Source organism: Rhodococcus sp. 06-235-1A, assembly GCF_002258785.1.
GTDB lineage: Bacteria > Actinomycetota > Actinomycetes > Mycobacteriales > Mycobacteriaceae > Rhodococcoides.
In genome coordinates this window covers 396,932-453,684 of sequence record NZ_NOYI01000009.1, presented here as the reverse complement: position 1 = coordinate 453,684, position 56,753 = coordinate 396,932, and the positions used below count along the sequence as shown (strand labels likewise).

The 56,753-nt window shown below is 64.9% G+C and carries 56 protein-coding genes (2 of these 56 running past the window's edge); 32 read left to right on the top strand and 24 right to left on the bottom strand.

Annotated features, from left to right (window positions below; all coding sequences use genetic code 11):
* Positions 1–783, bottom strand: partial view of an alpha-hydroxy-acid oxidizing protein gene (locus CH275_RS08995; RefSeq protein ID WP_094677135.1) — the 5' portion only. Its footprint begins 396 nt before the window's first position; only the first 783 of its 1,179 coding nucleotides appear in the window; the start codon lies at positions 781–783; the stop codon falls past the left edge of the window.
* Between the two features lie 9 nt (positions 784–792).
* A complete protein-coding gene (locus CH275_RS08990; RefSeq protein WP_094677391.1) occupies positions 793–1,506 on the bottom strand; it encodes a type 1 glutamine amidotransferase in 714 nt (237 codons plus the stop codon).
* A gap of 48 nt (positions 1,507–1,554) precedes the next feature.
* On the opposite strand from CH275_RS08990, the gene CH275_RS08985 reads away from it, so the two are divergent.
* The 3 genes from CH275_RS08985 to CH275_RS08975 all read left to right on the top strand — a co-directional run bounded on the left by CH275_RS08985 (position 1,555) and on the right by CH275_RS08975 (position 4,947).
* On the top strand, positions 1,555–3,525 hold the full coding sequence (locus tag CH275_RS08985; protein ID WP_256990931.1) for a helicase-related protein: 1,971 nt from the start codon (positions 1,555–1,557) through the stop codon (positions 3,523–3,525).
* A gap of 94 nt (positions 3,526–3,619) precedes the next feature.
* The gene (locus tag CH275_RS29420; RefSeq protein WP_094677133.1) at positions 3,620–3,775 is read left to right on the top strand and encodes a DUF6131 family protein; all 156 of its coding nucleotides are present in this window, start codon (positions 3,620–3,622) and stop codon (positions 3,773–3,775) included.
* A 413-nt stretch (positions 3,776–4,188) separates the two neighbouring features.
* A complete protein-coding gene (locus CH275_RS08975) occupies positions 4,189–4,947 on the top strand; it encodes a GTP pyrophosphokinase (protein WP_094677131.1) in 759 nt (252 codons plus the stop codon).
* A gap of 65 nt (positions 4,948–5,012) precedes the next feature.
* On the opposite strand, the gene CH275_RS08970 is transcribed toward CH275_RS08975, so the two are convergent.
* Positions 5,013–6,596, bottom strand: a complete 1,584-nt coding sequence (locus CH275_RS08970) for an MFS transporter (RefSeq protein ID WP_094677129.1) — start codon at positions 6,594–6,596, stop codon at positions 5,013–5,015.
* A 119-nt stretch (positions 6,597–6,715) separates the two neighbouring features.
* Here CH275_RS08970 and CH275_RS08965 point away from each other — a divergent pair, with 119 nt between their 5' ends.
* Positions 6,716–7,282, top strand: a complete 567-nt coding sequence (locus tag CH275_RS08965; RefSeq protein ID WP_179276049.1) for a TetR family transcriptional regulator — start codon at positions 6,716–6,718, stop codon at positions 7,280–7,282.
* A gap of 162 nt (positions 7,283–7,444) precedes the next feature.
* On the opposite strand, the gene CH275_RS08960 is transcribed toward CH275_RS08965, so the two are convergent.
* A complete protein-coding gene (locus CH275_RS08960) occupies positions 7,445–8,467 on the bottom strand; it encodes an NAD-dependent epimerase/dehydratase family protein (RefSeq protein ID WP_094677125.1) in 1,023 nt (340 codons plus the stop codon).
* 112 nt (positions 8,468–8,579) lie between these two features.
* Complete coding sequence (locus CH275_RS08955) at positions 8,580–9,413, bottom strand: DUF72 domain-containing protein (RefSeq protein WP_094677123.1); 834 nt, start codon at positions 9,411–9,413, stop codon at positions 8,580–8,582.
* Between the two features lie 34 nt (positions 9,414–9,447).
* On the opposite strand from CH275_RS08955, the gene CH275_RS08950 reads away from it, so the two are divergent.
* The gene (locus CH275_RS08950; RefSeq protein ID WP_143546715.1) at positions 9,448–9,834 is read left to right on the top strand and encodes a hypothetical protein; all 387 of its coding nucleotides are present in this window, start codon (positions 9,448–9,450) and stop codon (positions 9,832–9,834) included.
* Between the two features lie 12 nt (positions 9,835–9,846).
* Here CH275_RS08950 and CH275_RS08945 read toward each other — a convergent pair whose 3' ends face one another.
* Both CH275_RS08945 and CH275_RS08940 read right to left on the bottom strand, forming a co-directional pair.
* Positions 9,847–10,509: a response regulator transcription factor gene (locus tag CH275_RS08945; RefSeq protein WP_094677119.1), complete on the bottom strand. Its 663-nt coding sequence runs from the start codon at positions 10,507–10,509 to the stop codon at positions 9,847–9,849.
* The gene (locus CH275_RS08940; RefSeq protein WP_256990930.1) at positions 10,506–11,828 is read right to left on the bottom strand and encodes a sensor histidine kinase; all 1,323 of its coding nucleotides are present in this window, start codon (positions 11,826–11,828) and stop codon (positions 10,506–10,508) included. The genes CH275_RS08945 and CH275_RS08940 overlap by 4 nt, the downstream gene beginning before the upstream one ends.
* A 103-nt stretch (positions 11,829–11,931) precedes the next feature.
* Between CH275_RS08940 and CH275_RS08935 the strand changes: the two genes are divergently transcribed.
* Positions 11,932–13,032 (top strand): S1C family serine protease, encoded by a 1,101-nt coding sequence (locus tag CH275_RS08935; RefSeq protein WP_094677115.1) that lies wholly within the window; start codon positions 11,932–11,934, stop codon positions 13,030–13,032.
* Between the two features lie 6 nt (positions 13,033–13,038).
* On the opposite strand, the gene CH275_RS08930 is transcribed toward CH275_RS08935, so the two are convergent.
* Entirely contained in the window at positions 13,039–13,449 is a 411-nt protein-coding gene (locus tag CH275_RS08930) for a VOC family protein (protein ID WP_094677113.1), read from the bottom strand.
* 59 nt (positions 13,450–13,508) lie between these two features.
* Here CH275_RS08930 and CH275_RS08925 point away from each other — a divergent pair, with 59 nt between their 5' ends.
* From CH275_RS08925 to CH275_RS08910, 4 genes are all read left to right on the top strand, one after another.
* On the top strand, positions 13,509–14,486 hold the full coding sequence (locus CH275_RS08925) for an LLM class F420-dependent oxidoreductase (RefSeq protein WP_179276048.1): 978 nt from the start codon (positions 13,509–13,511) through the stop codon (positions 14,484–14,486).
* A 67-nt stretch (positions 14,487–14,553) separates the two neighbouring features.
* Positions 14,554–15,162 (top strand): AIM24 family protein, encoded by a 609-nt coding sequence (locus CH275_RS08920; RefSeq protein ID WP_094677111.1) that lies wholly within the window; start codon positions 14,554–14,556, stop codon positions 15,160–15,162.
* 1 nt (position 15,163) lies between these two features.
* Positions 15,164–15,841 (top strand): AIM24 family protein, encoded by a 678-nt coding sequence (locus CH275_RS08915; RefSeq protein WP_094677109.1) that lies wholly within the window; start codon positions 15,164–15,166, stop codon positions 15,839–15,841.
* 11 nt (positions 15,842–15,852) lie between these two features.
* The gene (locus tag CH275_RS08910; RefSeq protein WP_094611539.1) at positions 15,853–16,605 is read left to right on the top strand and encodes an AIM24 family protein; all 753 of its coding nucleotides are present in this window, start codon (positions 15,853–15,855) and stop codon (positions 16,603–16,605) included.
* Here CH275_RS08910 and CH275_RS08905 read toward each other — a convergent pair.
* On the bottom strand, positions 16,585–17,334 hold the full coding sequence (locus CH275_RS08905) for an alpha/beta fold hydrolase (protein WP_094677107.1): 750 nt from the start codon (positions 17,332–17,334) through the stop codon (positions 16,585–16,587). The genes CH275_RS08910 and CH275_RS08905 overlap by 21 nt on opposite strands.
* Before the next feature lie 29 nt (positions 17,335–17,363).
* Here CH275_RS08905 and CH275_RS08900 point away from each other — a divergent pair, with 29 nt between their 5' ends.
* Both CH275_RS08900 and CH275_RS08895 read left to right on the top strand, forming a co-directional pair.
* Positions 17,364–17,690 (top strand): hypothetical protein, encoded by a 327-nt coding sequence (locus CH275_RS08900; protein WP_032378612.1) that lies wholly within the window; start codon positions 17,364–17,366, stop codon positions 17,688–17,690.
* 71 nt (positions 17,691–17,761) lie between these two features.
* Entirely contained in the window at positions 17,762–18,220 is a 459-nt protein-coding gene (locus CH275_RS08895) for a hypothetical protein (RefSeq protein ID WP_094677105.1), read from the top strand.
* A 1-nt stretch (position 18,221) separates the two neighbouring features.
* Here the strand turns inward: CH275_RS08895 and CH275_RS08890 are convergent, their stop codons facing one another.
* Together CH275_RS08890 and CH275_RS08885 are read right to left on the bottom strand one after the other, a co-directional pair.
* Positions 18,222–19,370 carry a macrolide family glycosyltransferase gene (locus CH275_RS08890; RefSeq protein ID WP_094677385.1) on the bottom strand — a complete coding sequence of 383 codons (1,149 nt, stop codon included), beginning with the start codon at positions 19,368–19,370 and terminating at the stop codon, positions 18,222–18,224.
* 34 nt (positions 19,371–19,404) lie between these two features.
* Positions 19,405–19,719: an ArsR/SmtB family transcription factor gene (locus CH275_RS08885; RefSeq protein ID WP_037172398.1), complete on the bottom strand. Its 315-nt coding sequence runs from the start codon at positions 19,717–19,719 to the stop codon at positions 19,405–19,407.
* An 89-nt stretch (positions 19,720–19,808) separates the two neighbouring features.
* Here CH275_RS08885 and CH275_RS08880 point away from each other — a divergent pair, with 89 nt between their 5' ends.
* The 4 genes from CH275_RS08880 to CH275_RS08865 all read left to right on the top strand — a co-directional run bounded on the left by CH275_RS08880 (position 19,809) and on the right by CH275_RS08865 (position 25,965).
* Positions 19,809–21,092 carry an MFS transporter gene (locus CH275_RS08880; RefSeq protein ID WP_094677103.1) on the top strand — a complete coding sequence of 428 codons (1,284 nt, stop codon included), beginning with the start codon at positions 19,809–19,811 and terminating at the stop codon, positions 21,090–21,092.
* A complete protein-coding gene (locus tag CH275_RS08875; protein WP_094677101.1) occupies positions 21,061–21,648 on the top strand; it encodes a GNAT family N-acetyltransferase in 588 nt (195 codons plus the stop codon). Before CH275_RS08880 ends, CH275_RS08875 begins: the two co-directional genes overlap by 32 nt.
* Before the next feature lie 9 nt (positions 21,649–21,657).
* Positions 21,658–24,027 (top strand): lysylphosphatidylglycerol synthase transmembrane domain-containing protein, encoded by a 2,370-nt coding sequence (locus CH275_RS08870; protein ID WP_094677099.1) that lies wholly within the window; start codon positions 21,658–21,660, stop codon positions 24,025–24,027.
* A 93-nt stretch (positions 24,028–24,120) separates the two neighbouring features.
* Positions 24,121–25,965 carry a bifunctional diguanylate cyclase/phosphodiesterase gene (locus tag CH275_RS08865; protein WP_256990929.1) on the top strand — a complete coding sequence of 615 codons (1,845 nt, stop codon included), beginning with the start codon at positions 24,121–24,123 and terminating at the stop codon, positions 25,963–25,965.
* Between the two features lie 28 nt (positions 25,966–25,993).
* Here CH275_RS08865 and CH275_RS08860 read toward each other — a convergent pair whose 3' ends face one another.
* Positions 25,994–26,290: a putative quinol monooxygenase gene (locus CH275_RS08860; protein ID WP_094677381.1), complete on the bottom strand. Its 297-nt coding sequence runs from the start codon at positions 26,288–26,290 to the stop codon at positions 25,994–25,996.
* Between the two features lie 14 nt (positions 26,291–26,304).
* On the bottom strand, positions 26,305–27,810 hold the full coding sequence (locus CH275_RS08855; RefSeq protein ID WP_256990928.1) for a PucR family transcriptional regulator: 1,506 nt from the start codon (positions 27,808–27,810) through the stop codon (positions 26,305–26,307).
* Between the two features lie 146 nt (positions 27,811–27,956).
* Here CH275_RS08855 and CH275_RS08850 point away from each other — a divergent pair, with 146 nt between their 5' ends.
* From CH275_RS08850 to CH275_RS08820, 7 genes are all read left to right on the top strand, one after another.
* Positions 27,957–28,823, top strand: a complete 867-nt coding sequence (locus CH275_RS08850) for an FAD binding domain-containing protein (protein WP_094677379.1) — start codon at positions 27,957–27,959, stop codon at positions 28,821–28,823.
* A gap of 2 nt (positions 28,824–28,825) precedes the next feature.
* Positions 28,826–29,299 (top strand): (2Fe-2S)-binding protein, encoded by a 474-nt coding sequence (locus CH275_RS08845; protein ID WP_094677097.1) that lies wholly within the window; start codon positions 28,826–28,828, stop codon positions 29,297–29,299.
* Entirely contained in the window at positions 29,296–30,648 is a 1,353-nt protein-coding gene (locus CH275_RS08840) for an 8-oxoguanine deaminase (RefSeq protein WP_094677095.1), read from the top strand. Before CH275_RS08845 ends, CH275_RS08840 begins: the two co-directional genes overlap by 4 nt.
* A complete protein-coding gene (locus CH275_RS08835) occupies positions 30,645–32,969 on the top strand; it encodes a xanthine dehydrogenase family protein molybdopterin-binding subunit (protein WP_256990927.1) in 2,325 nt (774 codons plus the stop codon). The genes CH275_RS08840 and CH275_RS08835 overlap by 4 nt, the downstream gene beginning before the upstream one ends.
* Positions 32,970–33,078: 109 nt before the next feature.
* A complete protein-coding gene (locus CH275_RS08830; RefSeq protein ID WP_094677093.1) occupies positions 33,079–34,521 on the top strand; it encodes an NCS2 family permease in 1,443 nt (480 codons plus the stop codon).
* A 1-nt stretch (position 34,522) separates the two neighbouring features.
* Positions 34,523–35,599, top strand: a complete 1,077-nt coding sequence (locus CH275_RS08825; protein ID WP_218828760.1) for an XdhC family protein — start codon at positions 34,523–34,525, stop codon at positions 35,597–35,599.
* A 202-nt stretch (positions 35,600–35,801) separates the two neighbouring features.
* Positions 35,802–38,108: a DUF222 domain-containing protein gene (locus CH275_RS08820; RefSeq protein ID WP_179276047.1), complete on the top strand. Its 2,307-nt coding sequence runs from the start codon at positions 35,802–35,804 to the stop codon at positions 38,106–38,108.
* Here the strand turns inward: CH275_RS08820 and allB are convergent.
* Genes allB through CH275_RS08785 form a run of 7 tightly spaced genes read right to left on the bottom strand, consistent with a single transcriptional unit; the run spans position 38,105 to position 45,540 of the window.
* Entirely contained in the window at positions 38,105–39,463 is a 1,359-nt protein-coding gene (allB, locus tag CH275_RS08815; RefSeq protein WP_094677089.1) for an allantoinase AllB, read from the bottom strand. The two genes, CH275_RS08820 and allB, sit on opposite strands and share 4 nt — an antisense overlap.
* A complete protein-coding gene (gene alc, locus CH275_RS08810) occupies positions 39,414–40,457 on the bottom strand; it encodes an allantoicase (RefSeq protein WP_094677087.1) in 1,044 nt (347 codons plus the stop codon). Before alc ends, allB begins: the two co-directional genes overlap by 50 nt.
* On the bottom strand, positions 40,454–41,587 hold the full coding sequence (locus CH275_RS08805) for a glycerate kinase (protein WP_094677085.1): 1,134 nt from the start codon (positions 41,585–41,587) through the stop codon (positions 40,454–40,456). The genes alc and CH275_RS08805 overlap by 4 nt, the downstream gene beginning before the upstream one ends.
* 2 nt (positions 41,588–41,589) lie before the next feature.
* A complete protein-coding gene (gcl, locus tag CH275_RS08800) occupies positions 41,590–43,389 on the bottom strand; it encodes a glyoxylate carboligase (protein WP_094677083.1) in 1,800 nt (599 codons plus the stop codon).
* Position 43,390: 1 nt separating this feature from the next.
* Positions 43,391–44,287, bottom strand: a complete 897-nt coding sequence (locus CH275_RS08795) for a 2-hydroxy-3-oxopropionate reductase (protein WP_094677081.1) — start codon at positions 44,285–44,287, stop codon at positions 43,391–43,393.
* Between the two features lie 8 nt (positions 44,288–44,295).
* Complete coding sequence (locus CH275_RS08790; protein ID WP_094677079.1) at positions 44,296–45,132, bottom strand: hydroxypyruvate isomerase family protein; 837 nt, start codon at positions 45,130–45,132, stop codon at positions 44,296–44,298.
* 12 nt (positions 45,133–45,144) lie between these two features.
* Positions 45,145–45,540: an allophanate hydrolase-related protein gene (locus CH275_RS08785; RefSeq protein WP_094677375.1), complete on the bottom strand. Its 396-nt coding sequence runs from the start codon at positions 45,538–45,540 to the stop codon at positions 45,145–45,147.
* 221 nt (positions 45,541–45,761) lie between these two features.
* Between CH275_RS08785 and uraD the strand changes: the two genes are divergently transcribed.
* Genes uraD through CH275_RS08760 form a run of 5 tightly spaced genes read left to right on the top strand, consistent with a single transcriptional unit; the run spans position 45,762 to position 49,744 of the window.
* Positions 45,762–46,304 (top strand): 2-oxo-4-hydroxy-4-carboxy-5-ureidoimidazoline decarboxylase, encoded by a 543-nt coding sequence (gene uraD / locus CH275_RS08780; RefSeq protein WP_256990926.1) that lies wholly within the window; start codon positions 45,762–45,764, stop codon positions 46,302–46,304.
* Complete coding sequence (gene uraH / locus CH275_RS08775) at positions 46,301–46,630, top strand: hydroxyisourate hydrolase (protein WP_094677077.1); 330 nt, start codon at positions 46,301–46,303, stop codon at positions 46,628–46,630. Before uraD ends, uraH begins: the two co-directional genes overlap by 4 nt.
* 5 nt (positions 46,631–46,635) lie before the next feature.
* Positions 46,636–47,526 (top strand): factor-independent urate hydroxylase, encoded by an 891-nt coding sequence (gene pucL / locus CH275_RS08770; RefSeq protein ID WP_094677075.1) that lies wholly within the window; start codon positions 46,636–46,638, stop codon positions 47,524–47,526.
* A gap of 12 nt (positions 47,527–47,538) precedes the next feature.
* Positions 47,539–48,939, top strand: a complete 1,401-nt coding sequence (locus CH275_RS08765; protein ID WP_094677073.1) for a nucleobase:cation symporter-2 family protein — start codon at positions 47,539–47,541, stop codon at positions 48,937–48,939.
* A gap of 43 nt (positions 48,940–48,982) precedes the next feature.
* On the top strand, positions 48,983–49,744 hold the full coding sequence (locus CH275_RS08760) for an IclR family transcriptional regulator (protein ID WP_094677071.1): 762 nt from the start codon (positions 48,983–48,985) through the stop codon (positions 49,742–49,744).
* Here CH275_RS08760 and CH275_RS08755 read toward each other — a convergent pair.
* From CH275_RS08755 to CH275_RS08740, 4 genes are read right to left on the bottom strand one after another with little or no spacing between them, the layout of a single operon-like run.
* Complete coding sequence (locus tag CH275_RS08755; RefSeq protein ID WP_094677069.1) at positions 49,741–50,565, bottom strand: spermidine synthase; 825 nt, start codon at positions 50,563–50,565, stop codon at positions 49,741–49,743. The genes CH275_RS08760 and CH275_RS08755 overlap by 4 nt on opposite strands.
* Entirely contained in the window at positions 50,558–51,001 is a 444-nt protein-coding gene (locus tag CH275_RS08750; protein ID WP_094677067.1) for a cupin domain-containing protein, read from the bottom strand. Before CH275_RS08750 ends, CH275_RS08755 begins: the two co-directional genes overlap by 8 nt.
* Before the next feature lie 10 nt (positions 51,002–51,011).
* On the bottom strand, positions 51,012–51,677 hold the full coding sequence (locus tag CH275_RS08745) for an SDR family NAD(P)-dependent oxidoreductase (RefSeq protein ID WP_094677065.1): 666 nt from the start codon (positions 51,675–51,677) through the stop codon (positions 51,012–51,014).
* Complete coding sequence (locus tag CH275_RS08740; RefSeq protein WP_094677063.1) at positions 51,674–52,375, bottom strand: TetR/AcrR family transcriptional regulator; 702 nt, start codon at positions 52,373–52,375, stop codon at positions 51,674–51,676. The genes CH275_RS08745 and CH275_RS08740 overlap by 4 nt, the downstream gene beginning before the upstream one ends.
* A 186-nt stretch (positions 52,376–52,561) precedes the next feature.
* On the opposite strand from CH275_RS08740, the gene CH275_RS08735 reads away from it, so the two are divergent.
* The 4 genes in view from CH275_RS08735 to CH275_RS08720 are tightly spaced (at most 6 nt apart) and all read left to right on the top strand, a layout consistent with a single transcriptional unit that may run on beyond the window.
* Positions 52,562–54,109 carry an amino acid permease gene (locus tag CH275_RS08735; protein ID WP_094677061.1) on the top strand — a complete coding sequence of 516 codons (1,548 nt, stop codon included), beginning with the start codon at positions 52,562–52,564 and terminating at the stop codon, positions 54,107–54,109.
* Between the two features lie 6 nt (positions 54,110–54,115).
* On the top strand, positions 54,116–54,898 hold the full coding sequence (locus CH275_RS08730) for an urea amidolyase associated protein UAAP1 (RefSeq protein WP_094677059.1): 783 nt from the start codon (positions 54,116–54,118) through the stop codon (positions 54,896–54,898).
* A complete protein-coding gene (locus tag CH275_RS08725) occupies positions 54,895–55,533 on the top strand; it encodes an urea amidolyase associated protein UAAP2 (protein WP_094677057.1) in 639 nt (212 codons plus the stop codon). The genes CH275_RS08730 and CH275_RS08725 overlap by 4 nt, the downstream gene beginning before the upstream one ends.
* A protein-coding gene (locus CH275_RS08720; RefSeq protein WP_094677055.1) for a 5-oxoprolinase/urea amidolyase family protein crosses the window boundary here: on the top strand, positions 55,530–56,753 show its 5' portion. The gene runs 789 nt beyond the window's last position; 1,224 of the gene's 2,013 nt are visible here — the first part of the coding sequence; it begins with the start codon at positions 55,530–55,532; its stop codon lies beyond the right edge, outside the window. The genes CH275_RS08725 and CH275_RS08720 overlap by 4 nt, the downstream gene beginning before the upstream one ends.

Here is a 56,753-nt window from a genome sequence, read left to right as displayed (position 1 = left end):
CGGCCCGCTCCAGTGCTCCCGCAGGAATGCCAGGTTCTTCCACGACAGCCCGGGGTTGGGGAACATCTGCGCCCAATGCATCGCGGCTGCAACAGGATTCTCCTCGACGGGCTGCGCCAGTCCGGCCTGGAACGCCGGATCGCTCAGGTAGTTCTCGATGCCGAGATTGGCGAGGAAGGGAAGGTACCCGCGGTCGAGATCGGCAGGCCGCCAGCCCAGCAGCGTCGTGTCGAGAGTGAGCACCAATGTGGTGAATCCGGTGTCCTTCGCGCGCTGCAGGAAGCTCAGCAGTACCGATTCATCCGTCGGCCAGTACAACTGGTACCAGCGCGGGGCATCGCCACCCGCCTCGGCGATCTGCTCGAACGAATGCGATGCCTGCGTCGAATGGATGTACGGCACACCGAGTTCCGCGGCCGCCCGAACCGTCGCGAGCTCGCCGTCGGGATGGGCGAGAGTCTGGATGCCGACGGGCGCGATCAGCAGTGGAGCGGGCATGTCGGTGCCGAGCACGGTGCATGCGTGATCACGCGAGGCCGAACTGCGGAGCATCCGCGGCGTGATGGCCCATCTGTCGAACGCTGTCCGGTTGGCCCGCGCCGTCGATCCGCTGCCCGCACTGGCGACGATGTAGCCCAGTGCCTCGGGCGAAAGCTTCTCGGCGGCTTGATCCTCCAGCCGCGCCAGGTTGGTGGTGATCGGCGGGGTCTGCTGGGCGAACATCCCGGCGGCGTAGATGCCGAGTTGGTGATCGCTGAAGTTGCTGGGCCTGGCCTCGGTCATCGTTCGACCCTACCGGGGCACCGCCGCGGATCGGGTGAGAAATGCGTCGAGCAGGGCCGAGCACCGCGCCCGAGCCGCAAGTTCGGCGTCGGCGATCTCTCGCCTGATCTCGTGCACGTCCACCCCGTGTTCGACGCCGTCGCGGTCCCATGCAGCGGCCCATGCGTCGTAGGTGTCGAGGTCGATCTCGGGGTGGAACTGCAACCCGAGGTGCGGGCCGAACACGAAGGCCTGTTGCGCCGCCTCGTTGCGGGCGATCACCGTGGCCTGCGGGGGAGCGGTGAACGTATCGCCGTGGAACTCCATCCATGGGCCAGGGGCGACGAGCTCGGGATCGGAGGTCTCGACGTCGACGAATCCGTACTCGGGATGCTCGGACTTGCGAACGGTGCCGCCGAGCACCCGAGCGAGCAGCTGCCCGCCGAAGCACACACCCAGGATCGGGACCTGCGCGTCGATGGCGTCCTGTACGTAGGCGATTTCCGGTGCGAGCCACGTCAGCGTGTCGTCGTACGCGGCATCGGGTGAACCCATCACCACCACCAACTGCGCGCCGGACAGCGACGGCGGTGCGACATCGGGGCTGTGGTCGAAGGAGTGCACGTCCAACTGGAAACCCCTGGCGCGCAATTCGGCGTCGAGGGTGCCGATGTCGCGACGCGCGAGAGCCGGGTCCTGATCGTGGACGAGTACTACGGCTCGTGGGTCGTTCGGGTATGTCACAGGGCTCCTTTACGGTGTTCGTGCACACCGTACGACAGACTGGATCCGATGCCACCTCGTAGACGCACAGCCCGATCCACCACTGCCCGCACCGTCAAGGCCGGGCAGAGCAGTGCCGCGCGAAAGTTCGCGGCCGCGAAGAACGGCGAGCCCGCCGCAGCACAGAAGAAAGCTGCCCCGAAGAAGGCTGCCCCGAAAAAAGCTGCACCACGCAAGAGAGCAGCTCCACGCAAGACCTCGTCCCGCAAGGCTGCAGCACCGGATCTCCGGGTTCCCGATCCCGGCGAGCGCGTCTGGGTGCTGGACGTTCCGTTCGAGGACAGGTCGGCGGCGGGTGCGGCCGGCGCGCGCTGGTATCCGGGTCCGCGGGTCTTCGCCTACTACGGCACCGAGTTGCCGGAGTACCTGCAGCCCTACGAGTCGATGCCGTACAGCCTGCAGCGGTGGCTCGAGGACGACGCCAACGAGACATGGCGTGACGAGGTGGTTCGGGAGCGCGCGATGCAGCCTCGTGACACGCAGCTCGAATCGGTACGACGGCATCTCGCTGCCCTCGAGGCCGGGTTCCCGTACTTCGCGCAGATGGATTCGACGGGTCTGGGCAAGACGCTCGCGGTATGCGAGGCCGTTCGGCAGATGTCGGCGGCCGAGATCGGGACCGTACTGGTGGCTGCGCCCAAGGGCGCGTTGCCCGGGTGGCGTCGAACCATTGCCGACAGCGAAGCCGATATCGAGCCGTCCGATCGCAAACGCTGGCTGTTGATCACGTATCAGTCGACGAAGAAGCTGCTGTCGGTGCCGCCGGAGACCGACCTGGGCAAACGTAAACGGACACAGAACAAGCGGACCATCTCACTCGGTGAATTGCGGTTCGACATCGACGTGGTGATCGCCGACGAATCGCACGCGTTGATGAACATCGAGTCCCAGCAGTCGCAGATTCTCTGGCGATATCAGGAGGCTGCTCGCTCGGTGGTGTGGATGTCTGCCACCCCCGGGTACCAGCCGTTGCACTTCGCGTACATGGCTCGCGCGGTGGAGCGCAGTCGCGGAGTCGAGATCCTGGGCGACGACGAATATCTCGGGTACGCGGTGACGATGAAGTGGGCCGAATTCCTCATCGAACACGGGTTCGCCGTCAAGGCAGGCAAGGCCACGACGGGGCTGACGACGTGGCGATGGGAGCCCGAGGACGCTGCTCGACGCGAACGCGACATCGCGTCCGTACACGGCTGGTTGTCGGGAGGCGCTGTGCCGTGGTCGATTTCGCGGCCGTCACCACCTACTCCTCGCGAGCCGCTCGGACAGGAACTCACTGCGGCACAGAAGCGGCTGTACAACTCCGCGTGGGTGGACTACCGCAAAGAGGTGGGCCTGCCGATCTGGAAAGCCGTCGGCGGTCGACGAGTGTTGCAGAAGAATCCGAGCACCCGCGCCGCGACGCTGCGGTTTCGCCAGAAGTGCTCGTATCTACGAATTCCAGCGTCGGCGGACCAAGTGCGGACGTGGGTGAAGGCCGGCAATCAGGTGTTCGTCTCGATGTTCTATCGGGAGTCGGTCGCTGCGCTCGCGCAGACTCTGCGCGACGAGGGTCTCGATGTCGCCGTGGTCGACGGCAGTATGAGCAGCCCCGAGCAGGAAGCGTCGATCAGACGTTTTCAGACCGGCGACGCGTCGGTCATCGTGTCGACCACCACCAGTGCGATCAACCTGCACACCAACGAGTTGCTGCTCCCTGAGGGGACGGTGTCCACACTCGCACCGCGCGTGACGCTGATCCACGATCCTCGGTGGACCCCCATCGACATCAGGCAAATCGAGGGGCGCGCCAACCGAATAGACAAGGACCACAACCACACGACGTCGACCTGCTACTACGGCTACGCCGAGGGCACCGTCGAGGAGGAGATGGTGCTCACCGGCATCGAACGTATCGCGGATCTGGGATCCATCGTCGGGCAGGCGGATCTGATCGACCCGGAGGCATTCCTCGCAGCAAAAGTGGATGCCGGAAAATAGCGACAATCGTGATCGAACCTCCACCTGACGGGGGTACGTTCGGTCGTATCGGCTCTTCGCCGATATCGGGCTCGTCTCGACGCCAGGAGTAGTCATGATCGTTCTCGGAATCATCCTCGCCCTTGTCGGCTATTTCGCCGGCATTTCAATCTTGACGACTGTCGGCATCATTTTGGTGGTCGTCGGCGCGGTTCTGACGGTGCTCGGTTCGATGGGGCGCGCAGTCGGTGGCCGCAAGACGTGGTATTGACATACGCGTTAGAACATACGTTCGATTTCTGTTAGTCTGATCCGGCCCCCGGAGTTGGCGATGCAGCCAGCGGAGCCACTTCGGGCGGTCCACATCGGACTGTATGGATCCTCGAAGGCGGTCGCACGCGATGGCACTCGAACCCGACCCTGCGGCCGGCTCGCTGTATCGCGTCGGGGACCGGTGGGCCGAGAGAGCACCCGCGCGATGCGGCAACGGTCATCGGCTCGTCGCAGGATCGGTTCTCGTCGGTTCACGGGCGTGTTCGTGCGAACTCGGGCATCACCGGACTCATCAGTGCCAGTCCTGCGGCGTCGTGAGATTCACTCCCGAACTGGGTCCGTCGTGCAGTGATGCGAGCTTCGATTCGCGGGCTGCGCGCGCCCGGCCTGCCGTCGTGGACAATCGTGTTCATGAACGAGGTCATGAAGAACAGTGAAACCGCGGTCGACCTGGGTCGACTGAGACACGACTTCACGCGATTCATGATGAGCTACAAGTTCGGGATCGACGAGCTGATCACCAAGATCAACATCCTCAAGCAGGAATTCACCCACATTCACCGCTACAGCCCCATCGAGCACGTCTCGTCGAGGTTGAAGACGCCCGAGAGCATCATCGACAAGGCCCGGCGCAAGAAGTGCGCCCTGACTCTCGATGCGATTCGCGAGAACATCTTCGACGTCGCCGGAGTGCGCATCACCTGCAGCTTCATTTCCGACACCTACCGCATCGCAGACATGCTCAGCAGCCAGAGCGATGTGCGCGTCGTGGAGGTCAAGGACTACATCGCGAACCCGAAACGCAACGGCTACAAGAGTTTGCACCTGATCGTCGAGATCCCGGTGTTCATGTCCGACCGCGTCCAGCCGGTGCTCGTCGAACTGCAGATCCGAACCATCGCAATGGACTTCTGGGCAAGCTTGGAACACAAGATCTTCTACAAGTACCGCGGAGAAATTCCCCCAACTCTGCTGGCCGAACTGACCGAGGCCGCCGAGAGCGCGAACAAGCTCGACGAGAAGATGGAAAGACTGCACGACGAGGTGACGGAGCTGAACGGCGATGCCGAGAACTCGATCACCCTCGGTTCGATGCCACCGTTGGCCTTGCCGCCGGAGTTGTTGCACATGCTGCTCACGGCGCAGGCCGACGCGATCGACCCGGAGTAGAGACCCGCACTACGACAAACCCCGCTGCTCGACGTCTGAGCAGCGGGGCCTGTGTTCTGCGACAGCTATCCGATGTGCACCGGGGTGTCGCCGACGGGCAGGTCGTCCTTCTTCGCACGGACGAGCACCAACACGACCGGGCACACCAGCGCGACAAGGATCGCGGCCGTTCCGAAGGCCCAGGCATACCCCGATACCTCGGCTGCGAAGGCGTGGTCGATGGTGGCCAGTACGAAGTTGCGGATCGGCTCGGGCAACGCGGCCAGTACCTCGTCGCTGGGGATCTCCTGGCCGGCGAGTGCCTCGGCGGGAACTCCTGCGGGCGGAGTCGGTGCCGGGTTGTCGGCCAGGTACGACGTCTTGGACGAGGTGTACACCGTGGTGAACACCGCTGCGCCGAGAGCGCCGCCGACCTGGAGGGTGGCGTTGATGAGAGCGGATGCGGCACCCGCGTCGTGATCGGGGACGCCGATGAGCGCAACGTTCTGCATCGGAACCATCAGCAGACCCAGACCGAGTCCGAGCAGTACGACGCCGGGGAGGACGTGTGTCCAATACGAGGTGTCGACGCCGATCTGCGTGAGCAGCAGCAGACCGATCGCCGACACGACGGGGCCGACCGCCATCATCGGCTTGGGCCCGATCTTGGGCACGAGCGCCGAGGCGATCGCGGCGGTGATCAGGATTCCGCCGGTCATGGGCAGCGACGCGACGCCGGCGATCACCGGACTCATCTCGAGCACGATCTGGAAGTAGAACGTGAGGTACAACGTGCCACCGAGCAGCGCAGCACCGATGACGGCGGACCCAATGTACGCGGCACCGCGGTCCCGGTCGAGCAGCACGCTCAGCGGAAGCAACGGGTTGTCGGACTTCGACTCAACCACGACGAAGGCAGCGAGAAGAGCGAGGCCGAGGGCGATGAAGGAGATGGTGGGTACCGTCGCCCAGCCGTCCTCGGCTTCGGTGAAGCCGTAGACCAGCGACGCCAGTCCGAGTGCGACGAGGATCGCGCCGGGTAGGTCGTAGCGGGTGTCTCCGTGCGCCTTGCTCTCCTTGACGAGCGGCACCGCAGCGGCGATGGCGATCACGGCCACCGGGATGTTGACGAGCAGGCACCAGCGCCAGTTCGCGTATTCGGTGAGCACTCCGCCGAGAAGCAGGCCGACGGCTGCGCCGCCACCGGCGATCGCGCCGAACACTCCGAACGCCTTGGCGCGTTCCTTGGTGTCGGTGAACGTGACCGTCAGGATGGCCAGTGCAGCCGGGGCGAGCAGTGCGGCGAAGACACCCTGGCCGGCGCGTGCAATGAAGAGCTGCCAGCCCTCTTGAGCCAGTCCACCGATCGCGGAGGCAACGGCGAAGCCGCCCATGCCGACAATGAACGAGCGTTTGCGTCCCCAGTAGTCGGCGATGCGGCCGCCGAGCAGCAGGAGTGCGCCGAACGACAACGCGTAGGCGGTGATGACCCAGGCGCGGCTGCTGTCGCTGATGCCCAGGTCCAGCTGAGCCTGCGGCAGCGCAATGTTGACGATGGTGCCGTCCAGCACGATCGTCAGCTGCGTGATGGCGACGATGCAGAGCACCAGCCATCGGCGCTCGTAGTTCGGATTCAGATCCGGCGCTTCACGCTCGGAGGGCTGCGACATGTTTCTACCCCACTCGTACTCGTTTGATTCTGGGCACGAAAAATGTCCCGATCAGAAAGGTAAGCCACGTGGCACCGAGTGTCAAACGAACTAGTTGGTTGGGGGGTATGGTGGCCGCCATGAAGCCAGACGCCAGCGCGACACGTGCCCGCATCGTCGTCGCCGCCCGTGACGAGTTCTCGGTGCACGGACTGGCCGGGGCTCGCGTCGATCGCATCGCGGTTGCGGCCAAGGCCAGCAAGGAGCGCCTGTACGCGTACTTCGGCGACAAGGAGACCCTGTTCCGAGCTGTGGTCGAGGACGGGTTCGCGCGGTTCATCGACGAAGTCCCCTTCTCCGTCGACGACCTCGGTGGATATGCCGCGCGCGAATACCTGCATCTCGCAGCACATCCCGAGGAACACCGCCTACTTCTGTGGACCCAGCTCCAGGGCGGCATGGCAGCATCGGGCACCGACGACATCCACTCGGTCATCGCACAGCGACGCAGCGCCATGGCCGCTGCTCAACGAGACGGACTGATCTCCGATGCCTTCACCGTGGACGACTTGATCACCATGATCTTCGGCATCACCTCGGCCTGGATGACCACGCCGAAAAGAGCCTGCGAACCCGCCGACGACGCCGAAATTCTGCGCCGGGCGTCGAAAATCGAAGCAGCAGTCCGGCGACTCTGCGCTCCGTAGTCTTTTCTACCGATCTCTAGCGCTACTGCAAGAGTCTCGAAGATTGGGGTAGCTGCCCCGTTCCCCGCACATGCGCGCGCGTTTGTCGGATGCGAGCGAATTCGATACCGATCTCGCAGCTATTCCGAACGCGTCTGACGATTCCGCGCGCCTCTGTCGAGTTCACCGACCCTCTGCACGCTCCACATCCGCGAGAATCGCCGCCTCACGGTCGGCGGAGAGTCCGACAGGCGGCCGGTCGCGTCTCGTGGACGCCTCACCATTCACTGACTGCAGCCAGGTCCACGTGTCTGCGACGGTCTCCTGGATCGGCCGAGCCCGAAGCCCCTCCGCGAAGGCCTTCGACACGTCGGACGCGTGCAGCGAATCATGATCTGCGCCAGGCGGAATCCAGATCGGTAGCTCCGTCCAAGGCTGCACTCCAGCCGCACTGAGGATGTCCGGTTCCACCCAACGCAGGCGAGCATCGGACCGGGTCGCGGCAACACAGGCCTGCAGAACCTCGCGCATCGTTGCATGCCCGGGGCGACTCACCACGTCGTACGCTCCGCCCAGCCCTCGTGCGGCAGCACCCAGACTCCAGCCGACAAGATCGCGCGCGTCGATGTACTGCAGTGCCAGGTCGGCGGGGCCGGGCGCAAGCACATCCCCGGCGCGCTCATTCTGGTCACTCCGCAGGCTCCGCTCCTGCCCAATTCTGTTCAGCCACCATGGAAGTCGACTGATGTTCTCATAGGGCCCGAGGATCAGCCCCGCTCGGACCAGCAGCGCCCGAGCCCCGAATGCCGCGGCAGCGGCCTGCTCACCACCGAGCTTGCATCGCGCATAGTCCTCGCCTGGCCCCTGGACCGTCGGCCAGGTCTCGTTCGCTCCCGCTTCGGGCTCGTCGTACACGGATCGGCTCGAGACGTAGATGTAGCTACCCGCTCGACCGGCGAGCATCGCTGCCGACTGTGCCACTACCCCGGGCTCCCACGACCAAGTGTCGAAGACCATGTCCCAGTTACCTTCTCGAATCGAATCGAGCCCTCCGGACGCGCGCCTGTCTCCCCGGAGTTGCGTGACCCGAGGATCCGACGCGGTCGTGCCGCGATTGAGTACCGTGACGTCCCACTGCAACTCGAGGGCATGCTCGACGGCACTTCGCCCTACGAAGTCACTTCCACCGAGTACCAGTAGCTTCATGCATCCAGTGTGCCGTCGGTCGACCCCTTCGGCACGCAGCTGACAGCAGATATCCGTGCGGTCATAGGCGATCCCTAGGACTGTCTACGGCAGAAGCTAGAGACTCGAATACTCATCTACCGATTCGGTCGATCAGCTTCATGGCGTCGAAGGGTGCGTAACCCTTGACGTCGTTGTCGAAGTACACGTGGACGTCGCGTCCCGCCTCGGTCCAGTCCGAGATCTTCGCCGCCCATCGATCCAGGGCAACATCGGTGTATCCGCTGGCGTACAGCTCCTGGTCGCCGTGCAGGCGGGCGTACATGAATTCGGCTGTCGGAGTGTCGACGTACGGATACTTGCCCGCAGTATCGGCCACGACAAACGCAATCTCGTTCTCTCGAAACAACTCCACCGCCACATCGGTGGCGAAGCTCTGATGTCGAGCTTCCACACAGTGTCGAAGCGGCCGAGACGACGCAGCAGGCAACAACACTCGATCCTCGGCCAACTTGTCGTCGCGAGACTGGGCCAGAGCGACCGCAGCAGAGACCGTCCGAGGCAACATGGCAAAGAACTCCGACATCTTCTGCGCGTCGAACTCGAGGTTCGGTGGCAACTGCCACAGGAACGGTCCGAGCTTGTCGGCCAGCGTCAGCACTCCGGTGGCGAAGAAGTTGGCGAGCGCCGCCTCGACGCCGACGAGCCGCTTGATGTGAGTGACGTAGCGACCGCCTTTGATGGAGAAGACGAAGTCGTCCGGCGTCTCGTCACGCCATTTGGTGAAGCTCGACGGCTTCTGCATCGCATAGAACGTGCCGTTGATCTCGATCGACGTCAGATGTTCCGACGCGTACCCGAGCTCCTTGCGGTGTGTCAAACCTGCCGGATAGAAATCTCCTCGCCACGGCGCGTACGTCCAACCGGAGATGCCGATCAGGACTCTGGGTCGATGCGACGCGGGCATGTGCAGACTGTAGACGGCCGGTACCGTCGTTTCCGTGCGATCCGCCCCACGGCACGTCGACGTGCTGACGTATCTCTTCACGGCCGCATTCGCCTACGGCACGGCAGTTCATCTAGTGCAACTGCTCGGCGGCGGAGGAGATCCGTATCCTGGGGTGCCTGTAGCCATTGCGTGGTTCTTCGTCGCGCTCGTCGTCCTCGATCCGCTGGCGGCGGCCCTCATCTCGAGACGCCGACGGGTCGGCCTGCTCGTCGGCGCAGCAGTGCTGCTTCTCGATGCGGCAGCCAACGCCGTCGTGAACTACCCGCCCCACGATCCGGCGGGCGGTGTGACGGCAGGTCGTATCGGCCAAGCCGTGGTCACTGCCTTGGCGGTGCTCCTGGTGTTCGCAACTCCGCGACTCTGGCGCTGGTATCGGTGAGCCCGGTGTCGACTACGAAGCCGTGCCCGACGGTCGACCGAGGTACTGCAGTACCGCCATCACCCGTCGATGATTCACGTCCGACGGCGGTAGCCCCAGCTTCCCGAAGATATTCCCGACGTGCTTCTCGATTGCTCGTTCCGAAACATGCAGAGCTGCAGCCAAGGCCGAATTCGTCAGCCCTTGCGCCATGAGATCCAACACCTCGCGTTCGCGCACGGTCAACGCATCCAACGTGCTCCGCTTTGCGCTCGATCCCACCCATTGGGCCACCACTTCCGGATCCAATGCTGTTCCGCCGGATGCGACACGGACCAGGGCATCGACGAATTCGCCGACGTCGGCTACGCGGTCCTTCAGCAGATAGCCGACCCCGGAGCTGCTGCCGGACAACAGCTCTGCCGCGTACCGAGTTTCGACCCATTGCGAGAAGACCAGTACGCCGACGTCCGGGTGCCGGCGTCGCAGATGTACGGCCGCAACCAGTCCTTCGTCGGTGAAGCTCGGCGGCATTCGCACGTCGATGATCGCGACGTCGGGCACATACTCGTCCACTGCAGCCACCAGTGCCTCGGCATCGCCTACCGTCGCAGTCACCTCATACCCGCGATCGATCAGCAACTGCGCCAGACCGTCTCGTAGGATCACACTGTCTTCCGCGATCACGATCTTCACGCTCCCGTCCCTCCTGACGTCAAGGGCAGGTGCACCTTCACCACAGTGGGCCCACCCACCGGACTGTCCACATGCAGTGCCCCGTCGACGGATTCGACTCGAGCCTGCAATCCCTTCAGGCCGGTGCCCGCTCCGAGAACCGCACCACCGATTCCGTTGTCACGCAGACTGATCACCACACTCGCTACGTTCGTATGCGCATCGACCCATACCTGCGAAGCATGGGAATGCTTGGCCGCGTTGGTCAACAGCTCGGCCACCGTGAAGTATGCGATGGTCTCGATGCTCTGAGCCGGTCGGTACGGCAACAGCACCGTCAGCTCGACCGCGATCGGGCTGCGCGAACACAGCGTTTGCAGTGCCGCCTCCAATCCGAGATCGAGTGCAGGCGGATGGATTCCGCGCACCACCTCGCGCAGCTCGACCAGCGCATCCTTCGCGGTGCCGTGGGCCGCCGATACCAGTTCCGACGCGTCCTCGCCGCGTGCCAACTTCTCCTCGGCCCGCCCCAGTGCCATGGCCATGGTGACAAGACGAGCCTGGGTGCCGTCGTGCAGATCCCTCTCCACTCGTCGAAGAGTCGCCGTCGAATTGTCGACCACCTCCGCTCGGGACATCTCCAGGTCCGCCACTCGCCGATCCTCGTCCGAGGCACCGAGCAACAACCCGATCAGCGTGCGCTCCACCGCAGCCATCGCTCGAATCGGCCAGGGCGCAATGAGCAGTCCGCCGATGCCCACCACGGCCACGGCCAACATCTGGGGCAGCGTGTCGAAGTAGGTCTGGTCGATCTGGATCAGCGACTGGCGGGCCACCCCGTCGGCGTCGTAGCTGACCGGCTTCACGAGGGCCCACACGACCGGTGATGCGACCAGAAAGGCCGAGATCGCCGCGAACATGAGCACCACGAACACGTTGACCACGGACAGCACCGACTGAATCACGAGAAACAGCACCGCACGCCACCCGACCCGATCGGTCAATCCAGCGGCGACGGAACCGGCGATTCCACGAGGCCGGAACGGTGGAGGCGGAGGCACCGAAGTCGAGAGCATCGTGCCCGACAGCAACCGGTACGCAGCACCCCAACTCCGTGCACCGACGATGACTGCGGCGATCATCGGAATACCGACGAGCACTATCACCAGGGTCAGCCCGAACGCCGCCCCCAGGAACAGATACGCCGCTCCCAGGAATCCCAGCATCGAACTGACCAGCAGACAGCCGGCCTCTCGCCACGTTCGCCTCGCGAACGGTGCCCGCAGAATTGCCGCAACCACGCTGTCCTCCGTGTGTTCGATACGTTCGTCGTAGGTCATTCCTGAAGTCTGTCGATCGAAAGTCCCCGATTCGATGGTGGCAACCCGTGGATTCGCCGGTGTAGCTGGCACCACCATCGCCACCGGACCATAATCGGTTCCTATGCAGTCGGGTGGCCGAGCGGTCGTAGTGACGCTGGTCGCTGCCGGTGTGTGGCTCTTCACGACGCCGCCACTCGATCCCGGAACCGCGGACTTCGTCGCCACGCCTGTACCTGCCGCACCCGTCGTCGAACCGCCACCGCTGTCACTCGACGAGCTTTCTGCTCGCGTCGATCCCACCGTCGTCACCCTCGCGGCATCGGCCGGTTTTTCCGGCGTCGCGGGCACCGGCTTCGTCGTCGCCCCCGACGGAATCGTGCTCACCAACTTCCACGTCGTCGAGAACGCCACCGAGATCAGCGCAGTACACATGGGCAACGGACTGATCTACGACGCCACCGTGCTGGGTTACGACAAGTCCCGTGACGTGGCGGTCGTGCAGTTGATCACCGCGGCCGACCTGCCAGTGGTCGAGCTTGCCCCGGACGCACTTCCCGACGTGGGTGACGCGGTGGTGGCCGTCGGGAATGCCTCGGGCGCAGGGGTATTGGTGCCTGCACCCGGCGCGGTCACGGCTCTCGATCAGCAGGTGCGCACTCGCAGTTCGGTGGACGGTTCGCGAAACACGCTCGACAGGATGATTCGCGTCGACGCCGATGTGCGAGCGGGGGATTCGGGTGGGCCACTGTTCGACGCCTGGGGCCGCGTGGTGGGTGTGAACACCGCAGGGTTGTCCGACGAGGCCCGTAACGGCACCGAGTTCTCACCCCCACAGGCACCCGAGGCGTACGCCGTGCCCATCGCCGAGGCCGTCTCGGTACTCGACCAGGTGCTCGCCGGACAGTCCGGCGGCACCGTACATGTGGGTCCGACGCCGTATTTCGGGGTATCTGTGCGCGATGTGTCGGTCTTCGAGAACAAGCCGGCGATGGGGGCGGCCGTCGTCTCGGTGAACTCCGATTCCCCGGCCGAGATTCTCGGCTTGGCCGCGGGAGACATCATCGTCTCGCTCGACGGAACGGACGTGAAGTCCTCGTCGGATCTGTCGGAGGCGCTCATCGGCCGCATCCCTGGCGATTCCGCCGTCGTCGAATGGGTGGACGATGCGGGTGTCACCGGTTCCGGCACAGTCACTCTCGCCCAGGGAACCCCGACAGCTTGAGGGTCATCAGCCCTGCAGCACCGACAACACATTGCCCGCCGGGTCCGTGAACCAGGCGATCAGCGGCCCACCATGTCGGAAGATCCCCTTCTCGTCGGTCCCCATGGCAGGAGTGGAGCCTGCGGAACGACCCTGTATGTCTGGATATTGTTGGAAAGCAACCCCTTTCGCGATCAGCGCATCGACCGCGGCCTCGATGTCGACCACCGGGAAATTGAGGATGGTGTATTGCGCCGGCACGTGGCCAGGCCGGGAATAGACCAGCACCGTCGCTGCTCCCAGGTGCAGTTCGAGCATGCCCATCTCGTTCTCGGTGACCGTCAGTCCGAGAGTGTCGCTGTAGAACGTGCGCGCCGCCTGCAGGTCGTCGACGCCGAATCCGGAGAACGGCTGCCTGCTCAATTCCAAGGATGTCATCGTCGAATTATCGCGCTCTCACGCGTGCCGTGGGCCGATATCCGAGTAGCGTGGATCTCGTGACTATTCGCCTCGGTTACCAGATGCCCAACTTCAGCTACGACGGTTCGGTTACAGAGCTCTTTCCCCAGGTCATCGCGCAGGCGCGCGAGGCCGAAGCGGCCGGGTTCGACACCGCATTCGTGATGGATCACTTCTACCAACTCCCCGGAATCGGCAAGCCCGACGAGCCGATGCTCGAGGCTTACTCCGCGCTGTCCGCCCTCGCGACGGCCACCGACACCATCCAGCTCTCCGCCTTGGTCACCGGCAACACCTATCGCAATCCGGCGATTCTGGCCAAGACCGTCACCACACTGGATGTCGTGAGCGGCGGTCGCGCGATCCTCGGCATCGGTGCCGGCTGGTACGAGCTGGAACACCAGAGCTTCGGGCTCGAGTTCGGCACCTTCACCGACCGCTTCGAGCGACTCGACGAGGCCCTGCAGATCATCGAGCCGATGCTCCGCGGCCAGCGCCCCACGTTCGATGGCCTCTGGTACCAGGTCGAGGACGCAATCAACGAGCCGCGCATCCGCGACGATCTGCCGATCATGCTCGGGGGCGGCGGTGAGAAGAAGACGTTCGGACTGGCTGCGCAGTTCGCCGATCATCTCAACATCATCTGCGACGCAAACGAATTGCCGCGCAAGATGGCCGCCGTTCAGGCTCGGTGCGAGGAGGTCGACCGCGACCCGAAGGACCTCGAAACGAGCTTCCTCGCGTTCGTCATCATCGACGAGGACGGCGACAAGGCCAAGGAGTTGCAGCGCGAGTTCGTGCTGAAGCAGGGCCTCGATCTGACGAACCTGTCCGAGGAGGACGCCGCGAAGGCCACCGACCGCCACTTCTGCGGAACCCCCGACGATGTCGCCGAACAGGTGCAGAAGCGTGTCCTCGATCAGGGCATCGACGGCGTCATCATCAACCTGATCACCAACGGACACCAGCCGGGAGCCGTCGAGCTGGCAGGTAAGACCCTGAAGCCGCTCGTCTAGATATTTTCTCCAGCAGTAGCCGCGGGGGCGCGTGCAGTGGCATAGTTCCCCCGTGGCTCAGCTGAGGATGAACGGGCACCGTGTCTTGGTCGCCGACCTGACCGGCGATTCCCTGCGCGCGATGTCGGGTTCCATGGTGGCGTACGAGGGCGACGTCGCCTTCAAGAACGCTGGAATGGGAGGCGGCGGCGGGTTCCGCGCCGCCCTGAAACAGAAGGTGACCGGCGAGTCGCTGTCGCTGATGGACGTGTCCGGTAAGGGCACCGTCTACTTCGCCGTCGACGCTCAGGACATCACTCTCGTCGAGGTCCAGGGCGACAACCTGCACGTGGAGTCGTCCCAATTGCTGGCTCTCACAGGGCAATTGAAGACCGACGTCAAGTTCTCCGGCCTCCGGGGCGCAACCTCGGGCCAAGGTTTGTTCACCACGGTCGTCAGCGGATCGGGCACCGTCGCACTGTTGTCGAAGGGTGGGCCGATCATCGCCCTCGCCGTCGATCCCCAGTACCCACTCGTCGTCGATCCCGACGCGTTCGTCGCCCATCGCGGCCAACTGAACCAGAGCTTCGTCACCGACGTCACCTGGCGCTCCGCCATCGGCGGCGGCAGCGGCGAGGCGTTCTCCCTCCGCTTCGACGGCCAGGGCGTCGTCTACATCCAACCCGAGGAGCGCTGACGTGCCACTCGAACTCGTCAACAGCAAAGTCGTGAAATCCTTTCTGGCACCGAATCAGAACGTACTCGCGCGCCGCGGATCGATGCTCTACTACACCGGCGACGTCCGGTTCGTTCCGCACTCGATGGGCGGTTCGGCCGGTGCCATGCCGGGCATGGGCGGCATGGCGGGGATGGCAGGCCGGATGATGGCAGGCGAGCACGTGGCGATGATGGCCGCAGAGGGTCAGGGCGAGGTCTTCTACGGTCACGCCGGGCTCTACATCGAGGTCATCCATCTCGACGGGTCCTCGATGCTCACCGTCGAAGCCGATCGACTTCTGGTGCACGACGGCTACCTCCAGAGTTCCATCGTCGCGTTGACCTCTCAGGGCGGTGTTCGCGGTGCAGTGCGCGGTGCGATGACCGGGCAGGGTCTGTTCACGACGCAACTCACCGGCCAGGGCAGCGTTGCGGTTCTCTCGCACGGCGGCGCAACTCCACTGCAGGTCGGGCCCAACAACCCCATGGTCGTGGTCGATCCGCAGGCGTACGTCTGCCACATCGGCAACATCAACGTCGACATCTCCGCGAACGTCGGGTGGCGGGACGCCGTCGGCAAGGGCAGCGGTGAGGCGATCCAGCTGAAGATGACCGGTATGGGCACCGTGTGGGTGCAGGCGTCCGAGCAGAAGTTCTGAGGAGCAATCTCATGGGTCTCGAAATCCACACCCCCTACACGCTGCCGGTCAACGACAACGTCCCCGGCAACGACTACGCGTTCTGCGTCGAACTCGCAGGCCAGCCGTGGTTCACTTCGAAGGGCGCGATGATCGCGTACTACGGCAACGTTCGCTTCGAGCCGCTCGGGCAAACGTCGATGCCCGCCATCGTCGCGGCGCGGTTCTCGTCTCCGCTCTACTCGAACGACTGGGTACTGGCGCAGGGCCAGGGCAAGTTGATCCTCGGCGATCGCGGATTCAACATCAACAGCTACGACCTCGACGACGGCAATCTGACGATCCGGGCCGCGAATCTGCTCGCGTTCGAGCCGACTCTGGATCTCAAGCAGTCGATCGTCCCGGGATTTCTCACTCTGCTCGGTACCGGCAAGTTCCTGGCCTCGTCCAACGGCACCGTCATGTTTGCCGAGCCGCCGCTGCGCATCGACCCGGAAGCGCTTGTGGGATGGGCAGATTGCCCGTCACCCTCGCATCACTTCGACGCCGACTGGATGCAGAACTTCCTCGGCGCGGCGCGCGGATTTCTCGGTGCCAACAGCGGCGAGGAGCGGCAGTTCGACTTCACCGGTGCCGGCACAGTGCTGATCCAGTCGAGCGAGAAGGTTCTCAACGATTCACATCTGTTGCGGTACGTCGAGTCGCAGACGGTCTCGCTCGGCCAGAACTCCTTGAGATCCCTGCACAACTCCATCGGGGCACGACTACAGCAGGGCGGCGCGTAGCACCCCGACGACGCCGGTGGGGTTGTCGGCCATCATGACGTGGCCGGCGTCGTCGATGCGAACCACTACCACTCCAGCAGCGGCCAGTTCGGCCTCCTTGGCCGGCGCACCGGTGCGATCTCCGTAGGCGAATACCCTTGGGACAGAGACCGACTCGAGCATGGACTGAACCGGCGGCTCCGGCCCGACGCACAGTCCGACCGCAGTGCGATGAAGAGCGATCGGATCGGCAACGCGCAGGGTGGACGCCCATTCCGGATCGGCGTCGGCAATCAACCGGTCGATACCTGTGTCGACGAACTCGGCCTCCGACTGCCGGGCAATCTCGACGCTGGCGGTGCCGTCCCACGGCAGCAGGTTGGGTTCGAGCACGATCAGCCGCCCCACCAGATCCGGCCGGCGATAGGCGAGCACGGTCGCGATCGATCCACCCAGACTGTGGCCGACGAGGTCGACCGAAGTCAGATTCCGCCCATCGAGCAGGTCCGCGACGGCAGCAGCGTGGTCGTCGAGCGAGTAGGCGAAATCGAGCGGCCGATCGCTGAATCCGAATCCGAGCAGATCCGGCAGTAGGCGCTCTCGACCGTCGAACGCTGGATCCACGGCGATGGAACCGAACGCCGGGACGCCCGCGGAGCCGAGCCCGTGCAGGAACACCATGGCCGGATCGGTGTTGCCCGGCACGGTGAACGTACGGACGCTCGGCGGCTGTTCGGAGAAAACGCGCATACTGGAGTATCACCTGAGGAGGTACAGCCATGGCCAACCAAGGACCCTTCGGATTCGGATCCGACGACTTCGACAAGTTCGCCCGAGAGGCAACCGAGGGGCTGCGCGAGGTGGTCGGCTCGCTGTTCGCCTCCAACGTCGGGGCACCCAAAGCCCCGCCGGAGCCCGAAACCACAGGTCAGAAAGGTGACGGAGTCTGGGCGATCTACAGCGTCGACGACGCTGGATCACCCCAGATCGACCAGCTCTACGCCACCGAACTCGATGCCCTCCGTGCACACAAGGACAACACCGACCCGCGTCGACGCGTCCGGTTTCTGCCCTACGGCGTGAGCGTCAGCGTTCTGGAGGACTGAATCGGGTGCAGCTGACCGCGCCCAGCGCGGCTGACTGCACCCGATTCTGGACGTCGGTACCTTTGATCCTCATGACCACACAGCAGGAGTCCATCTCGATTCCACTGGGACAAGCCGTGTTCGTACAGGCACTTCGCTACACGGCGTTGTTCGACCAGAAACCGTTTGCCGAGGCACTGTTGATCTACACCGACAACGGCGCATACAAGATCATGTCTCCGGGAGAGGATCACTACGGAAGCTACGTCTCGTACACCGACGTCTCGGCCAACCCGCAACACGTGATCTTTCTGTCGTGGCCGTCGGAGGATTGGGGCCGCAACGTCGCTTCTCACACGTTGACGTTCAATCCCGATTCCGCGGCGTTCACCCAGGTGCTGATACTGCCCGGCAAACCTGTGCCGCGCTCCCAGTACGGTTACGCGCTGCCGACTCCCGATCCACAGAGCGTGGATATGACGGCATCCTGGGATCAGGTCCGCGACACGTACGCCGAGACCTTCGAGGAGCTACGCGCACTCGCGACGTAACCTACCGGCGGGATGCTTCCACCGCATCGGCCGCCTGGTCGACGCCACCGTGTGCCCGCACCTCTGCACTGATCGCCGTTGCGCGCGGTGCGAATTCGCGAGCCTCGGCAACGGCGTCGGCCAGGGTCGCGGCCGTGACACTCTCGAACTCCAGATGCACTCCCACCCCGAGTTCGGCGAGCATCGCGGCGTTGCCGAACTGATCGACCGCCTGCGGGATGGCCACGGTCGGGACGCCGAACCACAACGCCTCGGTGCACCCGCCCATCCCGGCGTGGGTGATGAACACCGTGGCCGCATCGAGCACTGCCAATTGTGGAACATGTTCGTGTACTTCGATATTCGCGGGCAGCTCGCCGAGCACGGCCGAGTCGACGCGGCGGCCGATGGAGATCACCACGTGCCAGTCCGTGTTCGCGAAGGTCTCGATGCACAGCCGGTAGAATTCCGGCCTCTCGTTGTAGCCGGTACCGAAGGAGATGTACAGGATCGGCCCGTCGGGTGCCGTCCAGCTGCGGTCGTCGAGCCGTGCCGGATCGAGGCACGGGCCGACGAACTGCACCGAGCTCGGGACTCGATCGGCGTTCGGTTGCATCACCCGCGGAATCAGCGACAGGCAGTGCGCCGGATACGTGATCCACTGCCACGGATCGGCGTCGATGTCGTTCTCTCGCAACCAGGTTGCATAGGTATCGCGATAAGCAACGCCGGTCGGCGACTCTCGGATGGAGGACATCCCATCACCGAGGTCCTCGGCGTATCCGTCCCAGGCCACGTACGTCGGCGACAGTTGCACCGCAGGAACCCCGTAGCGCACTCCGAGGACCGGTGCCGTCATGCCGCCGATGTCGTACAGGAACAGGTCCGGCTGATCGTCGTCGTAGAACGCGGTGAGCACGGGGTACGACGCGATGGCCTCGTCGAGGAACACCTGCATCGCCGACGCCGGGTCGTCCGGCCACGACCCCTCTCCGTCGGGAAGTATCGAGGCGAACGGCACCACCTCGACGCCTGCTGGTTCGACGACGTGTCGCAGAGAATCACCGACGGCATAGGTGACGCGATGTCCTCGCCGGACCAACTCGGCAATCACGGCCAGCGATGGATAGATGTGGCTGGGGGCCGTGGTGCCGATCATGGCGATGTGCATGGTTCCCACCGTAGAGCGCATCGCGCAGTGCGAGCTAGCGAATTTCGTTGGCGATCAGATCCAGCAAGCCGGGAAATCGCTCGTTCAGCTCCTGCCGTCGCAGCGTCACTTTGCGACTGTTCCCACGGTCGACCTGGAACACCAGACCTGCCTCGCGCAGCACTCGAAAGTGGTGCGTCAGAGTCGATTTGGTGACACCGAGTTCGAACGACATGCAGGTTCGTTCGGCACCGTCGTCGTCGCCGACCAGTTCGGTGACCACCTTGCGGCGCAGCGGATCCGCCAGGGCGGACATCACCGCACCGAGTTGCATTTCTTCGGGCTCCGGATGCCCGTTCTCGTCTGCCATGAGCTCCTCCCGTATCAAGGTACGACTTGCGCCGTACCTAAAAACCTGTTGTAGTACGAAAATCATCGTACCTAGACGCAGGGGGATTCATGAGGGCAGTTCTACCGGTCGTACTCGCAGCCCAGTTCGTCGTGCCGATGTCCATCTCGGGCACCGCCATCGCGCTCCCGGTGATCGCCGCCGATCTCGGCTCCGACCCGACGCCGCTGCAGTGGGTCGTCAACGGCTTCAACGTGTCGTTCGCATTGTTCACCCTGGTCTGGGGTGCGGTCTCGGATCGCATCGGCCATCGCGCGTCGTTCCGCATCGGCGTGGTGCTCACCGCCGCGGCAAGCCTGGTCAGTGCGCTGGCACCCTCCCTCCTGCTGCTCGACGCGGCACGCGTGGTCGCCGGCATCGGTGCCGCGGCAGTCCTGGTGGGTTCCACGTCGATTCTGTCGCTGCACTTTCACGGGACCGAACGAGCCACCGCCTTCGCACTGTTCGGCACGATCAACGGGCTCGGCCTCGCCCTGGGGCCCACGATTTCCGGACTGCTCGTTGCACTGGTGGAGTGGCGCGGAGTGTTTGCCGCCCAAGCACTCGTCCTTGCCTGCGCTGCGGTCGGCACACTGGCGTTGCCCCCTCTACGCACCGAGTCCCGCACCGACCGTCTCCTGGACTTCGCGCTTCTGCGCAACCGCCGATTCCTCGCTCTGTGCCTCGTCCCGGTTGCCGGAGCCATCGGCTTCGTCACCCTGCTCACCTATCTGCCCGCCGCCCTGAGCGCCGTCGCGTCCCTGACTCCCGGCCGGTCGGGGCTGTTCATGCTGGCGATGACCATCCCGGTTCTTCTCGCCCCGCTGACCGTCGCTCGACTGAGCCGCGTGTTCGACGCCGTGACCCCCACTCGCGTCGTTCTCGCGAGCCTCGGCTGCCTCGTGCTCGGCAACATCGGCATGCTTGCCCTGCAACCAGGCGTCCACCTCGCCGTCGTGGTGCTCCCGATGATTCTGGTAGGTCTCGGATTCGGGCTCCCCATCGGCTTGGTCGACGGCGAGGCACTCGCAGCAGTTCCACCACACAGCAGCGGCACCGCAGCGGGAGTTCTCAATCTGTTCCGCATCGGCAGTGAGGCCGTCACGGTCGCCGCCTATGCCTGGCTGTTGGCGTTCTTCGTCCGCGGGCAGGTGCCGAACGAGGCCGACGCCGATGCCGCCGCAGCCGGGCAGCCCGGATTTGCCGACGCCTACGCTCACGCCTTCAGCGAGGTGATCGGCCTCGTCGTCGTGGCTGTGGCCGTCACGGCGGCGGCGGTCATTGCGCTTTCCCGGACGGCACGGTCGGACGTATCGTCTGCGAATGCCTTTTCTGCAACCGGTGACCCTCGCTGACGATCTCGTGACTCTCGAACCGCTGAGCCACGACCATCTCGAAGGACTGTCCGACGCCGCCCGCGACGGTGAGTTGTGGAACCTCTGGTACACCAGCGTGCCGAAGCCCGAGGACATGGCGGCCGAGATCGATCGTCGGCTCGGATTGCTCGCGGCAGGCACCATGCTCCCGTTCACACTGCGCCGCAACGACACCGGCCAGATCATCGGCGCGACGACGTTCTGCAACGTCGACTCCGGCAACCGTCGCGTCGAAATCGGGTACACCTGGAATGCCCGCTCCGCGCACGGAACCGGCACCAATGCCGCGAGCAAACTGCTGCTGCTGACGCATGCGTTCGAGGAACTGGGCTGCATCGCGGTGGAATTTCGCACTCACTGGATGAACCTGCAATCGCGCACGGCGATCGCAAAGCTCGGGGCCAAACAGGACGGGATTCTGCGCAATCACCAACGCATGCCCGACGGTTCGCTACGCGACACGGTCGTGTTCTCGATCATCGAATCCGAATGGCCGGCCGTCCGCAACGAACTCCGCAGGCGAACCGCACGGTAGGTTGACCCCATGCGTGTGGACGGGCGGGACATTCCCGTAGCGGGAAACCTGCTTCAGCCATTGGTGCGAAGAACCAGCGACATCATTCGGGTCGTGTCGGCCGCTGTACTGCTGGGCCTGGTCATCGCCGGTTCGCTGATCACCAGAAATCAATGGGACGCGCTCGAGGAATCGGTCTCGAACATCGTCGGCGTACTCAGCCCCGACCAATCCAACACTGTGTACATCGTCTACGGCGTCTCCATTCTCGCGCTGCCGTTCGGAGTCCTGATCGGCCTGATCGCGGGCCGCAAGTGGAAACTCCTCGCAGGCTACGCAGCAGCGGCCTTGCTGGCAGCCTTGGCTCTGTCGATCACCGGCACCGGAATCTCCACTCCCACCTGGGACCTGGACGTTCCCGAGCGACTCGACACCTTCCTCTCTCAGTTCCTCGACGACTCTCGCTGGATCGCCATGTTGGCTGCAGCGCTGACGGTATCCGGCCCCGGCCTACCGGCGCGGTGGCGTCGGGCATGGTGGACGCTGTTGCTCGCGTTCGTACCGATGCATCTGGTCGTTTCCACCGTCGTCCCGGCCCGCTCGATGCTCGGTCTGGCCGTCGGGTGGCTGGTCGGTGCCATCATCGTGTTGCTGGTCGGTACGCCGGCTCTCGAAGTTCCGCTGGACGCAGCGGTCCGCCTGTTCCGCGGGCGCGGCGTCACCGTCAGCAGCTTCACCGTCGTCCGACCTGCCGGACCGGGTCCGCTGGTGTTGAACGCACACACTCCCGACGCCGATGTCGTGGTCGAGTTGTACGGGCAGAATCAGCGCAGCGGCGGCGCACTCCGACAGTTCTGGCGATGGATCACGCTACGTGGCAGCGAAACTGCGCCGTTGCACGCGTCCATGCGCAGGGCCGTCGAGCATCGAGCACTGATGGGTCTGGCCATCGAGAGACTGGGCGCGGCCGGCAGTCACCCGATCGCAGTCGCGGCACTCGATCGAGGGTGGACCTTGTACGCACACAGTCTGCCCCTCGGTGAACCGATCGAGGCCGAGCACGACGATGCCACCCTCAGCGCGCTGTGGTCGGCGCTCGGCACCCTGCACGAGAACCAGATCTCCCACGGCGACCTACGCCGAGACGAACTCCGAATTCTCGACGGCCGAGCTCTCTTCTGCGGTTTCGGCAATGCCGAACTCGGTGCGTCGGATGCCCAGATGCAATCCGACGTGGCACAGCTGTTGCTCACCACGGCAGACCTTTTCGGCTCTCGCCGAGCCGTTTCCACTGCGATAGACGTCCTCGGGTTCGACGCCGTGGTGGCAGCGTCGGGTCGATTGACCAAATCCGCAACTCCGCCTCGCATTCGCCAATCCGTTACCGACGCAGGCAAGACGATGAAGTCCGTCCGGCTCGAGGTTCTCGACCAGACCGGTACCGCCAAGATCGAGGCCGAGCAGGTCACACGCTTCAGCCGCAATCAGATCATCTCGCTCGTGTTGCTGATCGGATTGGTCTATGTCGCATACCCGTTCATCAGTGCGGTGCCTGCGTTCGTCACGGAGCTCGGTTCGGCGAACTGGTGGTGGGCTCTGCTCGGCCTTGCGGTCTCGGCCCTGACGTACATCGGTGCCGGAGCGGCGTTGTGGGCGTGCGCGTTCGGCAAGGTCAGCTTCTGGAATCTGACGATCATGCAGGTAGCCAACACGTTTGCAGCCACGACGACTCCTGCGGGTGTCGGCGGGCTGGCCTTGAGCGTGCGATTCCTGCAGAAGGGCGGTCTCGGCACGATCCGCGCGACGGCAGCTGTGGCACTGCAACAGTCGGTTCAGGTCATCACGCACATCAGTCTGCTGATCTTCTTCAGTGTCGTCGCCGGCACCTCGTCGGGTCTGTCGAACATGGTGCCCGGCAACACCGTGCTCTATCTGATCGCCGGCGCCGCTTTCGGTGTCGTCGGGACTTTCATGTTCGTGCCGAAGTTGCGACGGTGGCTGCGAGTTGCGGTACGCCCTCAGATCAAGGAGGTCCTCACCGAACTCGGTGAGCTCGCTCGCGATCCCAAGCGCTTTTCCATCATCATTCTCGGTTGTGCAGCAACGACGTTGGGCGCGGCCTTGGCCTTGTGGGCGAGCATCGAGGCCTTCGGCGGCGGCACGACGTTCGTGACGGTGACCGTCGTGACCATGATCGGCGGAACCTTGGCCTCGGCCGCACCGACACCCGGTGGTGTGGGCGCGGTGGAGGCCGCACTGATCGGCGGCCTCGCCGCATTCGGTCTGCCCGCCTCGATCGCCGTGCCGTCGGTGTTGCTCTACCGCGTTCTGACCTGCTGGTTACCGGTGTTCCTCGGATGGCCGACCTTGCGCTGGCTGACGAAGAAAGACATGGTCTGACGTACCGGCAGGCAGCGCAAATATCCGATCCCGACCTGGCCTGGGGTGGCACTGGTAGCGTTCGAGCGAGCCGGGGATTTTCCCATGAGAGGTATGCCCATTTCCAGACTGGGGACTGCGGTGACGGCCGAGGGCCGCACGCGGTACAGACCTGGGCTGGGGGGCCCGCGCGAGAGCGTCGACGACGACTACACCTACTTCGCGAGGACTGCGCGCGAACGTTGGGTGCGGTATTTCATCGGGACCCTGACCCTGATGTTCGGCCTGTGCGGGGTACTGATGGCGGCCAGCGGCATCCACTACGACGGCTTGGCGGGATTCGTCCTCGCGGGCTCGTTGACGACGATCCCCGTGGCGGTCGCGTGGTTCGTCAGACCGTGGCCGTCACCGCGGCTGGCCAACGCCTTCGTGTTCTACGCAGACGTCGGCATAGTGGCCATCTTGTTCAGCAGCACCGACCATTACGTGCCGCTGACCGGATGCATGATGTTCACCATCGTGGCGGTCTTCACCGTCATAGCCAGCTCGTATCGAGTGGTGTGGGCTCACCTCGCCGTCTCGATGGCGACGCTACTCACTCTGGCCGTCCTCGCGACGAATCAGGGAACGAACCCGTGGCTGGTGGCCGCGACCGCGGTCACCGTCGTCACGTTGTACCTCACCCCCCTGATGATGCGGGCGTACATCCGGCATCTACGTTCTCGGGCATCGGGTGCCGTCGTCGATTCCTTGACGGGCCTCTACAACCGGCGCGGACTGCTCGAAGCGCTCGACGACGTCGGTACCGCGTCCACCGACAGCGCAGCCGATCGAACCATCGGGGTCACGGTTCTCGACATCGACCGGTTCAAGGACATCAACGACCGCTTCGGTCACCCCACCGGGGACGCCGTCCTGATCGAGATCGCCGCACGGCTCACCGCCGCCGTCCCGAAGACGTCGGTGGTCTCGCGCCTGAGCGGAGACGAATTCGTCATCGTCCACATAGGTGTACCCGGTGAGATCGCGTCGACCGACAACAGGATCCGGTCCGGTCTCGACGAGAGCTTCTCCGGGCCGCCTTTCACCGCCAGTGCCGGTTCCGCCTCGGAACTGCTCGGGAGCGAACCGGTCACCCCCGCCGTGGTGCGCAAGCTGATCGCCCTGGCCGATATCGAGATGTACCGCAACAAGTCTCGACTGTCCGGGGACGACGGCAGTGCCCGCGGCAGCAGCCGAGGAACGCGAGCCGACATCCGCACCCGCATCGAGGACCTGATCTCGCGAGGCGGGCCGGACGTGGTGTTCCAACCCATCTGTGACACGGTCACCAGAGCGGTCGTCGGCTACGAGGCGCTCTCTCGCTTCCCCTTCGGCTACGGCTCGCCGACGATGTGGTTCCGGGACGCCACCAATGCGGGCATCGGACCGCTCCTCGAGGTCGCCGCCATCGACCGTGCACTTGCCGCGTCGGAGTCACTTCCCTGCGGAATCTTCATCTCCCTCAACGCATCTGCCGATACCATCCGCTCCACCGATCTGACCTCCACGCTGAAGCCGTTCCAGAAGGACCGCCAGTTCCACATCGAGATCACCGAGCACGAGCGGGTCGACGACTACCTGGCGGTCGCCCGAAGCATCGAATCCTTGCGCGCCGCAGGCATCTTCATTTCCGTCGACGACGTGGGTGCAGGCTTCGCCGGCCTTCGCCAGGTGGTCGAACTACGACCCGACACCCTCAAGGTCGATTACGCACTGGTGCACGGAATCGACACCGACGCGATCCGAAGAGCCGCCGCTGCATCGGTGATCGGATTCGCGCACGAGATCGGCTCCACGGTCATCATGGAAGGCGTCGAGACCGAGGCGGAACTGCGGGTGGCCGTCGAACTCGGAGCCGACATGGTGCAGGGCTTACTCACCGGACGACCACTGCCGTTGGCGGACACCGTTCGGTAGCGCTGCGCCGCACCGTGGCGGACCGATCTCAGATCGACGAGTCGGTGGTGAGCTTCGTCAACGTCGGTGCCGCAGCGAGCAACGGGGGCAATTCGGTGATCTTTCCCGGACCGGCGCGGAACTCGCGGTACTTCGCGTCGGCCTCGGCCGACTCCCATGTCTCGTAGGCAATGACGTGCGCCTCGTTCTCCTCGTCCACCCACACCTCCACTCCGAGGCAGCCGTCGAACGCACGAGTCTCGGCGAGTACCGTGCGCAGCAACGCACGCGCCTCGGCAAGAGACTCGGGCTTGAACGTCAGATCCAGCAATGCAACAAGAGCCATGTTCGCCATGGTAGTCATGTGAGCCGAAGAGCCAGGTAGAACTCGATTCTGTCCTCCAGTTTCGACAGATCACGCCCGGTGAGTTCCTCGATGCGCTGGATGCGATACCGGACGGAATTGACGTGCATGTGCAGCTGCTCGGCGCATCGCGTCCACGCACCGTTGGTGTCGAGGTACACCCTCAGCGTCGCGAGGAGATCGCTGTTGTGCTGATCGTCGTACTCGGCCAGCGGGTCGAGGAGCCTCGAGGTGAACATGCGTCGCACGTCGTCGGGTACGTTCGCCAGAAGTATTGTGAGCGTGGCCAATTCATCGTGTCCGACGACGCTGCAGTCCGCACCGCGACCCTCCGCGAGTCTGCGAGCGTAGCGCGCTTCCTCGATCGCGCTCCTGATGTCACCGGGAGCGGTGGGAGCGCTCACTCCGATCGAGGTTCCACTACCGAGCAGTCCGGAGTGCAGGGACCGGGTGGCACGCCGGAGGGAGTCGGTCTTGTCCGTACGAGCCTCCACCAACGCTACGGCCTCGTTCTCGACGACTCCCAGCGTGATCTCGTTCGGTGCCAGCAGTTCTCGCAGCAGCGGGCGCAGCTCGCCGAGGCGCAGTGTCTCTCCCGAGGTGGCGGCAACGATTGCTGCATAGCGTGTTTCGGTGTCGAGCCCGATGACGTGCATCTGGGCGAGGATGTCGGCCGGCGTCGCGCCCCCGAGGACCGAGCGCACGAACTCCTGAGCCAGGATGCCTGAGCCGGACACCCGGTCGTCGACGCGACCACGTTCGACGGAGACAATCGACGCCAGCTGACCGGCCAGTGACATCCTCGGCGTATCCCATGTCTGCCAATCGCTTTCGAATGCCACGAACCAGTCGACGACCCGCGGAGTCGCCTCTCCGTCGACCGGAAAGATCGACACTCGCTGCGCTCGGCAGTACCGCGGCAGGCGGACCGATGTCATGAACTCCTGGGCCACGGCTTCGGTGTCGGGTGGATTCTCGGATCCGGCGAGAACCCGCCCCGACGAGGTGACGACCCAGCAGTTCATGCCCAGATCGGAACTCACCATCTCCAGCAGCGGGCCCAGGCCCCCACCCGGTCCCGCGCTCGCCACGAGGCGTCGGTGCCGGTCGAGTACGAGACTCAGGTCCGACGCCCTGGCCGTCGACAACTGCCGAACGACGCTCTCGGTGACCGTGGCGAACGCGATGTCGGCCGGAACGCGAAAGAGCGGCAGACCATGTTCACGACAGGCCTCGACCAAGTCTTCCGGCACGACACCGCCGTCGGATGCGGCCAGAGCCGCGATTCCTGCTTTGGACACCGCGCGTACGAACGTCCTCGAATCCTCGGGTCGCGCCCGCCACATCAGACCGGTCAACACCAGTTCACCGCCACTGAGGTAGCGGCTCGGATCGAGCATGTCGGTGGTGACGACCCATCTGATGGTCGGGTCGAAATGCTCGGGAATCACGATCGGCTGCAGTTGCAGATCGGGAAGATCGGCCAGGTCACGCAATCTCACGGTGAATCGACCTCCTCTTCGTAGGATCCTCCAAAACCTACACTGTGATCGGCGTCATACTTCGTCGTTCCTGTCCCTCGTTCGCGGTGCACCCGGCGGCTGTACTGGGTGAACACGAAATATGGACAGCGAGCGGAGCACCGAACATGGATTTCCTGCGACCACAGACCTGGAGCGACGCGTTGGCCGCGAAGGCCGACGACGTCGACGTGGTGCCCATTCAGGGCGGCACCGACGTCATGGTCGAGATGAATTTCGATCTGCACCGGCCGGGCGGATTGTTGGACCTGAACCCGATCAGCGAGCTCACCGAGTGGCAGCAGCTCCCCGACGGCACGCTTCGGGTGGGGGCGGGCATGCCCTACGTCCGCATCATCGCCGAGCTCGGTGACAGGCTTCCCGGCATCTCACAGGCGTCCCGCACGGTCGGTTCGCCGCAGATTCGCAACCGCGGCACCGTCGGCGGCAACCTCGGCGGCGCGTCACCCGCCGGCGATCTGCACGCACCGCTGCTCGCCGCGGGAGCGACCGTGGAAGTCGAATCGACCGAGCGCGGTGTGCGAATGATTCCCGCCACCGAGTTCTACCTGGGCGTCAAACGGAACTCATGCATGCCCGACGAACTCATCCGCGCATTCCACGTAGCGCCGGCAGCGGGACCGCAGTACTTCTCGAAGATCGGCACCCGCAACGCGATGGTCATCGCCGTCTGCTCGTTCTCGATTGCACTGTTTCCACAGGAGGGCCGTGTCGGCACCGGTCTCGGCTCCGCTGCGCCGACGCCGCGTCGGGCTTACGATGCCGAGAACTACCTTGCGGCCGAACTCGACTGGGACGGTGCCCTCGATCCACGGGTGTCGGAGGAGTTCGGCCGATTGGTCAGTGCGGCAGCAAGTCCCATCGACGACGTACGAGGCACTGCCGATTACCGCAAGCACGCGCTCTCCGTGATGGCCCGGCGCACGCTGGGTTGGGCATGGCGAGACCTCACTGCCGCACGGAAGGTGGCCTGAACATGCGAGTCAACTGCACGATCAACGGAAAAGACATGGAAGCCGACGACGTCTGGGAGGGCGAAAGTCTGCTCTACCTGTTGCGTGAACGCATGGGACTCCCCGGATCCAAGAACGCGTGCGAACAGGGTGAATGCGGTTCGTGCACGGTCTATCTCGACGGTATCCCGGCCTGCGCCTGCCTGGTGGCGGCCGGACAGGTCGAGGGCCGTGAGATTCGTACCGTCGAAGGACTCGCCGACGGCGACAAGCTCGACCCGATGCAGGAGGCGTTCGTCGAGTGCGGTGCCGTCCAGTGCGGCTTCTGCACCCCGGGACTCGTGGTGCAAGCGCACGATCTGATCGAGCGCGTTCCCAACCCGTCGGACGTCGAGATTCGCGAATCTCTCGCTGGAAACCTTTGCCGCTGTACCGGATACGAGAAGATCCTGGATGCAGTTCGGCTCGCTGCAACACGAAAGGCCGAGGCCGAATGACCACTGTCATCTCGGGTGCCTACATCGCACCCGTCGTCGGAGAGGAAATCCCGAACGGCTATCTCGTCGTCGAGGGCACCACGATCAGCGCCATCGGATCGGGCCCGGCCCCGATCATCCCCGGTGCCGAGACGATCGACGCCTCCGGCTGCCTCGTCACCCCTGGACTCGTCAATACCCACCACCACCTGTACCAGTGGGCGTCCCAGGGCCTGGCCAAGGACAACACACTGTTCGAGTGGCTTGTCGCACTGTACAAGCCGTGGTCCAAGATGGACGCCGAGGTCGTCGGCGGTGCTGCCGCAGCCGGGCTGGGATGGCTGGCGAAGTCGGGGTGCACCACGAGCACCGATCACCATTACATCTTCCCCAAGGGCCGAGGCGACCTGTTCGCCGCCGAGATCGACGCGGCACAACGCATCGGCGTCCGATTCCAACCGTGCCGCGGCTCGATGGACCGGGGTGTGTCCGACGGCGGTCTGCCACCGGACGAGGTCGTCGAATCGCTCGACGACATCCTCACCGCCACCGCCGAAGCCATCGACACCTATCACGACGCCTCCTTCGGTTCGATGCTCCGCATCGCTGTGGCACCCTGCTCTCCGTTCTCCATCAGCAAGGAATTGCTCATGGAGTCCGCGGGGCTTGCCCGCGCCAAAGGTGTTCGCCTGCATACGCATCTGGCCGAGACCCTCGACGAGGAGGAGCACTGCCTCGCTCAGATGAACTGCACCCCGGTCGAGTACATGGAACAGGTCGGCTGGCTGGGTGACGACGTGTGGTTCGCCCACGCTGTGCACCTCCATGATTCCGATATCGCAAAGATGGCGGCCACCGGTACTGGTACCGCTCATTGCCCGAGCTCCAACGCTCGGCTCGGTGCGGGCATCGCCCGTATTTCCGATCTACTCGCGGCCGGCGCACCCGTAGGCCTCGGTGTCGACGGTTCCGCCTCGGCCGAGATGGTGCCGCTGGCCGGAGAGGTGCGGCAGGCAATGTACATGCAGCGAGCCAAATACGGTCCGACAGCCCTGACGGCGCGTCAGGCACTCGAGATCGGAACCCTGGGCGGCGCAACGGTACTGGGTCGTCAGAGCGAGATCGGTTCGCTCGAGGTCGGCAAGCTGGCCGACATCGCGATCTGGCGCACCGACGGGTTCTACTCGGCGGTGGACGACCCGGTCGTGGCGTTCGCGTACGGGCAGACACCACCGCTCGCGCGATTGATGGTGGGCGGTCGGACGATCGTCGAGAACGATGTCCTGACCAGCGCACCGCAGGACGAGATAGGCCGCGCCGGTGCCGATGCGCACCGTCGCCTGATGAAACTCGCGGAGGACGTACTGTGAGCGCCCCGACCACTACACCCCGGCAAGCTCCCGCCGACATCCCGGCCCCGGGGCTAGGCCGCGTCGGCGACAGTCCACTACGGCCCGACGGCACACTGAAGGTCAAGGGCGAGTTCGCGTATTCGTCCGACCTGTTCATCGACGGCATGCTCTGGGGCGCAACGCTGCGCAGCCCGCATCCCCGGGCGAAGATCGTCTCGGTCGACATCTCGAAGGCGCTGGCCACACCCGGCGTCGAAGCCGTACTCACGCACGAGGACGTTCCGGGACGCAAATGCTTCGGACTCGACCACACGTGGGACCAGCCGGTGTTGGCCTTCGACGAGGTGCGGCACGAGGGTGAACCGATCGCACTCATCGCCGCCGATCATCCCGAAACCGCCCGGCGCGCAATGGAAAAGATCGTTGTGGTCTACGACGTGCTCGAGCCTTTGACCGACGCTCGACGCGCGGCCCTGGATCCGGACTACCCGAAGGTGCAGGAACGCGGCGGAGTGGCGCGGCATCAGCCCGTGCGTGTCGGAAATGTCGCCGCCGCTCGGGCGACCGCAGACGTCATCGTCAGCAGCGACTTCGCCGTCGGAATCCAGGACCAGGCATTCCTGGGACCGGAATCCGGACTGGCCGTGCCTGCCGAGGACGGCGGAATCGACCTGTATGTCGCAACGCAGTGGATGCACAACGACCTCGCCCAGATCGGGCCGTGCCTCGGACTGCCCGAGGAGAAGATCCGGATGACGCTCGCCGGCGTCGGCGGTGCGTTCGGCGGTCGCGAGGACCTGTCGATGCAGATCCATGCGGCGATGCTCGCCATGCACACCGGCAAGCCCGTCAAGATCGTCTACAACCGCTACGAGTCGTTCTTCGGCCACGTGCACCGGCACCCGGCGCAGATGCACTACGAGTACGGTGCGACCAGCGACGGCAAACTCGTGTTCGCGGACGTCGAGATCATTCTCGACGGCGGCGCGTACACCTCGGCCACCCTCAACGTGGTCGGCAACGCGGCCTCCCTCGGCGTCGGACCGTACGTCATTCCCAACATCGAGATCGACGCGTACGGGGTGTACACCAACAACCCGCCGTGCGGGGCGATGCGCGGATTCGGAGCGGTGCAAGCATGTTTCGCCTACGAGTCGATGATGGACAAGCTCGGTGAGGCCTGCGGCATCGGACCGGTAGCGATCCGGCAGATCAACGCCGTCAGCCAAGGGTCGATCCTGGCGACCGGCCAGGTCATCGAAGCGCCGGCGCCACTCGCCGAGATGCTCGCCCGAGCCGAAGCTATGGAACTGCCTGCCCCGCTGGACGCGTCGGACATCAGGAATCTGCCGGGTGGGGCCTCACAGACCACCCACGGCGAAGGCGTCGTACGCGGGATCGGTTACGGCGTGGGGATCAAGAACATCTGCTTCTCCGAGAACTACGATGACTACTCCACTGCGCGCGTTCGCCTGGAGGTGATCGGCGGCCAAGCAACGGCATTGGTGCACACCGCCGCTGCCGAGGTAGGGCAGGGACTGGTGACGTTGGAAGCGCAGATCGCCCGCACCGAACTCGGCGTCACCAAGGTCGTCATCCACCCGGCCGATACCAAGGTCGGCAATGCCGGATCATCCTCTGCGTCACGGCAGTCGTACATGACCGGCGGCGCCGTCAAGACCGCCTGCGAGGCCGTCCGCGAGGCGGTGTTCGTCCTTGCCGGCCTGTACCTCGGCCGCGCCGTAGCGGACCTGAGCCTCGACGGCGGCAAGATCGTCTCGGCCACCGACGGTGTGCTGGCCACGATCGAGGATGTGCTCGGCGACCGCGTTATCGAGCAGACACGCGAATTTCACCATCGCCCCACCAGCGGAATGGATCCGGTCACCGGACAGGGCGCGAGCCACACCCAGCTCGCTCTGTGTGTCCACCGTGCGGTGGTGGACGTCGACGTGGATCTCGGGCTCGTGAAGGTGGTCGAGATGGCCGCTGTTCAGGACGTCGGCAAGATCCTCAATCGGCTCTCGCTCGAGGGCCAGATCCACGGCGGCACAGCTCAAGGGCTCGGTCTTGCCGTGATGGAGGAGATCGTCGTCGTCGACGGCCTCGTGAAGAACCCGTCGTTCACCGACTATCTGATCCCGACCATTCTCGACATGCCGCCCATGAAGCTGGACATCCTCGAGAACCCGGATCCATTGGCACCGTACGGCCTTCGCGGTGCAGGCGAGCCACCCACGCTGTCGTCCACGCCTGCCGTCGTCGCTGCCATCCGCAATGCCACCGGACTCGCATTGACCCGAGTTCCCGTCCGACCCGAACACATCATCAACCCCTGACTCATTCGATGAGACCTTCTCCAGCACAGCGGAACCCAACGCCAACTCCCCCGGCACGGTCACCGTCACACGCCCGGACTAGGTTGATCACGCCCTGGGAGGGCCGATCATGACCGATGTACACACACCCAGCACTCGCAAGAGCGGACGAGGGCGATCGAAAATCGATTCGTTCTTCGACATCACCGGCCGAGGATCCACGGTCTCTCGTGAGATCCGAGGCGGCGTCACCACTTTCGTGGCAATGGCGTACCTCATCGTCCTCATTCCGCTGATCATCGGTGATGCCCGCGACGTCACGGGTGCGACGCTCGACGCAGCGCAACTGTCGACGATGGTCGCACTGTCCGCCGGCTTGACGACGATCCTGATGGGAGTGGTCGGCAACGCGCCCCTCGCGATGGCAGCCGGCCTCGGCGTCACGCCGATTGTGGTGTTCCAGGCTGCCCCGTACATGACCTGGCCGCAGGCAATGGGTCTGGTTGTGCTCGAGGGCGTGGTCATCGTCGTCTTCGCCCTCACCGGTATTCGGCAGCTGATCATGGACGCGATTCCCTTGGTGCTCAAGCAGGCGATCGGCGTCGGAATCGGCGCGTTCATCGCGCTCATCGGACTGGTCGACGCCGGGTTCGTCGGTCACCACGAGGCGGCCGCAACCGCCGTGACCCTCGGCACTTTCGGCAAGCTGGCGGGCTGGCCGGTGTTCGTGTTCTGCGTCGGCCTGATCCTGATGATCATGCTGTTCGTTCGGAAAGTGCCCGGCGCGATGCTGATCGGCATCTTCGTCGCCACCAATCTTGCGATCATCCTGAACTCGGTGTTCGACATCGCCCCGGAGGCCTGGGGTCCGGTGGTACCGAAGGTGCCCGATTCCATCGTCGCCACACCGCAATTCGATCTGCTGTTCAACGTCGATCTGTTCGGCGGGTTCGCACGGGCAGGCGTGGTGACCGCTTCCGTCGTCTTGTTCACGCTCGTGCTCTCAGGGTTCTTCGACGCCATGGGCACCATCCTGGGCGTCGGTGAGGAAGCCGGGCTTGTCGACAAGCAGGGCAGGATGCCGGGACTGAGCCGCATCCTCACCGTGGACGGCATCGGTGCCATCGTCGGAGGTGCGATCAACGGATCCGCCAACACTGCCGTCGTCGAGTCCGCGGCAGGCGTCACCGAAGGTGCCAGAACCGGTCTGGCGAGCGTGGTCACCGGCGGACTGCTGACCAGCCTGATCTTCTTCACCCCATTGGCCGGGGTGGTCCCCGTCGGGGCCGCAGCCCCCGCGCTGGTTCTGGTGGGCGCGCTGATGATGACGCACGTACGCAAGATCGACTGGGAGAACACCGAAATCGCGATCCCAGCCTTCCTGACCATCGTGCTGATGCCGTTCACGTACTCGATCACCGTGGGAGTCGCAGCGGGCGTCATCTCGTACACCCTCGTCCGCCTCGCCAAAGGAAAAGCACGCCAGACGCATTGGCTGCTGTACCTGATGTCGGGAATCTTCCTGATCTACTTTGCCCTGCACCCCATCGAAGAAGCATTGGGAATCTCGTAACGTGAAAGAGATCGTCGATCGTCTCACCGCCTGGGACCACGCAGGTGTTCCCTACGCGGTGGCGACGGTCATCGCGGTATCCGGAAGTGCTCCACGGCTTCCGGGTGCCGCGATGGCGGTCTGCGCCGGCGGAGAGGCCGTCGGCAGCGTCTCCGGTGGCTGCGTCGAAGGCGCGGTGTACGAGCTGTGTCGCGAGGTTCTCGAGACCGGCGAATCCAAGCGGGAATCGTTCGGCTACAGCGACATCGACGCTTTCGCAGTCGGTCTGACCTGCGGGGGTATGATCGAGGTGTTCGTGCGCCTCGGCCCTTCCCGGGCAGTGCTCGCGGCCATCGCGTCGGATGCTGCGGTGGCCACGGTGACGATGCTCGACGGCTCCGGACAGTCACTTGCGGTCTCTTCCTCGGCAACCATGGGCACGACCGGTTTTTCCGACGTCGACGCAGTGGTCGTGGGTGAGGCGCTGGCGATGTTGGACTCCGGGGGCACCGGCATTCGGTCGGTGCGGTGCAGGCCGGATCTCGACGTATTCGTGCAGTCGTACGCCACTTCCCCGCGGCTGCTGATCTTCGGGGCCATCGACTACGCCGGCGCACTCGCCCGCGTGGGCAAGTTCCTCGGCTATCACGTGACGGTATGCGACGCGCGCCCCGTGTTCGCCACTGCTGCACGGTTTCCCGACGCCGACGAAGTAGTCACCGAATGGCCGCACAGCTACCTGGCACGGACGGCCGTCGATGCCCGGACGGTGATCTGCGTGCTGACGCACGACGCCAAATTCGATGTGCCGCTACTCGAAGTAGCTTTGCGACTGCCCGTGGCGTTCGTGGGGGCTATGGGATCGCGCAGGACTCACGACGATCGCGCGGCCCGGCTGCGCGACGTCGGGTTGACCGAGCAGGAGCTCGCACGCTTGAAGTCTCCGATCGGCTTGGACCTGGGAGCCCGAACGCCCGAGGAAACTGCGCTGGCCATCGCGGCGGAATTCGTCGCCGTGCGACGTGGAGGTAGTGCGCTGCCACTGACACGTACGGCCGGCCCGATTCACCACGACGGAATGAATGCGAAGTACGCGTAGACCCCAGTGGTGCTGCTTCGTCATCACCATTCGGCTCCTGACCGGCCCGTCCGAGGCCCCCCCGAAACACCCACTCCGAAACGGATATTGCCTGCTCGGAGCCCCTGAAGTGAGCGTTTTCGTTTCTTGTCGGTGGCCTCGGTTACTGTTTGCCTTGTTCGAACAGGCGTTCTTGTTTCGGGTCACCGGGGGGTGAATGGGGATGGCAGTACCGACCGTGTCACTGGAGGCGTTGACCGCTGCCGCGCGTGAGGAGAATCGGCAGGCTGCCCGCAAGATCTCCGCCTGCTACGACGTCCATCGGAGCTGGATCACCCTCGACACCAAGCACAAGCATTACAGCCGGTACGGGCGCACCGAAATGGCCATCGCATTGGGATGCTCCGCCACCGTCGCCGAATCGTATGTCTCCGTCGCCGTCGCCTTGCATACCCGACTGCCACTGCTGCGGGCAGCATTCGAGACCGGTGAGATCGACCTTGCGCGGGTGCGGACCGCATGCCGGATCCTCGACAACCTCTCCGACGAAATCGTTCGAAGGGTCGAGGACGAGATCGTCGAAGCAGCCCGCCGGTCGTCACCAGGTCCGCTCGAGAAGGAGATCTGGGACATCCTGGTGCGCGTCGCACCCGAGGAAGCAGCCGCACTGCGGGAATTCGCGAAGAAGTTCCGCACCGTCACCTACACCCCCGCCGGGGAACTCACCCGGATCCGAGCCGAGCTGACCGCCCCCGAAGCCGCCGCCGCATGGCAACTCCTCGAAGAAATGGCCGACACCCTGTGCCCGAAAGACCCCCGCGGCAAGAAAGAACGCCTGTGTGATGCGTTCATGGCCCGCATGCACGGTGAACCCCGACTGGAATGCCTGTGCCAACGCACCGACTGCCCGAAGAAAGATGCGGCATTGCCGGATCGGCGGGTGCCGTTGACGATGATCACCGTCGATATCGCCACCCTCATTGGGCTGCTCGCGAACCCGGCGTATCTGGCCGGGCACGGATCGATCGACCCCGACCTCGCGCGAGAACTCGCACGCAACAGTCAGTGGCAGATCCTGCTCACCGAAGCAGTCACTCTCGCAGAGAAACTCGGACTGGCGGAGCAGAACCCGGAGACCGGGGAATGGGAACGACGCTCGGACAGCGAGGAGGCAGGGACTGCAGCAGGACCCGAGACGGGAACAGTTGCGGAAGCAGACGCAGACGCAGGCGCAGGCGCAGATGTGGATTCGGATGCTGATGGCGATGGGGGAATGGGATCGGCCACGGATTCGGGCAGGGAGGCTGATCTGTCGACCGAACCGACTTCGGCCAGTTCACCGGGGAATACGTCGGCAGCGACACCGGAACCAGCGGCACCGGCAGACGAGGTCGACGAGAACGGTGAGTCCGAGGGGAACGGCGACTCAGGACCTGTAATTGCGACCGACCCGTCGGCAACTCCCGACCCAGGTGCCTCCGATCCTGTACGACCGCACGCCGCAACTGGCGCTCCAGCACCGGTGACCGACCCGCCAGCGGACGCACCGTCGGACACCGGCCCTGATACAGCTGCATCGTCTGAACACCCGTCGGATTTACGATCATCCGCGGAACAGGCATCGCCGGCAACGGATATCACACCGAACTGTTCGGAATCACGCTCTTCCACAACACCATCCGGCGCAGCAACAGCCGATCCGACGCCAGTTCTTGAATCAGCAGCGGCCACCGTGTCATCGCCCACTCCGAAGCCTCCAGTCGAGCAGGGTTCGTTACCGGATCCAGTCCCCGCAGTCACTGGCCCGACCGACCCGGCACCGGGCGACGATCGACCTCAGCGTCGCCTGCAGTCACTGACCTCAACTGCAGCCCTGTTCTGCACCCACACACCCGTCGGCAGAGGCACACGGCACAGCTCTGCCCTCGACCTGCCCTCCGCAATCCGGCGCAACCGAACCGTCCACACAGCAGGCCACACACCCTCCGGCATCTACCTCGGCACCGCCTCCCTCGCCGCTGCACTCGAAGCCGCCATCGCCGCCGACCCCACCCTCGGCACATCAGTACCCCGCGACCCCCTCACCGACCGGGCCCTGATCTACCGACCCGATGCCCTCACCACCGCAGCAGTTCGCCTCCGCGACCGACACTGCCGCTTCCCCGGCTGCCACCGCCCCGCCGACCGCTGCCAGCTCGACCACATCATCGCCTTCGACCACGCCAACCCGTTAAGCGGCGGCTGGACCACCATCGACAACCTCCAGTGCCTCTGCGAATACCACCACACCGGCAAAACCGCCGGCTACTGGAAAGCCGTCATGCTCCCCGGCGGCGCGATTCTGTGGACATCCGCCTCGAAGACCACCCGAATCACCCTGCCCGCCAACGGAACAGCCGTCCCCATCATCGGCAACGACCTCAGACCGCACATCCCCACCAAACCCAGACGATCCGGCATCATCGCCTACCCCGACCCACCCGACAACCAAAAACCCGAGACAGACGACAAGGCAGCACCGCCGTTCTAGTAGCGCAACAGCAGACGCCCGGTCGAGGATTCCGACCCCGCGATCCATGACCGTCGCACCACACCCGACAGGCCCAGTCGATCGTAGGCAGTCACCGGGTTGCGGTGGTACAGCTGCGCAACGTCGACGGTGAACTTCTCGTCAGGCGCGAACACGACAAGGTCTGCAGCACTGCCGATTTCGATTCGCCCTCTATCCGTCATGCCCACTTGGTCGGCCGTGTTGGTAGCCATCCACCGCACGATGTCAGTCAGCGTGAACCCACGGGCACGCGCCTCGGTCCACACCGCAGCCAACGACACCTGCAACGACGCGATCCCACCCCACGCATCGCCGAAGTCCCCGGTATCGAACCTCTTCAGATCCGGAGTACAGGGGGAGTGGTCGGTGACGATGGTATCGATTGTGCCGTCGAGCAAACCCTGCCACAGCGCCTCTCGATTCCCGGCCTCGCGGATCGGCGGGCAACACTTGAACTGCGTCGCCCCCGCCGGTACGGCCTCGGCGGCGAAACACAGGTAATGCGGACATGTTTCGACGGTCACCCGAACCCCGTCGCGCTTCGCTGCCGCAATCATCGGTAGCGCGTCCGCGCTCGACAGATGCAGAATGTGCACCCGGCACCCCGTCTGTCGAGACAGCGCGATCACCTGCTCGATAGCCCGGTTCTCGGCCGCTCGCGGACGCGATTCCAGAAACCCGGAGTACTCACGGCCCGCCGCGGGCGGTGCCTCGGCGATGACCTCGGCGTTCTCGGCATGCACGATCATCAGCCCGTCGAACGACGCGATCTCGATGAGTGCCTTCTCCAGTTCCGGCAGCGTCAGCGGCGGGAACTCGTCCACGCCCGACGCCAGCAGGAAGCACTTGAATCCGAAGACTCCTGCATCGTGCAACGGCCGCAGCTGATCGACGTTTCCGGGAACTGCACCGCCCCAGAATCCGACGTTGACGACCGACTTCTCGGCCGCAACCTTTCGTTTGATCTCCAACGCCGCGACATCGACAGTGGGAGGAATGCTGTTGAGCGGCATATCGACAATGGTCGTGATACCGCCCGCTGCTGCGGCCCGGGTAGCGCTGGCGAACCCTTCCCACTCGGTGCGCCCCGGCTCGTTGACGTGGACGTGGGTGTCGACCAAGCCGGGCAGTAACACCTCGTCGGGATCGAGTTCCACCACCAGTGCGGCATCGGGAACACCCGCATCCACAAAGTCGATAGCCACGATCCGCCCGTCCCGAACGGAGATCGAGGCCGCGACCTCCTGTCCGCCGATCACCGCTCGGGAAGCACGAACAACCAGATCAGACTGCACTGGAGGCACTTTGGAGCTCCGAGGACTTCCATGCGACATCTGCGGCGTCGAGCGCCTCGGCGTCGAGTTCACCGAACAGCCGCAACCGGGACAGTCCGCCGTCGGGGTACACATCGAGTCGCAGGTGCGTGTAGGCCTCCGATTCGTTCAGCAGGAAGCGATGACGGGTGTCCGGCTGCACGGCGGTGCGCGCGAGTATCTCGGTCCACGCCGTCGGGTCCGTGATGTGACGGCGACGAGAATCGATGGCGCTGAGCCGAACCCACCCCGGAGCGTTGCCGACGTAGTAGCTCGTGTCGACCTCGACATGGCGGGGTGCGCCGGGTGCCGCGAGGGCGAACACTGCGTAATCGTTACCACCGTTGCGTCGCCGAGAGTTCTCCCAGCCCTCACCCATGTTGCGTGCACGTCCGGGCAGGATGATGTTGGCAGGAGACGAATAGAAGGCATCCGAGCAGTCGGTCAGCCGCGCGCCGTTCTCGGCCGCCAGCAGATCGACGGTGCCGGCGAGGAAGCGAGGATCCTGCACCACCTGACCGTGCACGCGGAACCGAGCCACGCCGCCGTCGGGGTAGATGGACAGGCGTACGTGCGTCCACCGGTGCCGATCGGCCACCTCGTACATGTTCGCGGTGTCGCCGACCGCGGGGGACTTGTCGACGATGGTGTGCCAATCTGCCTTCAGCACATCCTCGATGGACGGATAGCCCTCGATCGACGCAGCCTCGACGGACACGAACGGGGGGTAGTTGCCGGTGAAGTGAGCGGTGTCGACCACGACTCCGTGCACTGTGCCCGGAGCTCCCAGTCGGACGATCGCCCAGTCGTGGCCACCCTCGTCACGGCGACGCCGAGTCTCCCACCCGTCGTATACCTTTCCCTTGTGACCGAATTCGGCCGGATCGAACAGCGGGGCGTCGGGCTTGATCAGGTTCTCGCGTTGGGCGAACAGTTCGTCGTTCGCTGCAGACACACTGCCGCCGAGGGCTCGGGACGCGAGATCGGTGAGAGTTGTGAAGTTCATGCTGGTCATGAGGTTCCTTCCAAAATGAGTGTGGTGGCCACTGTTCGGCCGACCTCGTGCAACAACCGGGCTGCGTCGCGCATGGAGATTCGAGGGTCAGGCTCGAGATCGGCCAACGCATAGGAGGCAACGATCCCGTGAGTGCGCAACCGGTCCAGGCCGATGACGCTGCGTCCCGCGACGGTGATCACCGAAACGCCCGTATCCCGCGCTGCATGAGCGACACCGATCGGTGCTTTGCCGTAGAGGCTCTGCTCGTCGAGTGAGCCTTCGCCGGTGACGACCAGATCCGCGCCGGCCAGGGCACCAGCGAAGTCGATCAGCTCGAGCACGGTGTCGATACCCGGCTTGGCGACCGCACCGAGTACAGCGATGGCACCGAACGCCGTGCCGCCTGCCGCTCCGGTCCCGGTCAGACCGCTCACATCGCGCCCGATTGCGTTGCGCACCAGGTGCGCCCACTGCCGCATCCCGTGCTCCAGATACAGCAGTTCCTGCGGTCCGGCACCCTTCTGCGGTCCATACACCGCTGCCGCTCCGGTCCGGCCGAGCAACGGGTTGTCGACGTCGCAGGCCAACTCGAACACCGCATTCCGAGCCGACGGCAACAGACCGGACACATCCAGGTGCACCGCGCCGCGCAACGCACCGCCTCCGCGCGCGACGTCGTTGCCGTCGGCGTCGAGTATCCGTGCGCCCAGTGCCGACAGCATGCCGGCCCCGCCGTCGGTGGATGCGCTGCCCCCGAGCCCGACGACGATACGGCCTGCACCGGCCTCGAGCGCGTGCGCAATGACCGTGCCCAGGCCGAATGTGCTGGCTCCCAGCGCATCCGATCGACCACCCGGCAGGATCTCGAGTCCCACGGCCGACGCCAACTCGACGACCGCGTCGTTGCCGCGACGAGCGTAGGACGTGTTCACCGGTTCACCGGTCGGGCCTGGGCAGGTCACTGCGATCCGGTCCCACCCGGCGGTGACGGCAGCATCGACGGTGCCGTCACCCCCATCGGCGACGGGTAGGCACACCGTCTCGAGCGACGGATCGACCGAGACCAGACCTTCGGCCAACGCGCGAGAGACCTCGGCCGCGGACAGCGAGCCCTTGAACTTGTCGGGCGCCAGCAGAATTCGCGTCATCTCTAGTCCAGCAGGAGCAGCGCGGTGGGCGCGTCCGCCGACGTGTTGGCCAGTTCCTCGAACTCACCGACGTTATCGATCTCGGTACCCATCGAGATGTTGGTGACCCGCTCCAGAATGATCTCGACGACGACGGGAACCTTGTGCTCGTTGGCCAGAGTCCTGGCCCGCACGAGCGCCTCACCGATGAGCTCGGGCTCGGTAACGCGAAGCGCTTTGCACCCCAGGCCTTCTGCCACCTGCACGTGGTCGACGCCGTAGCCCTTGGGGATACCGGGCTGAGTGTCCAAGGTGTCCTGGTGGTTGATGTTGTCGAATCCCAGCTGGACGCAGAAGTCCATGTCGAAGGCGCGCTGCGCCTGCCGGATCAGCCCCAGATACGAGTTGTTCACCACCACATGCACGTACGGCAGGTTGAACTGCGCGCCGACGGCCAGCTCCTCGATCATGAACTGGAAGTCGTAATCGCCGGACAGGGCAACGACATTCGCACTCGGATCGGCGGCCACCGCACCCAGTGCCGCGGGGATCGTCCAGCCGAGCGGGCCGGCCTGCCCGCAGTTGATCCAGTTGCGAGGCGAATAGACGTGCAGGAACTGACCGCCCGCGATCTGCGAGAGCCCGATGGTGCTGATGTAGCGGGTGTCGCGATCGAAGACCTTGTTCATCTCCTCGTACACGCGCTGAGGCTTGATCGGCACGTTGTCGAAGTGAGTACGCCGATGCATCGTGCGCTTACGCGTCGCGCAGTCGTCGACCCAGCCGGACAGATCGCGCAGAGACCCTGCGGCACGACGTTCCTCGGCGACGGCCACGAACTGCTCGAGGGCCGCCTTGGCGTCGGAGATGATGCCGTAGTCGGGTGCGAAGACTCGTCCGATCTGAGTGGGCTCGATGTCGACGTGGACGAACTTCCTTCCCTTGCGATATGTCTCGAGACCACCGGTGTGCCGGTTGGCCCAACGGTTTCCGATGCCGAGCACGAAGTCGGAGGCCAACAGCGTTGCGTTGCCGTATCGGTGTGCGGTCTGCAGACCGACCATGCCTGCGGCAAGGCGGTGATCGTCCGGGATGGTTCCCCAGCCCATCAGGGTCGGGATGACCGGAACGTCGAGGATCTCGGCGAGCTGCACGAGCAAGTCCGACGCATCGGCGTTGATGATGCCGCCGCCGGCCACGATCAACGGGCGCTCGGCAGCCAGAAGCATGTCGATGGCCTTCTCGGCCTGAGCACGCGAGGCGACGGGCTTGTGCACGGGCAGCGACTGGTACGTGTCGGGATCGAAGTCGATCTCGGCCAGCTGCACGTCGATGGGCAGATCGATCAACACCGGTCCCGGACGACCGGACCGCATCAGATGGAACGCCTGCGCAAATGCACCGGGAACCTGGGCCGGCTCGAGCACCGTCATCGCCATCTTGGTGACGGGTGCCGCGATCGACGCGATGTCGACGGCCTGGAAGTCCTCCTTGTGCAGCCGCGCGACCGGGGCCTGGCCGGTGATCGCGAGGATCGGAATCGAGTCGGCCATGGCCGAATACAGCCCGGTGATCATGTCGGTACCGGCCGGACCGGAGGTACCGATACAGATGCCGATGTTGCCCGGAGCTGCCCTGGTGAAGCCCTCCGCCATGTGTGAGGCACCTTCGACGTGGCGGGCCAGCACGTGGCGGATGCCACCGTGATTGCGCATCGCCGCGTAGAACGGGTTGATCGCAGCACCGGGCAGCCCGAATGCGGTTGTTGCACCTTCGAGTTCGAGAATTTTCACTGCGGCATCGGCCGCGCGCATCCTGGCCATGTCAGTTGTCCTTGCTTGTGATCGGGGAGCCCGAGAGCCGAGCGACACCGCGGTACAGCGCCGAATGATCCAGTCCACCATCGCCGTTGGCACGGGCCGACGCCATCAGCTGCGCCAGCACTGCGCCCATCGGAATCACGACGCCCGCTTCCCGCGCTGCCGAGGTGACGATCCCGAGATCCTTGTGGTGCAGGTCGATGCGGAATCCCGGCTCGAACGAGCGGTCCAGCATCTTCTGCGCCTTCTGGTTCAGCACGGCCGAACCGGCGAGGCCGCCGCCGAGAACCTCGACCGACGCAGCGAGGTCGACACCGTAGGCCTCGAGGAACGCGATCGCCTCCGCCAGCACCTGAATGTTGCCGGCCACGATCAACTGGTTGGCCGCCTTGACCGTCTGCCCGGATCCGCTCGGACCCACGTGCACGACGGTCTTGCCGACGACGTCGAGAATCGGCTTGGCGGCGGCGAAGTCGTCCGGGCTGCCACCGACCATGATCGACAGAGTCGCGTTCTCGGCACCGGCCTGTCCACCGGAGACCGGGGCGTCGAGGATACGGAACCCGCGCGAGGACGCGTCGGCTGCCAAGGTGGCGGTGACGTCGGGACGGATGCTGGAGAAGTCGATTATCAACGCGTCGCGTCGGGCATTGTCGAACACCCCGCCTTCCCCGGCGAGAACGTCCTGGACATCGGGGGAGTCGGGGACCATGATCGCGACGATGTCGGCATCGTGGACGGCCTTGCCGATCGAGTCGGCAGCAGTGCCGCCGGCCTCGACGAGGGGTCCGGTGCGGTCGGGCGTCAGGTTGTAGCCGACCACCTGGTGGCCTGCCTTGGCGAGATGAACGGACATGGGGCTGCCCATGATTCCGAGGCCGATGAATGCGATGGTGCTCATATCAATCCCTACTTGGTAGTGGTGCCGGTGGAAAGAGCCAGCTGGAGCCAGTCGAACGTGTTCTCGCGGGTGGCCTTGTATTCGAGTCCGACGTAGCCGTCGTAACCCCGGGCTGCGAGACCGGTGAGCTGTCCGCCGAGATCGAGGCTGCCGGTTCCCGGCTCACCGCGGCCCGGGGAGTCGGCGATCTGCACGTGCCCGATCAGGTCGTGGTGTGCCTCAAGTGCTGCGGGAACGTCCTCTCCGTTGACGGCGAGGTGGTAGAGGTCGGCGAGCAGGCGCAGGTTGTGTACGTCCTGCTCACGGGCAACACGCCTGATGGTCGCGACGGCACCGGCAGCGGACTTCAGCGGGTATGCGGGTGCGCCGCTGACGGGTTCCACCAGCACGACGCCGCCGACCTTCGCTGCGGCTCGGCCCGCAGCGGCCAGGTTCTCGATGGCGACCTCGTCCTGATCCAGCGGATCCACACCGTCGATGCGGTTGCCGTACAAGGCGTTGAAGGCCCGGGTGCCCAGCTGCTCACCGATTCCGACGGTGACGTCGATGTTGTCTCGGAAGGCCTGCTTCTGCGCCGGATCGGACAGGATCCCGCGGTCCCCGGCGGGCATGTCTCCGGCCGCGAAGTTCAGGCCGGTCAGCTGCACGCCCGCATCGCGGACGGACGACACGAAGGCATCGACGTCGGCATCGGACGGGACCGGGTTCGAGAACGGCCACCAGAATTCCACGGCGTCGAACCCCGCGTCGCGAGCGCGCTGCGGGCGATCGAGCAGGGGCACATCGGTGAAGAGAATGGAACAGTTGACGGTGTACGTGAGTCGAGGGTCAGCAAAGGGGTTCATGCGCAGTGCCTTTCAGTTCTGAGGTTGCGGCAGTCCGCGGTAACGACGCCAGCTGCCGGCATAGGTGATGTCGGTCAGCTCGTCCGGTTGCGCGTCGAGCACACCGGGGCGGAGTCCGACCCCGAGGACGGAACGCCCGTCCTCGAGCGCAACCACGGTGAGCTCGAGCTCCGGCGGTTCGTCCGGGAGGAACGCCGTACGGATGTCGTCGAGCGGAATGTCGTACAGCTCGCCTTCGATGGCCGCACCGGCGGTGTGATCGAGCAACAGTGCCGGAAATTCGTCCCGTACTGAGAAGAACCGGTAGTTGGGGGTGGTGCGCACCGTGCCCACGAACGGGTGCGAGGAGACGTTGTGGTGCAGGGCACCGCCGCGCATGGCACCGCCGTTGCAGAAAAGCTCCGTCATGAAGAGGTTCCTTTCGGAGTCGAGCATACCGAGTGAAAGTCCGTAATGCGGAATAACTATTCCGTTGGATACACAGAGTGTGGCGTGCGCCACGTGATCCTGTCAAGACCCGGAGCGGGCCCGTGCACCCAATACCGCGCTGCTGCAACGCGAAAACGCTCTCTCACGGCGCGTACACATCGACCCTTGACACCGGTTGTGATCGGTGTCACGCTCCTCTGGTGGAATCAACATTTCGTAATGCGGAATCGGAAGTACATAGTCCCGACGCGACGACCGAATTGAACGAGGCCCCCGAGGCCGTAGCTGCTCGAATCCTGTCGCTCTGCCTGGACGTTCCCCGTTGGGTCGACGAGGTTCTACGGCACCGACCATTCGCCGACGACCGGGCCCTTCGCCGCGCCGTCGCCCACGCCGCCGCTCCTCTGACGGCCGACGAAGTACACCGAGCACTCGCAGTGCATCCCCGCATCGGCGAGCAGCCGAAGGGCGACGACGCCAGCGCACGCCATGCGAGCAACGAGCAATCCGGCGTGGACGTCTCGGACGAGAGCATCGAACAGCGGCTGCGAGCGGGGAACCTGGCTTACGAGAAGCGCTTCGGGCAGGTGTTCCTGATCAGGGCAGCCGGCCGTGATGCACATGAGGTTCTGAACGCGCTGGACAGCCGACTCGGCAACGACCCGCAGACCGAAGCGGCCGTCGTCGAGCACGAGCTGCGAGAGATCGCGGCACTGCGGGCAACGGGGAGCCTGGGCGAATGACGAGCCATGTCACCGCCCACGTACTCGATGCCGCGAGAGGCATTCCTGCACAGGGACTCTCGATCCTCTTGACCAATGCCCACGGCAATCCGGTTGCCGACGCAGTCACCGACGAACAGGGCCGCGTCTCGTCGCTCGGTCCGAGTGAACTGACGCCCGGGAACTACCGGCTCACCTTCGGCACCGGCGCGTACTTCGCCGCGCAGAACACCGAGTGTTTCCACCCCGAGGTGGTCGTCACCTTCGAGATCACCGCAACCGACCAGCACTATCACATCCCACTTCTGTTGAGCCCGTTCGCTTTCACCACCTATCGAGGGAGCTAGAACCCATGACCATCGTGCTCGGAGCAAACCAGTACGGCAAGGCCGAATGCAGACTCGTCCGCGTCGACCGCGAGACTCCCCGCCACCGGATCACCGACGTCAGCGTCACGTCTCAGCTGCGCGGAGATCTCGAGGCCGTCCACACCGAGGGCGACAATGCCCACGTCGTCGCCACCGACACCCAGAAGAACACCGTGTACGCCTTCGCCCGCGACGGCATCGGTGCCATCGAGAACTTCGCACTGCGTCTCGGCGCGCACTTCACCGACAGTTTCGACTGGATCACCGGCGGCCGTTGGGAAATCGAGCAGTACCAGTGGTCGCGTATCGCGAACGGCAAGGACGGATACGACCACTCGTTCGTCAAGTCGGGCGACGAGAAGCGCAACACGATCGTCACGGTCGACGGCGACGACGTGTCCATCGTCTCCGGAATCAGCGACCTCGTGGTGCTGAACTCCACTGCGTCGGAGTTCTGGGGCTACCCGAAGGACCGATACACCACGCTGAAAGAAACCACGGACCGCATTCTGGCCACGTCGGTCAGTGCCCGCTGGCGATACCTCACCACCGAGCTCGATTTCGACAAGACCTTCGACGACGTCCGTTCCATCATGCTCGACGCCTTCGCGTCCACTCACTCTCTTGCGTTGCAGCAGAGCCTGTTCCAAATGGGGAAGCAAGTACTCGAAGCGCACCCCGAGATCGGCGAGATCAAGTTCTCGATGCCCAACATCCATCACTTCCTCGTCGACCTCGAGCCGTTCGGACTCGACAACCCCGGTGAGGTCTTCTACGTCGCGGATCGACCCTACGGTCTGATCGAGGCCACGGTGGAACGCGACGATGCCCCGGACGCAGGCCGCGCCTGGGATACCGTGCCCGGATTCTGCTAGGAGCGAGCCGACATGAAGCTGACGAAACGCGCGTCGAACAAGACCCATGCGCCGAACGACCCCGCCCGTCCCGAAGACGAGCGGTTGTCGATCGGCAGGTCGTACGTCTACGGATTGCAGCACATCCTGACGATGTACGGCGGCGTCATCGCACCACCCCTGATCGTCGGCGGCGCAGCAGGATTGACCGGCACCGAGATCGCACTGCTGGTCTCGGCCGCGTTGTTCGTCAGTGGAGCGGCTACCTTGCTGCAGACCCTAGGAGTTCCCTACTTCGGGGCCAAGCTCCCTCTGGTACAGGGCATTTCGTTCGCCTCGGTGTCGACGATGGTGGCCATCGCGAGCGGCCAAGGCGGACTGAACTCGGTGTTCGGAGCCATCATCGCCGCCGGCGCCATCGGCATCCTCATCACCCCGTTCTTCAGCAAGATCGTTCGCTTCTTCCCACCGGTGGTGACCGGCACGATCATCACCGTCATCGGCATCTCGCTACTGCCCGTTGCGGTTCGGTGGGCGATGGGCGGTGATCAGCAGGCCGCCGATTGGGGTTCGATGTCCAACATCGGGCTCGCGGCATTCAGCCTCCTGGTGGTTCTGCTCGTCAGCCGGCTCGTGCAGGGCACCCTCTCGCGCCTGTCGATTCTCATCGGCATCGTCGTCGGCACGGTGTTCGCGGTCCTCGTGGGAAAGGCGGATTTCTCCGGTGTGAGCGACGGAGCCATCTTCAGCTTCCCCGAGCCGTTCGCGTTCGGAGCGCCGACGTTCCAGGTAGCGGCCATCATGTCGATGGTGGTCGTCATCCTGGTGATCATGACCGAGACCACCGCGGACATCCTGGCCGTCGGCGAGATCGTGGGCACCGACGTCGATGCCCGTCGGGTCGGCGACGGTCTGCGAGCAGACATGGTCGCCACCACCATCGCTCCCGTGTTCGGCACCTTCCCTGCCAGTGCGTTCGCACAGAACGTCGGACTCGTCGCCGTCACCGGGATCAAGAGTCGCTACGTCGTCGCAGCCGGCGGCTCGGTGCTGCTGTTCCTCGGACTCTTTCCCATCCTCGGGCTCGTCGTGGCATCGGTGCCGCTGCCGGTTCTCGGCGGTGCGGGCATCGTGCTGTTCGGCTCGGTGGCGGCCAGCGGCATCAGGACGCTGTCCAAGGTGGAGTTCGACGGCAATCTCAATCTCGTCATCGTGGCGGTGGCCATCGGGTTCGGTGTCATTCCGATCGCCGTACCGGGCTTCTACGCCGCGTTCCCCGACTGGGTGCACGTGGTCCTCGACTCGGGCATCAGTGCCGCGAGCATCGTCGCCGTCGTGCTGAACATCCTGTTCAACGTCGTCACGAAGGGTCAGAAGCCCTCGCCCTCGGTGGTGACCGCTGCACCTCCGGTGGCGACGCGACATCACCAGTAGAGTTCGTCGGGACGGGTACGACTACGACGGTGCGAGGTGGACTGTGGCGGCAGGTGGCGGTGTGCAGTCCGTGGAGCGCGCATTCGAGCTGCTCGACATCATGGCCGCGTCCGGCGGATCCATCGGAATCAGCGAACTGGCCGAGGGGACCGATCTGCCGATGCCGACGGTGCACCGTCTGATCGGAACCCTCGTCTCCCTCGGCTACGTTCGGCGGCTGCCGTCCCGCCGATACGCGTTGGGCACCAAGCTCATTCGATTGGGCGACAGTGCGTCGAAACTGATCGGCGGATGGGCCAAGCCCTACCTGGCCGAGCTGGTCCGCATCACGCACGAAACGTCGAACATGGCATTCCTCGAGGACGACATGGCGGTCTACGTCGCGCAGGTGCCGTCCGAACACGCGATGCGGATGTTCAACGAGGTCGGTCAGCGCGTGTTGCCGCATTCCACCGGTGTCGGCAAAGCATTGCTGTCGCAGTTGGACGACGACGCCGTCCGCGCGATCGTCGGCCGCCTCGGTATGGCCCCCCGCACCGTCAACACCATCACCACTCTGGACGCATTACTCGAAGATCTTGCGGTGATCCGCGAACGCGGCTACGCCATCGACGACGGTGAGCAGGAAGTGGGCGTGCGCTGCTTCGCCGTTCCGGTGCTCGGTGCCCCGACGCTCACCGCGATGTCGATTGCCGGGCCCACCGCCCGGGTCACGCTGGAGTCGGCCGAACAATTCGTACCCCTGCTGATCTCTGCCGCCGAGCGCCTGGCGAAGGACCTTGCGAGCAACAATCCAGCTCCCTAATCCTTCAACACCTTCGCATCACGCGCGAAAGCTGTGACCTCCTCGGTCAACCACACGTGCGCCGGAACTGCGCCGCCCAGTAGTTCGCGAGCCAACGACGGGGAATCCCCGATCGGCGCGTCGCTGCCGGCGATGATGATGTTGCCGTAGCGCCTGCCCTTGAGCATCGCCGGATCGGCGACGATCGCCAAGTGCGGAAAGACACTGCCGATGGTCGACGCCTCCTGCCTCGCGAGCGAGAGATCCCGACGGTCACCGCAGTTGACGACGTACATGCCGCCGGGTGCGAGGACGCGTCGAACATGGGCGGTGAACTCGGCGGTGAGCAGCGGGGCCGGAGTCACCGCTCCCGCGAACACATCTCGCACGATCAGGTCGCGACTGTTCTCGGTCAATGTCTCGGTGACCGCCCGAGCTTCACCGACTCGGATACGGAGCAACGGTGCCCGCGGCAGGTCGAACCATTCGCGAACCAGCTCCGACAATCTTCCGTCGAGCTCCACGACCACCTGACGCGCACCGGGGAATTCGGCAGTGAACGAGCGCGCCAGCGTGCACGCCCCGCCCCCGAGGTGCAGCGCGCGCAGCGGGAAGGTCGAATCCCACTGCGCACGAACCAGTCCCGAGATCCACCGCATGTACTCGAACTCGAGCACGGTGGGGTCGTTCATGTCGATGTGCGAGCTCGGAACGTCGTTGACGTTGACGACCCACCCGTCGTCCGAAAAGGTATCGCGCACCAATTCGCAGGTGCCCGAATCGATCTCGAACTTTCCGGGTTGCAGAGAGCCGGCCGGTGCCGATGCGCGCTTCCTACCCATTCGCGGGCCCCTCGAGCCGAAAGTCCTCGAAATCGAACCCGGGGGTGACGATGCAGCTCACCAGGCTCGGCTCCTCGCCCACCGGACGCGCCCGCTGCCACACCGACGGTGGCACGATCTGCTGCGGTGACTCCGGTGCGACCAGCAGTGAAGTCGCTGCCCCTGGCTGGGTCCCCGCACCGCCGAGGTCGAGCTGCACCGGACTTCCCCGGTGATACAGCCACATCTCGGTGCCGCGGACGGTGTGCCAGGCCGACTGCTGACCGGGCATGAGCAGGAACAGAATTGCCGTTCCGGCCGCACGCGGACCCGGGTATCCGTCGGGCAGAGACGACTGCGGGATGGTGATCTCACTGCGCCAGGTCTCGCGAAACCAACCACCCTCCGGGTGGGGCGCAAGGTCCAGGCTCAGGGCCCAGTCGGGCAACGATGTCATGCAGGCAAGCCTAGTCAGCCGAGATCTGAACCCGGAACCTGTTCCGTTCGGTGTGCAGGCTCCACAGCTGCTCGGCGAGAGCCTCGGGACTCTTCTTCGGATCGCTACCGTCGATGGCACCACCGATGATCAACTGCGACACCTGAATTCCCTCCGAGGCCAACTCCTCGTTGAGCAGCTGCGCGTACGCGGCCTGGCCTGCGAACGCGATGGACGTGCCGGTGACCGTACGACCGGGCTTCACTGCAGAGCCTCCGTTCACGAACAGGATCGTGCCTTTGTTCTTGCCGAGGAATCGCATTCCCGGGAGCACCTGATGCACGGCAGCAATGGGCCCGTAGATGGAGAACTCGACCGGACCGACCATGTCGGCCGGGGTGGTCTCGAGCACCGGCCGCATGAAGTCCTTCTGCGGGAGCGGGCTGTACTGCAACACCTCGATGGGTCCGAGCGTTTCGGTGACCTGTTCCAAGGCCGCGGCGATCGAGGCCGGGTCGCGCACATCGGCGGCGAAGCCCTTCGCGGATACACCGTCGGCCACCAGCTGATCAGCGAGCGAGTCGACACGGGACTGGTTGCGGGAGATGAGGCCGACCGAGAAGCCCTGCGCGCCGAACTTGCGCGCCACTGCTGCTCCGAGACCTGCACCTGCTCCGACTATTGCTATGGACGTCATGTCGAATGCAAGGACCGACGATCCTCGACTATTCCGCCGACCGCCTCGAGCAGGGCCTCCGCACTCCGATGCAGCGGCGTGACATCCCCTGTCCAGCCGAGCACGCGCAGGGCGGCTTCGGCGATCCCGGCGGCATCGGCTGTGGGGTCGCGGCGTCCGTTCTCACGATCGGCCCGCGCGTTCACCACGGTCTCCACCAGGCGAAACGGCAGGTCCTCCGTGCCCGGTCGGCGCTGGGAGCCCAGTTGAACCAGCGTGTCCGACGCGATGGCCGCGTACAGGCCCATCAGCGTGTACCGATGGTCACGAAAAGTCTCGAAACGCTCGCTGCGCAACTCGGGCAGCAGGTACAACGCGCCCAGATTCCAGGTGGACGCGCCGAGTTGCCCGGCGTCGAAGTACGCCAGTGCGTACATCTGGGTCGCGGCGTCGACCGACGAGTCACGGATGCGCTGGGCGACGGCGAGCGGAGCGTCGACGGTTCCGCTGAGCAGTGCGTCGAGGATGTCGTCCTTGGTCGCGAAGTGGTGATAGAGCGAGGCCTGACGCAATCCGACGGCCTCGGCGATCACACGCGTGGAGGTGTTGGTGAAGCCGCGAGTGGTGAACAGCTCGGCCGAGGCGTCGAGTATCTCCTCGCGAGCGGTGTCTCCGGGCCGCTTCTTCGTGCTCAGCCTCGGTCTGCCTGCGCCGGTCATGGGCCCATCTTGTCAGGTCGATATGACGGTGAGATTTCTGTCATCTGATCGAAATAGACGAAACGAGCTTGTTTCACGACGGTCACCGCCCGGGAACGGCGGCGCCGAAAACTATCAACTGACAGAAACCCGCCTCGGCGATGCAGCGGGGTCACTCATCCACCCACCTCGCCCGTAGGAGATCACATGAGCTCGACCACACTGCCCGCGTCGGGTCAGGGGTCCGAATCACCCGCCACCTCGGATCATTCGGATCTGGCCGCCCTGGGTTACGACCAGCAGCTGCATCGCAGCCTCGGTAAGTACGCGTCCTTCGCAGCCGGCTTCTCGTTCGTCTCGATCCTCACCACCATCTTCCAGCTCTTCGGCCTCGGCTTCAGCTTCGGCGGCCCGGCCTTCTTCCTCACCTGGCCGCTGGTATTCCTCGGGCAGTTCATGGTGGCCCTGAACTTCGCCGAACTCGCTGCCCGCTATCCCATCTCGGGTGCCATTTACCACTGGTCACGCCGCATGGGCGGTGAACTGGTCGGGTGGTTCGCCGGATGGTTCATGATCATCGCGCAGATCGTCACAGCCTCCGCCGCCGCCATCGCCCTGCAGGTCGTACTCCCCAGCATCTGGGGAGGATTCCAGGTGATCGGCGAGGACACCGCGCTCACCTCACCGAGCGGTGCCGCCAATGCCGTTGTGCTGGGATCGATTCTGCTGGTGCTCACCACCACCATCAACTGCATCGGCGTGAACTGGATGTCGCGGATCAACAGCATCGGCGTCACCTGTGAGATCGTCGGAGTCATCGCCCTCGTGCTGGTGTTCTTCACCCACGCCGAGCGTGGACCGCAGGTGGTCTTCGATACCGGAAGTGCAGGAGCCGATCCCGGCTACATCGGCGCATGGATAGTCTCGGGCCTGATGGCCGCCTACGTCATGGTCGGCTTCGGTTCGGCGGGTGAACTCGCCGAGGAAACCCGCAATCCCCGACGCGTCGCCCCGCGCACCATCCGCCTCGCCCTGTCTGCATCGGCACTCGGCGGTGGACTGATGATCGTCGGCGCACTGATGGCGGCACCGAGCCTGACCGACGGTCAGCTTGCGACGCAGGGACTTCCGTATGTCATCGACTCGATCCTCACCTCGCCATGGGGCAAGGTCCTGCTGATCGACGTTGCCATCGCCGTGTTCATCTGCACCCTCGCCATCCAGACCGCGGCCTCCCGGCTGATGTTCTCCATGGCTCGCGACGGTCGACTGCCCGCATCCACCGTGCTGGCGAAGGTCAACTCGCGCACCGGAACTCCCATCGCACCGTCGGTGCTGATCGGCCTCGCCTGCATCGCGATCCTGGCGGTCAATGTCGGTAACTCCGCAATCTTCACCACGCTGTCGAGCGTCTGTATCGTGCTGATCTACCTCGCCTACATGATGGTGACCGTCCCGCTGCTGGTCCAGCGACTCAAAGGCTGGCCACACGACGGAGTACAGAAAGACGCCGACGGCGAGAAGCTCTTCACCCTCGGCCGCCTCGGCCTGCCGGTCAACATCGCCGCGGTTCTCTACGGCGGCCTGATGGTGATCAACCTGTCGTGGCCGCGAGCCGAGATCTTCGACCCCACCGGCGAATTCCCACTGCTGCGCTGGGCCGCACCGTTGACCGTCCTCGCCGTGATCGTCGTGGGTATCGCCTGCCTGCCCCACGGCAAAGCCCACCCCAAGCCCGTCACGATCGGAGCCTGAACCACCATGAGCACCGCAACAACGTATTCCGCCAAGGAACACGCACGGTCCCAGGCGACCGTCGCGCCCGCACCCACAGCACCGGAGGGCATCTCGGAACTCACCTGGGCCGAATCGGTGCCCGGCGGAAGCTACACCACCAAGGTCCTCGCCCGCGGAACCCGCCTGCGACTCGTCGACGTCGACGGTGCTGCCTGCGCCAATCTGCTGCTCTACCGCGTCGACGCACCGTGGGAACGGCTCAACACCGCCGACACCGTCAAGGTGCCGTGGCAGGCGTACCTGAGCGCCGGCCATCCCCTGCTCTCGGACCAGGGCCGCGTGCTGGCGACCATTGCCGACGACACCTCCGGTCACCACGACGCACTCTGCGGCACAACGTCCTCGGCGACCAACACCGCCAAATACGGAGTGAGCGGACCACATTCGTCGGCTCCGGCAGGGCGTGAACTGTTCACCCTCGCCGCGGCCAAGCACGGACTCGAACCGCGGGACGTGGCACCGTCACTGTCGTTCTTCCATGGCGTCACCGTCACAGCGGACGGCAGCCTCGTCAGTACCGGCTCGGCCGGACCGGGCCGGTCGGTGGATCTGCTCATCCACCTGCCGGTGATCGTGTTGCTCGCCAACACCGCTCACCCACTGGACCCGAGCCCAGAATATCCCACGACGACGCTCGACGTACTGGCCTGGCGAGCCCCCGAACAGCTACTCGCCCTCGACAACACCGAGCCCGAATACCTGCGCGCAGTGCAGAACACCGAGATCGCATGGAAGGCAGCGCAATGACCACCAGCACCCTCGAGACCACGATCGTGCGCGACGAGATCGCTCCCGCGTTCGGCCCCTGGTCGGCCGTCGTCGAAGCCGGTGACGTCCTGACCATCGTCGACCTCTACGGCAATCAGGCCGTCGACACTCTGCTGTACAGCGCACACGACCACTCGCTCCGGTACTCCGCCGCCGCGACGGTCACCGCGCAACAGAACTTGTTCCTCACCACCGGAACCGTTCTGCGCAGCGATGATTCGACACCACTGATGACGATCATCGAGGACGAGGTCGGTAACCACGACACCGTCGGTGGTGCCTGCTCCAAGGAATCGAACACTCTGCGCTACGGCCACCACACCCAGCACCAGCACGCGTGCGTCGAGAACTTTCTCATCGAGGGCTCGAAGTGGGGACTCGGCAAGCGAGACCTGGCACCGAACATCAACTTCTTCATGAACGTCCCCGTCGACGCCGACGGCACCCTCGGCATCGTCGACGGTCTGTCGGCTCCCGGCAAGAAGCTCTCGCTCCGTGCCGAGATCGACACGCTGGTGTTGGTCTCGAACTGCCCGCAGATCAACAACCCCTGCAACGGATTCGATCCCACCGCAGTGCAGATGATCGTGACGCGAGAGTCGGCTCGAGTATGAACGCGACCAAGATGACCGTCCAGCGGCCCGGAATGCTCACCACGGTGCAGGACTGGCCGGGACGCGTCGGCTACTGGAAAGTGGGCGTGCCGCCGTCTGGCCCGATGGACGACCTGTCCTTTCGGCTCGGCAACACCGCGCTCGGCAACCCCGAGGGTGCACCGGGACTCGAATCGACCATGGCCGGACCGGCACTGACGTTCGATGCCGATACCTACGTCTGCGTCACCGGTGCCGCGGTACCGGTGCGCATCGACGGACGAGCGGCCGCGCAGTGGAAACCGGTACTGGTGCCCGCCGGTGCAACCCTCGATGTAGGCACCACCATCGGATCCGGGCTACGGGTCTACGTGCTGATCCAGGGTGGCCTCGATGTCGACGATTACCTCGGCAGCGCAGCAACATTCACGCTCGGCAAGTTCGGTGGCCATCGCGGCGGCGTGCTCGGTGACGGCGACGTCATCGGCCTGGCTGGCCGCTCCGACAACTCGGCCGTCCTCGGTCCGATCCCGATGGAGCACCTGCCGGTGCTGACGTCCACCTGGGACATCGCCGTCACAGAGGGTCCGCACGGCGCACCGGAGTTCTTCACTCGCGACGACATCGACACCCTCTACGCCACCCGCTACGAGGTGCACTTCAACTCCGATCGCACCGGAGTCCGGCTGATCGGCCCCAAGCCGCAATGGGCTCGTCTCGACGGCGGCGAGGCCGGACTGCACCCGTCCAACATCCACGACAACGCCTACAGCGTCGGCGCGTTGGACTTCACCGGTGACACCCCGATCCTGCTCGGCCCCGACGGTCCCAGTCTCGGCGGATTCGTCTGTCCCGTCACCGTTGTCGCGGCCGAACGCTGGAAGCTCGGCCAACTTCGTCCCGGAGACACCATCCGATTCGTTCCGGTCCGGGCTGCGGCCACCGCGCCGTTGGGATCGCTCGGCCTCGCCCGGCGCGCATCACTGCCCGCAGTGTTCTCCGCAGGCGGCGACGGCGACGACGGCGTCATCGCTCGGCGCGATGCCGATACGTGCGTCACCTACCGTCGGTCGGGCGACGACAACGTGCTCGTCGAGTACGGCGACATGAAGCTCGACCTCACCCTGCGAGCCCGAGTGCACGCCCTGCACCAGCGGATCGAGGGCATCGCGCCCAGGGGCCTGTTGGACCTGACACCGGGAATCCGCTCGCTGCAGGTGAAGGTGAATCCCGATGTGCTG

Excerpts from the sequence above, each read along its gene's own strand:
- CH275_RS08785 (WP_094677375.1), bottom strand. The coding sequence starts at position 45,540 with ATGACGGAGCTTTTCTGCAACGGCGGTGCCATGCGCGGCGGTGCCCTG.
- CH275_RS08970 (WP_094677129.1), bottom strand. The coding sequence starts at position 6,596 with ATGTCGCAGCCCTCCGAGCGTGAAGCGCCGGATCTGAATCCGAACTAC.
- gcl (WP_094677083.1), bottom strand. The coding sequence starts at position 43,389 with ATGGCCAGGATGCGCGCGGCCGATGCCGCAGTGAAAATTCTCGAACTC.
- CH275_RS08740 (WP_094677063.1), bottom strand. The coding sequence starts at position 52,375 with ATGACCGGCGCAGGCAGACCGAGGCTGAGCACGAAGAAGCGGCCCGGA.
- CH275_RS08885 (WP_037172398.1), bottom strand. The coding sequence starts at position 19,719 with ATGGCAGACGAGAACGGGCATCCGGAGCCCGAAGAAATGCAACTCGGT.
- CH275_RS08750 (WP_094677067.1), bottom strand. The coding sequence starts at position 51,001 with ATGACATCGTTGCCCGACTGGGCCCTGAGCCTGGACCTTGCGCCCCAC.
- CH275_RS08870 (WP_094677099.1), top strand. The coding sequence starts at position 21,658 with ATGCGTGTGGACGGGCGGGACATTCCCGTAGCGGGAAACCTGCTTCAG.
- allB (WP_094677089.1), bottom strand. The coding sequence starts at position 39,463 with ATGTCGCATGGAAGTCCTCGGAGCTCCAAAGTGCCTCCAGTGCAGTCT.
- CH275_RS08865 (WP_256990929.1), top strand. The coding sequence starts at position 24,121 with ATGCCCATTTCCAGACTGGGGACTGCGGTGACGGCCGAGGGCCGCACG.
- CH275_RS08955 (WP_094677123.1), bottom strand. The coding sequence starts at position 9,413 with ATGCCCGCGTCGCATCGACCCAGAGTCCTGATCGGCATCTCCGGTTGG.
- CH275_RS08725 (WP_094677057.1), top strand. The coding sequence starts at position 54,895 with ATGACCACCAGCACCCTCGAGACCACGATCGTGCGCGACGAGATCGCT.
- CH275_RS08765 (WP_094677073.1), top strand. The coding sequence starts at position 47,539 with ATGAAGCTGACGAAACGCGCGTCGAACAAGACCCATGCGCCGAACGAC.
- CH275_RS08895 (WP_094677105.1), top strand. The coding sequence starts at position 17,762 with ATGACCACACAGCAGGAGTCCATCTCGATTCCACTGGGACAAGCCGTG.
- CH275_RS08975 (WP_094677131.1), top strand. The coding sequence starts at position 4,189 with ATGAACGAGGTCATGAAGAACAGTGAAACCGCGGTCGACCTGGGTCGA.
- CH275_RS08910 (WP_094611539.1), top strand. The coding sequence starts at position 15,853 with ATGGGTCTCGAAATCCACACCCCCTACACGCTGCCGGTCAACGACAAC.
- CH275_RS08830 (WP_094677093.1), top strand. The coding sequence starts at position 33,079 with ATGACCGATGTACACACACCCAGCACTCGCAAGAGCGGACGAGGGCGA.
- CH275_RS08960 (WP_094677125.1), bottom strand. The coding sequence starts at position 8,467 with ATGAAGCTACTGGTACTCGGTGGAAGTGACTTCGTAGGGCGAAGTGCC.
- CH275_RS08845 (WP_094677097.1), top strand. The coding sequence starts at position 28,826 with ATGCGAGTCAACTGCACGATCAACGGAAAAGACATGGAAGCCGACGAC.
- CH275_RS08745 (WP_094677065.1), bottom strand. The coding sequence starts at position 51,677 with ATGACGTCCATAGCAATAGTCGGAGCAGGTGCAGGTCTCGGAGCAGCA.
- CH275_RS08730 (WP_094677059.1), top strand. The coding sequence starts at position 54,116 with ATGAGCACCGCAACAACGTATTCCGCCAAGGAACACGCACGGTCCCAG.
- CH275_RS08795 (WP_094677081.1), bottom strand. The coding sequence starts at position 44,287 with ATGAGCACCATCGCATTCATCGGCCTCGGAATCATGGGCAGCCCCATG.
- CH275_RS08875 (WP_094677101.1), top strand. The coding sequence starts at position 21,061 with ATGCCTTTTCTGCAACCGGTGACCCTCGCTGACGATCTCGTGACTCTC.
- CH275_RS08790 (WP_094677079.1), bottom strand. The coding sequence starts at position 45,132 with ATGAACCCCTTTGCTGACCCTCGACTCACGTACACCGTCAACTGTTCC.
- CH275_RS08920 (WP_094677111.1), top strand. The coding sequence starts at position 14,554 with ATGAACGGGCACCGTGTCTTGGTCGCCGACCTGACCGGCGATTCCCTG.
- CH275_RS08880 (WP_094677103.1), top strand. The coding sequence starts at position 19,809 with ATGAGGGCAGTTCTACCGGTCGTACTCGCAGCCCAGTTCGTCGTGCCG.
- uraH (WP_094677077.1), top strand. The coding sequence starts at position 46,301 with ATGACGAGCCATGTCACCGCCCACGTACTCGATGCCGCGAGAGGCATT.
- CH275_RS08840 (WP_094677095.1), top strand. The coding sequence starts at position 29,296 with ATGACCACTGTCATCTCGGGTGCCTACATCGCACCCGTCGTCGGAGAG.
- CH275_RS29420 (WP_094677133.1), top strand. The coding sequence starts at position 3,620 with ATGATCGTTCTCGGAATCATCCTCGCCCTTGTCGGCTATTTCGCCGGC.
- CH275_RS08935 (WP_094677115.1), top strand. The coding sequence starts at position 11,932 with ATGCAGTCGGGTGGCCGAGCGGTCGTAGTGACGCTGGTCGCTGCCGGT.
- CH275_RS08965 (WP_179276049.1), top strand. The coding sequence starts at position 6,716 with ATGAAGCCAGACGCCAGCGCGACACGTGCCCGCATCGTCGTCGCCGCC.
- CH275_RS08890 (WP_094677385.1), bottom strand. The coding sequence starts at position 19,370 with ATGCACATCGCCATGATCGGCACCACGGCCCCCAGCCACATCTATCCA.
- CH275_RS08930 (WP_094677113.1), bottom strand. The coding sequence starts at position 13,449 with ATGACATCCTTGGAATTGAGCAGGCAGCCGTTCTCCGGATTCGGCGTC.
- CH275_RS08820 (WP_179276047.1), top strand. The coding sequence starts at position 35,802 with ATGGCAGTACCGACCGTGTCACTGGAGGCGTTGACCGCTGCCGCGCGT.
- pucL (WP_094677075.1), top strand. The coding sequence starts at position 46,636 with ATGACCATCGTGCTCGGAGCAAACCAGTACGGCAAGGCCGAATGCAGA.
- CH275_RS08735 (WP_094677061.1), top strand. The coding sequence starts at position 52,562 with ATGAGCTCGACCACACTGCCCGCGTCGGGTCAGGGGTCCGAATCACCC.
- CH275_RS08905 (WP_094677107.1), bottom strand. The coding sequence starts at position 17,334 with ATGCGCGTTTTCTCCGAACAGCCGCCGAGCGTCCGTACGTTCACCGTG.
- CH275_RS08940 (WP_256990930.1), bottom strand. The coding sequence starts at position 11,828 with ATGACCTACGACGAACGTATCGAACACACGGAGGACAGCGTGGTTGCG.
- CH275_RS08985 (WP_256990931.1), top strand. The coding sequence starts at position 1,555 with ATGCCACCTCGTAGACGCACAGCCCGATCCACCACTGCCCGCACCGTC.
- CH275_RS08850 (WP_094677379.1), top strand. The coding sequence starts at position 27,957 with ATGGATTTCCTGCGACCACAGACCTGGAGCGACGCGTTGGCCGCGAAG.
- CH275_RS08900 (WP_032378612.1), top strand. The coding sequence starts at position 17,364 with ATGGCCAACCAAGGACCCTTCGGATTCGGATCCGACGACTTCGACAAG.
- CH275_RS08755 (WP_094677069.1), bottom strand. The coding sequence starts at position 50,565 with ATGGGTAGGAAGCGCGCATCGGCACCGGCCGGCTCTCTGCAACCCGGA.
- CH275_RS08805 (WP_094677085.1), bottom strand. The coding sequence starts at position 41,587 with ATGACGCGAATTCTGCTGGCGCCCGACAAGTTCAAGGGCTCGCTGTCC.
- CH275_RS08860 (WP_094677381.1), bottom strand. The coding sequence starts at position 26,290 with ATGGCTCTTGTTGCATTGCTGGATCTGACGTTCAAGCCCGAGTCTCTT.
- alc (WP_094677087.1), bottom strand. The coding sequence starts at position 40,457 with ATGACCAGCATGAACTTCACAACTCTCACCGATCTCGCGTCCCGAGCC.